Source organism: Fodinibacter luteus, from assembly GCF_039541575.1.
Lineage (GTDB): Bacteria > Actinomycetota > Actinomycetes > Actinomycetales > Dermatophilaceae > Fodinibacter > Fodinibacter luteus.
Genome location: NZ_BAABGM010000013.1, coordinates 169,422 through 227,092, shown reverse-complemented (window position 1 = coordinate 227,092; position 57,671 = coordinate 169,422). Strand labels below are relative to the sequence as shown.

General features: G+C 73.2%; 50 protein-coding genes and 1 pseudogene (2 of these 51 cut by a window edge). 33 read left to right on the top strand and 18 right to left on the bottom strand.

Annotation, left to right across the window (positions count from 1 at the left end; genetic code table 11):
- The 4 genes from ABD899_RS10755 to ABD899_RS10740 form a co-directional block, all read right to left on the bottom strand.
- A protein-coding gene (locus ABD899_RS10755; RefSeq protein ID WP_345205628.1) for a M20/M25/M40 family metallo-hydrolase crosses the window boundary here: on the bottom strand, positions 1-270 show its 5' portion. It extends 1,371 nt beyond the left edge of the window; only the first 270 of its 1,641 coding nucleotides appear in the window; it begins with the start codon at positions 268-270; its stop codon lies beyond the left edge, outside the window.
- Positions 271-830: 560 nt separating this feature from the next.
- Positions 831-3,137, bottom strand: coding sequence for a transglutaminase TgpA family protein (locus tag ABD899_RS10750; protein ID WP_345205626.1), 2,307 nt, complete (start codon positions 3,135-3,137; stop codon positions 831-833).
- Complete coding sequence (locus tag ABD899_RS10745; RefSeq protein ID WP_345205624.1) at positions 3,134-4,396, bottom strand: DUF58 domain-containing protein; 1,263 nt, start codon at positions 4,394-4,396, stop codon at positions 3,134-3,136. Before ABD899_RS10745 ends, ABD899_RS10750 begins: the two co-directional genes overlap by 4 nt.
- Before the next feature lie 7 nt (positions 4,397-4,403).
- On the bottom strand, positions 4,404-5,339 hold the full coding sequence (locus ABD899_RS10740; protein WP_345205747.1) for an AAA family ATPase: 936 nt from the start codon (positions 5,337-5,339) through the stop codon (positions 4,404-4,406).
- Positions 5,340-5,802: 463 nt separating this feature from the next.
- On the opposite strand from ABD899_RS10740, the gene mraZ reads away from it, so the two are divergent.
- The 18 genes from mraZ to ABD899_RS10650 all read left to right on the top strand — a co-directional run bounded on the left by mraZ (position 5,803) and on the right by ABD899_RS10650 (position 26,341).
- Entirely contained in the window at positions 5,803-6,246 is a 444-nt protein-coding gene (gene mraZ / locus ABD899_RS10735) for a division/cell wall cluster transcriptional repressor MraZ (protein ID WP_345205620.1), read from the top strand.
- A gap of 236 nt (positions 6,247-6,482) precedes the next feature.
- Entirely contained in the window at positions 6,483-7,460 is a 978-nt protein-coding gene (gene rsmH / locus ABD899_RS10730; protein WP_345205618.1) for a 16S rRNA (cytosine(1402)-N(4))-methyltransferase RsmH, read from the top strand.
- Positions 7,457-8,014, top strand: coding sequence for a cell division protein FtsL (gene ftsL / locus ABD899_RS10725; RefSeq protein ID WP_345205615.1), 558 nt, complete (start codon positions 7,457-7,459; stop codon positions 8,012-8,014). Before rsmH ends, ftsL begins: the two co-directional genes overlap by 4 nt.
- Before the next feature lie 519 nt (positions 8,015-8,533).
- The gene (locus tag ABD899_RS10720; protein WP_345205613.1) at positions 8,534-10,339 is read left to right on the top strand and encodes a peptidoglycan D,D-transpeptidase FtsI family protein; all 1,806 of its coding nucleotides are present in this window, start codon (positions 8,534-8,536) and stop codon (positions 10,337-10,339) included.
- 11 nt (positions 10,340-10,350) lie between these two features.
- Positions 10,351-11,904 carry a UDP-N-acetylmuramoyl-L-alanyl-D-glutamate--2,6-diaminopimelate ligase gene (locus tag ABD899_RS10715; RefSeq protein WP_345205610.1) on the top strand — a complete coding sequence of 518 codons (1,554 nt, stop codon included), beginning with the start codon at positions 10,351-10,353 and terminating at the stop codon, positions 11,902-11,904.
- Entirely contained in the window at positions 11,901-13,361 is a 1,461-nt protein-coding gene (locus tag ABD899_RS10710) for a UDP-N-acetylmuramoyl-tripeptide--D-alanyl-D-alanine ligase (RefSeq protein ID WP_345205608.1), read from the top strand. The genes ABD899_RS10715 and ABD899_RS10710 overlap by 4 nt, the downstream gene beginning before the upstream one ends.
- Positions 13,358-14,440: a phospho-N-acetylmuramoyl-pentapeptide-transferase gene (mraY, locus tag ABD899_RS10705; protein ID WP_345205606.1), complete on the top strand. Its 1,083-nt coding sequence runs from the start codon at positions 13,358-13,360 to the stop codon at positions 14,438-14,440. Before ABD899_RS10710 ends, mraY begins: the two co-directional genes overlap by 4 nt.
- Entirely contained in the window at positions 14,437-15,924 is a 1,488-nt protein-coding gene (gene murD / locus ABD899_RS10700) for a UDP-N-acetylmuramoyl-L-alanine--D-glutamate ligase (protein WP_345205603.1), read from the top strand. The genes mraY and murD overlap by 4 nt, the downstream gene beginning before the upstream one ends.
- A 3-nt stretch (positions 15,925-15,927) precedes the next feature.
- Positions 15,928-17,190: a putative lipid II flippase FtsW gene (ftsW, locus tag ABD899_RS10695; protein WP_345205601.1), complete on the top strand. Its 1,263-nt coding sequence runs from the start codon at positions 15,928-15,930 to the stop codon at positions 17,188-17,190.
- On the top strand, positions 17,187-18,284 hold the full coding sequence (gene murG, locus ABD899_RS10690; RefSeq protein ID WP_345205598.1) for an undecaprenyldiphospho-muramoylpentapeptide beta-N-acetylglucosaminyltransferase: 1,098 nt from the start codon (positions 17,187-17,189) through the stop codon (positions 18,282-18,284). The genes ftsW and murG overlap by 4 nt, the downstream gene beginning before the upstream one ends.
- Positions 18,285-18,286: 2 nt before the next feature.
- On the top strand, positions 18,287-19,750 hold the full coding sequence (gene murC, locus ABD899_RS10685; RefSeq protein ID WP_345205595.1) for a UDP-N-acetylmuramate--L-alanine ligase: 1,464 nt from the start codon (positions 18,287-18,289) through the stop codon (positions 19,748-19,750).
- Positions 19,747-20,502: a cell division protein FtsQ/DivIB gene (locus ABD899_RS10680; protein WP_345205592.1), complete on the top strand. Its 756-nt coding sequence runs from the start codon at positions 19,747-19,749 to the stop codon at positions 20,500-20,502. Before murC ends, ABD899_RS10680 begins: the two co-directional genes overlap by 4 nt.
- 422 nt (positions 20,503-20,924) lie before the next feature.
- Positions 20,925-22,148, top strand: a complete 1,224-nt coding sequence (gene ftsZ / locus ABD899_RS10675; RefSeq protein ID WP_345205589.1) for a cell division protein FtsZ — start codon at positions 20,925-20,927, stop codon at positions 22,146-22,148.
- 144 nt (positions 22,149-22,292) lie between these two features.
- A complete protein-coding gene (locus ABD899_RS10670; RefSeq protein WP_345205587.1) occupies positions 22,293-23,000 on the top strand; it encodes a purine nucleoside phosphorylase YfiH/LACC1 family protein in 708 nt (235 codons plus the stop codon).
- A complete protein-coding gene (locus ABD899_RS10665) occupies positions 22,997-23,719 on the top strand; it encodes a YggS family pyridoxal phosphate-dependent enzyme (protein WP_345205585.1) in 723 nt (240 codons plus the stop codon). Before ABD899_RS10670 ends, ABD899_RS10665 begins: the two co-directional genes overlap by 4 nt.
- Before the next feature lie 56 nt (positions 23,720-23,775).
- A complete protein-coding gene (locus ABD899_RS10660; RefSeq protein WP_345205584.1) occupies positions 23,776-24,264 on the top strand; it encodes a cell division protein SepF in 489 nt (162 codons plus the stop codon).
- Between the two features lie 49 nt (positions 24,265-24,313).
- A complete protein-coding gene (locus ABD899_RS10655) occupies positions 24,314-24,589 on the top strand; it encodes a YggT family protein (RefSeq protein ID WP_345205581.1) in 276 nt (91 codons plus the stop codon).
- Positions 24,590-24,802: 213 nt separating this feature from the next.
- Positions 24,803-26,341 carry a DivIVA domain-containing protein gene (locus ABD899_RS10650; RefSeq protein WP_345205578.1) on the top strand — a complete coding sequence of 513 codons (1,539 nt, stop codon included), beginning with the start codon at positions 24,803-24,805 and terminating at the stop codon, positions 26,339-26,341.
- Positions 26,342-26,615: 274 nt separating this feature from the next.
- On the opposite strand, the gene ABD899_RS10645 is transcribed toward ABD899_RS10650, so the two are convergent.
- Positions 26,616-27,212, bottom strand: a complete 597-nt coding sequence (locus tag ABD899_RS10645; RefSeq protein WP_345205577.1) for a hypothetical protein — start codon at positions 27,210-27,212, stop codon at positions 26,616-26,618.
- Positions 27,213-27,231: 19 nt separating this feature from the next.
- Here ABD899_RS10645 and ABD899_RS10640 point away from each other — a divergent pair, with 19 nt between their 5' ends.
- From ABD899_RS10640 to ABD899_RS10615, 6 genes are all read left to right on the top strand, one after another.
- Positions 27,232-27,693 carry a TraR/DksA family transcriptional regulator gene (locus ABD899_RS10640; RefSeq protein ID WP_345205574.1) on the top strand — a complete coding sequence of 154 codons (462 nt, stop codon included), beginning with the start codon at positions 27,232-27,234 and terminating at the stop codon, positions 27,691-27,693.
- The gene (gene lspA / locus ABD899_RS10635) at positions 27,666-28,247 is read left to right on the top strand and encodes a signal peptidase II (protein ID WP_345205573.1); all 582 of its coding nucleotides are present in this window, start codon (positions 27,666-27,668) and stop codon (positions 28,245-28,247) included. Before ABD899_RS10640 ends, lspA begins: the two co-directional genes overlap by 28 nt.
- On the top strand, positions 28,240-29,163 hold the full coding sequence (locus ABD899_RS10630) for an RluA family pseudouridine synthase (protein ID WP_345205571.1): 924 nt from the start codon (positions 28,240-28,242) through the stop codon (positions 29,161-29,163). Before lspA ends, ABD899_RS10630 begins: the two co-directional genes overlap by 8 nt.
- A 57-nt stretch (positions 29,164-29,220) precedes the next feature.
- A complete protein-coding gene (dnaE, locus tag ABD899_RS10625) occupies positions 29,221-32,844 on the top strand; it encodes a DNA polymerase III subunit alpha (protein WP_345205568.1) in 3,624 nt (1,207 codons plus the stop codon).
- Positions 32,845-33,038: 194 nt separating this feature from the next.
- The gene (locus ABD899_RS10620; RefSeq protein WP_345205566.1) at positions 33,039-34,793 is read left to right on the top strand and encodes a bifunctional metallophosphatase/5'-nucleotidase; all 1,755 of its coding nucleotides are present in this window, start codon (positions 33,039-33,041) and stop codon (positions 34,791-34,793) included.
- Positions 34,794-35,071: 278 nt separating this feature from the next.
- A complete protein-coding gene (locus ABD899_RS10615; RefSeq protein ID WP_345205564.1) occupies positions 35,072-37,195 on the top strand; it encodes a S9 family peptidase in 2,124 nt (707 codons plus the stop codon).
- Positions 37,196-37,248: 53 nt separating this feature from the next.
- Here ABD899_RS10615 and ABD899_RS10610 read toward each other — a convergent pair whose 3' ends face one another.
- Positions 37,249-38,112 carry a universal stress protein gene (locus tag ABD899_RS10610; protein ID WP_345205562.1) on the bottom strand — a complete coding sequence of 288 codons (864 nt, stop codon included), beginning with the start codon at positions 38,110-38,112 and terminating at the stop codon, positions 37,249-37,251.
- A gap of 232 nt (positions 38,113-38,344) precedes the next feature.
- Here ABD899_RS10610 and mtnA point away from each other — a divergent pair, with 232 nt between their 5' ends.
- The 3 genes from mtnA (at position 38,345) to ABD899_RS10595 (ending at position 40,922) form a co-directional block, all read left to right on the top strand.
- Positions 38,345-39,385, top strand: a complete 1,041-nt coding sequence (mtnA, locus tag ABD899_RS10605; RefSeq protein WP_345205559.1) for an S-methyl-5-thioribose-1-phosphate isomerase — start codon at positions 38,345-38,347, stop codon at positions 39,383-39,385.
- A gap of 95 nt (positions 39,386-39,480) precedes the next feature.
- Positions 39,481-40,155 carry a SatD family protein gene (locus ABD899_RS10600; protein ID WP_345205557.1) on the top strand — a complete coding sequence of 225 codons (675 nt, stop codon included), beginning with the start codon at positions 39,481-39,483 and terminating at the stop codon, positions 40,153-40,155.
- Positions 40,152-40,922, top strand: a complete 771-nt coding sequence (locus ABD899_RS10595) for a hypothetical protein (protein WP_345205555.1) — start codon at positions 40,152-40,154, stop codon at positions 40,920-40,922. Before ABD899_RS10600 ends, ABD899_RS10595 begins: the two co-directional genes overlap by 4 nt.
- Here ABD899_RS10595 and ABD899_RS10590 read toward each other — a convergent pair.
- Positions 40,912-41,541: a class II aldolase/adducin family protein gene (locus ABD899_RS10590; protein WP_345205553.1), complete on the bottom strand. Its 630-nt coding sequence runs from the start codon at positions 41,539-41,541 to the stop codon at positions 40,912-40,914. The two genes, ABD899_RS10595 and ABD899_RS10590, sit on opposite strands and share 11 nt — an antisense overlap.
- A gap of 168 nt (positions 41,542-41,709) precedes the next feature.
- Positions 41,710-42,156, bottom strand: coding sequence for an Hsp20/alpha crystallin family protein (locus ABD899_RS10585; RefSeq protein WP_345205551.1), 447 nt, complete (start codon positions 42,154-42,156; stop codon positions 41,710-41,712).
- 333 nt (positions 42,157-42,489) lie between these two features.
- Here ABD899_RS10585 and ABD899_RS10580 point away from each other — a divergent pair, with 333 nt between their 5' ends.
- On the top strand, positions 42,490-43,041 hold the full coding sequence (locus tag ABD899_RS10580; protein WP_345205548.1) for a hypothetical protein: 552 nt from the start codon (positions 42,490-42,492) through the stop codon (positions 43,039-43,041).
- 44 nt (positions 43,042-43,085) lie between these two features.
- Here ABD899_RS10580 and ABD899_RS10575 read toward each other — a convergent pair whose 3' ends face one another.
- The 6 genes from ABD899_RS10575 to ABD899_RS10550 form a co-directional block, all read right to left on the bottom strand.
- Positions 43,086-43,907: a hypothetical protein gene (locus ABD899_RS10575; protein WP_345205546.1), complete on the bottom strand. Its 822-nt coding sequence runs from the start codon at positions 43,905-43,907 to the stop codon at positions 43,086-43,088.
- 61 nt (positions 43,908-43,968) lie between these two features.
- Positions 43,969-44,382, bottom strand: a complete 414-nt coding sequence (locus tag ABD899_RS10570) for a hypothetical protein (protein ID WP_345205544.1) — start codon at positions 44,380-44,382, stop codon at positions 43,969-43,971.
- A 57-nt stretch (positions 44,383-44,439) separates the two neighbouring features.
- Positions 44,440-46,752, bottom strand: a complete 2,313-nt coding sequence (locus ABD899_RS10565; RefSeq protein ID WP_345205541.1) for a PASTA domain-containing protein — start codon at positions 46,750-46,752, stop codon at positions 44,440-44,442.
- A gap of 188 nt (positions 46,753-46,940) precedes the next feature.
- Positions 46,941-48,542, bottom strand: a complete 1,602-nt coding sequence (locus ABD899_RS10560; protein ID WP_345205538.1) for a M28 family peptidase — start codon at positions 48,540-48,542, stop codon at positions 46,941-46,943.
- Between the two features lie 132 nt (positions 48,543-48,674).
- A complete protein-coding gene (locus tag ABD899_RS10555; protein WP_345205536.1) occupies positions 48,675-49,415 on the bottom strand; it encodes a hypothetical protein in 741 nt (246 codons plus the stop codon).
- Complete coding sequence (locus ABD899_RS10550) at positions 49,412-49,963, bottom strand: hypothetical protein (RefSeq protein ID WP_345205534.1); 552 nt, start codon at positions 49,961-49,963, stop codon at positions 49,412-49,414. The genes ABD899_RS10555 and ABD899_RS10550 overlap by 4 nt, the downstream gene beginning before the upstream one ends.
- 443 nt (positions 49,964-50,406) lie before the next feature.
- Here ABD899_RS10550 and ABD899_RS10545 point away from each other — a divergent pair, with 443 nt between their 5' ends.
- Positions 50,407-52,746 (top strand): M28 family peptidase, encoded by a 2,340-nt coding sequence (locus ABD899_RS10545; protein ID WP_345205531.1) that lies wholly within the window; start codon positions 50,407-50,409, stop codon positions 52,744-52,746.
- Positions 52,747-52,805: 59 nt separating this feature from the next.
- Here the strand turns inward: ABD899_RS10545 and ABD899_RS10540 are convergent, their stop codons facing one another.
- Positions 52,806-53,156 carry a hypothetical protein gene (locus ABD899_RS10540; protein ID WP_345205529.1) on the bottom strand — a complete coding sequence of 117 codons (351 nt, stop codon included), beginning with the start codon at positions 53,154-53,156 and terminating at the stop codon, positions 52,806-52,808.
- Positions 53,157-53,623: 467 nt separating this feature from the next.
- Between ABD899_RS10540 and ABD899_RS10535 the strand changes: the two genes are divergently transcribed.
- A complete protein-coding gene (locus ABD899_RS10535; protein WP_345205526.1) occupies positions 53,624-53,896 on the top strand; it encodes a DUF6582 domain-containing protein in 273 nt (90 codons plus the stop codon).
- 124 nt (positions 53,897-54,020) lie between these two features.
- Here the strand turns inward: ABD899_RS10535 and ABD899_RS10530 are convergent, their stop codons facing one another.
- The 3 genes from ABD899_RS10530 to ABD899_RS10520 all read right to left on the bottom strand — a co-directional run bounded on the left by ABD899_RS10530 (position 54,021) and on the right by ABD899_RS10520 (position 56,503).
- Positions 54,021-55,064 carry a HEAT repeat domain-containing protein gene (locus tag ABD899_RS10530; protein ID WP_345205523.1) on the bottom strand — a complete coding sequence of 348 codons (1,044 nt, stop codon included), beginning with the start codon at positions 55,062-55,064 and terminating at the stop codon, positions 54,021-54,023.
- The gene (locus ABD899_RS10525) at positions 55,058-55,735 is read right to left on the bottom strand and encodes a HEAT repeat domain-containing protein (protein WP_345205520.1); all 678 of its coding nucleotides are present in this window, start codon (positions 55,733-55,735) and stop codon (positions 55,058-55,060) included. The genes ABD899_RS10530 and ABD899_RS10525 overlap by 7 nt, the downstream gene beginning before the upstream one ends.
- A 432-nt stretch (positions 55,736-56,167) precedes the next feature.
- Entirely contained in the window at positions 56,168-56,503 is a 336-nt protein-coding gene (locus ABD899_RS10520) for a hypothetical protein (protein WP_345205518.1), read from the bottom strand.
- A 334-nt stretch (positions 56,504-56,837) separates the two neighbouring features.
- Here ABD899_RS10520 and ABD899_RS10515 point away from each other — a divergent pair, with 334 nt between their 5' ends.
- The 3 genes and pseudogenes from ABD899_RS10515 to ABD899_RS10505 all read left to right on the top strand — a co-directional run.
- Entirely contained in the window at positions 56,838-57,143 is a 306-nt protein-coding gene (locus ABD899_RS10515) for a hypothetical protein (RefSeq protein ID WP_345205515.1), read from the top strand.
- 185 nt (positions 57,144-57,328) lie between these two features.
- A pseudogene (locus ABD899_RS10510) lies at positions 57,329-57,532 on the top strand (ribbon-helix-helix protein, CopG family); the annotation flags it as partial.
- On the top strand, positions 57,529-57,671 hold the beginning of the coding sequence (locus tag ABD899_RS10505) for a hypothetical protein (RefSeq protein WP_345205513.1). Its footprint extends 286 nt past the window's final position; 143 of the gene's 429 nt are visible here — the first part of the coding sequence; its start codon is at positions 57,529-57,531; its stop codon lies off the right edge, out of view. The pseudogene ABD899_RS10510 and the gene ABD899_RS10505, both read left to right, overlap by 4 nt.

The following is a 57,671-nucleotide window of genomic DNA, read 5'->3' as shown; positions in this document are numbered from 1 at the left end:
CACGGTCACGTCGTAGCCGGCGGCCTCCAGCAGGGCCCTGAGATAGTCCACCGAGGCGTCGTACCCCGGGGTCCCGCTGGCGCGCGTCCCGCCGTTGTTGTCCGCGATCTTCTGCAGCTCGGCCAGGTGGTCCATGATCGCCCCGGCCGCCACGGCCTCACGCAGCTCGCTGGTGTCGGCAGGGACTGCCGCGTTCGCGGTGGCGACCCCCGCCAGCACCACACTCGTCACTGCGGCGGCCGCCAGCGCAGCCCTCGACGTTCTCGGCATCGTTGCCTCCTTGGTTCATCGCCACATCCGCCACCGGACGGTGGACGGGCGTATCCGCACATCCTGTGACATCGACCACGTTGTAACGCCGTAAGAGTCGGCTGAATTCTGTGGCTCCGCACAGGTTGACGCACGACCGCTGCGGTGACTCCATGTCATCCGGGCCCCGGGCGGACGCGACGTGGGCCATGGTCGGCGCCGGCGGGCATGCCCGAGTTCTCCACGACGTGCTCGTCCGCGGTGTGGCCGGATCCTCGCAGTGAGCGGTCAGGCACGCGGCCCGCCTTGGGACGTCCCGGTGTTCACCGGCGAGGACGAGCTGGCCGCCTTCGTGGCTGGCACCGGGGCCGCCGTGCGCGACTACCTGGACTGAACCCGACGTCGCTCCACTCGGGCGACCACCGGACGACGATGCCGCGCTCCCACCCGGGAGCGCGGCATCGGCGCAGGACGACGTCGAGCGTCTTCGGTCCGGCGTCGGGAACGTCCTGCTGATGGTCCGGGCAACGTTCCGAGCCCGGGTGCGGGCGAACAGGTCCGGAGCTGGGGAGACGGACGGGTCAGTCGGGCGGCAGGGCGTCGTCGCGGCGACGCCAGAAGACGAGCGCGCGCAGGGCATCGCGCCAGAGCCTCCGGCCCTCCTCGGGAAGCAGGACGGCGCGCACCCGGTCGAGCCGGCGGCGCCGGGACAGGGCGCCCCGCCAGACGGTGCGGGCGTCGCCGGTGACGTCGTCGAGGTCGGATCCGGGTCGCGCGTAGCGCGCCTGCTCGAGGGTGGCGACGACTCGGCCCAGCGCGTCGCTCTCCTCGCTCGTGAGGTAGGCCGCCCGGCCGATCTGCCGCGACGCCTGCCGCGGGGTCGCGCCGTCGGGCGGCACGAACCCGATGTCCTGCAGACGCAGGAGGAGGGACTGCCACTCCGCCTCGACGCGCTCGGCGTCGTCGCGCGCGCGACGCTGCGCGCGGCGCCGGGCGAGCCACGCGCCGAACGGCACGACCGCGACGGCCAGGGCCGCGAGGAGGATGACGACGACGGTCGTCGCGTGGTCGGACACGAAGCGTCCGACCGACCCGGCTGCCCCGCTCCCGGACGTCGTCAGGTCCTCGGCGGTCACGTCGCCGTCGGGGCGAGTCGACGGTGCGGCCGTCGACGACGGCGTGGTGGCGCTCGGCACCGGGCTCTCCGAGGCCGCCGGGTCGGTGGGGGCCAGGCTGTAGTCCGGCGCGGTGGTGCTGCGGGACCCCGGCGTCGGCTCGAAGCGCACCCACCCGAGCTGCGGGAAGAACAGCTCGGGCCAGGCGTGGGCGTCACTGACGCGCACGACCTGCTCGTCGCCGTCGGCGACGCCCGGCAGGAACCCGACGGCCATCCGGGCCGGGATGCCGGCGGCCCGCGAGAGCATGATCATCGCCGAGCTGAACTGCACGCAGTAGCCCCGCTTGGTCTCCAGGAAGAGGGAGAGCGGGTCGACCGGGAGGTTCCCGTCCGCCTCCTCCTCGGCGACGTCGAGGGAGTAGGTGAACTGCGGTCCGCGCAGGTAGGTCTGGACCGCCCGGGCCACCTCGAGGGCCGAGTCGCCCTCGTCGGTCAGCTCGGCGAGCAGCGCCCGCACCTGCGCCTCGGAGCGCCGGTCGACCTCGAGCGTCGAGTCGTCGACCGGCGGGGCCTCGCCGTCGGCGGCGAACTGCCCGGCCTCCGGGTCGAGCTCGACGAACTCGGCCGTGTAGGAGCGGAACGGCTGGCTCACCTGCACGAGGCCGCCGACGGTGACGTTCCAGGTGCCTGCGGGGAAGGGGGTGCCGATGGTACCGGGCGGGAGGGCCACCTGCGGCACGCGCATCGCGTTGTCCGTCACGGCGATCCGCTCGACCCGCCGCGACACCTCGGACCCCGCTTCGGGACCCGGGATCTGGCCGTCGACGGGCACGAACGTGAAGTCCGGGGTGGCCTGCCACTTCCCGCGGCGGTAGGTGTCGAGGATGCCGACCCGCAGCGGCTGGAGGTCGTCGGACGTCGTGCGGTACCGCAGCACCGGGTCGTCGGACCGGCTGCCGAGGTCCTGCGCGATGTCGATGCTCGAGGACAGCCGCACGCTCGACCCGCCGCCACCGCGGGCGTCCTCCCTCTGTCCGAGGCCGTCGGCGATGAACGTCGTCGGGAGGTGCGGCACGACGGCCGGCACGAGCACGGCCGCTGCCACCGCCGTCGCCCCGAGCACCCGACCGGTCGTCGCGAAGGCCGTCGTCGGGTCGGCCATCGCACCGGACGACCGCGGCGCCGAGGTGCCCCAGGAGCGCAGCGACAGCACGCCCTGGCGCCCGACGAGGGCCAGCCACGCGAGCGCCGCGGGAACGGCGTACCAGGCACTCAGGCCGTCACCCGTGTTCGTCGCCGACCCGAGGTAGGCGGACAGCAGTGGGATGCCGGCCAGCGCGGGGCTGCGGTACGTCACCCCGATCGCGTCGACCGCCACGGCCGTGAGGCCGACGAGCAGGCTGATCGCGAAGATCGTGCCCCGGTCGGACGGCGCGGGGGCCGACGAGTTCGTCACCGTCTCCTGGGCCTGGGTGAGCAGGATCCCGAACGCCCGGCCCGTCTCGGGAGTGGGCACGAGGTCGGCCCACAGGTGGCCCCGCCCGTGGAGCAGGGCGGTGGCCTGGACGAGGAGGGCCACCTGGCCGACGACGACGAGAGGGCGTGAGGACGTCACGCGGCGCAGGCCCATCCCCGCGAGGGCCACGACGAGCACGAGGACGGCGCTCGGCCGGAACCACGTGCTCGGCGTGAACAAGGTGGTGACCGGCAGGGTGACGGCGAGCGTCGCGAGCGCCGCCAGCAGGGCCTCGACGGGCCGGACCCGGTTCACCGCGCTCCCACGACCTGGCCGCCGACGACCGCCGACCACGCGAGCGGCGGGGCGGTCCGCGCGTCGACGACCGTCGTCATCCACCCGGAGGACTGCAGCGACGCCACGGTGGCGGCCGGTGCTGCGGCGGGGGACCGGCCCGCCCGGGCGCGGCCCGAGAACGCGTCCGGGTCGACGACCATCGCCGCCCCGGCGGAACCCGGCTGGCGCAGCGCCGCGAGCGTTCGCACGTCGTCGTCGGCGAGGGGGCCGCCGACGTAGACGACGAGGCCGCCCTGGGCGGTCAGCGCGTTCGCCGCGTGCAGGACGGCACGCAGGCTCTCGTCGTGCTGGAGGCCGACCCGGGCCAGGGTCTCCAGCCCCTCCTCGAGGCTCTCGTCGTGGTGCGCGCCGGTGTCGGTGCCGGTGTCGGCGGTGAGGAGGTGGACGGCGTACCCGGCGTCGACGACGTGCGCGGTGACCGACGCGGCCGTCGTCACGCACCACTCGAGCGAGCTGCTGCGGCCCGACCCCCCGTGGCCGACGGCCCGCGAGTCGAGGATGACGACCGCCCTGCGCTTCGACGGTCGGTCCTCCTGGCGCACCATGAGCTCACCGGTGCGCGCCGTCGCGGGCCAGTGGATGCGGCGCAGGTCGTCGCCGTCGCGGTACTCGCGCACCGTCTGGTCGTCCTCGCCGTGGAGGGCGACCATGTGCGGCACCGACCCCTCGGAGCCGATCCCGCTGCCCAGCGAGCGGCCGGTCGGCAGGGGCAGGACCCGGGGGAGGACGACGAGCTCCGCGTCGCCGCTCACGGCGGCGCTGCGCAGGGTGAGGCCGAACGGGTCGCGCACCCGCACGCTGAGCGGCCCGATGCGGTGCACGCCCCGGGTGTGCGAGCGGACCGAGTACTGCACCTCCTGAGACTCGCCGGGACGCAGCGACGGGAGCACGAAGCGGGGCCGGTCGCCGAGTGCGTAGTCGATGGACTCCTCGGCCATGACGACGGGCGAGGCGCTCGACTCGGCGTTGCGGATCCGGACGGTGACGACGGCACGCTCGTCGATCGCGACCCTGGCCGGCACCGCCGTGCGCACGACGTCGAGCCGCAGCCCGTGGCGGCGGACGAGGGGGAGGGCCATCGCGACGAGCGCGAGCAGGAGCACGCCGACCCGGGTCACGTCGTGCTGGCCGAGGAGGATGCCGGCCGCGACGAGCACGAGGCCGCACCCCACGAAGGAGGCGCCGCGGGTGGTGAGGGACCGTCGGAGGGCTCGCACGGGCGGCTCAGCGGGTCGGCGCGGGGACCCGGACGCGCTGCAGGAGGTCACCGACGACGTCGGCCGTCGTGCGCCGGGCCATCTGCGTCTCGCCGGTGGGGATGAGGCGGTGGGCGAGCACGGGCACCGCGACCTGCTGGACGTCGTCGGGCAGCACGTGGTCACGCCCGGAGAGCGCGGCGTGGGCCCGGGCCGCCCGCAGCAGGTGGAGCGTCGCCCGCGGCGAGGCCCCGAGGCGGAGGGCGGAGCTCGAGCGGGTGGCGTGCGCGAGGTCGACGATGTACTGGCGGACGGCGGGGGACGCGTGCACCTCCCGCACCGCCTCGACCATCGCGGAGACGGTGGCGGCGTCGGTGACGGGCTGCAGGTCCTGCAGCGGTGAGACCCCACCGTGGAGGTCGAGCATCTCGAGCTCGGCCCGCGCCGAGGGGTAGCCCATCGAGATGCGGGCCATGAAGCGGTCGCGCTGCGCCTCGGGCAGCGGGTAGGTGCCCTCCATCTCGATCGGGTTCTGGGTGGCCATGACGATGAACGGCTGGGGGAGCGAGTAGGTCGTCCCGTCGACGGTGACCTGGCCCTCCTCCATCGACTCCAGGAGTGCGCTCTGGGTCTTCGGCGAGGCCCGGTTGATCTCGTCCCCGACGACGACGTTGGCGAAGATCGCGCCCGGCCGGAACTCGAAGTCGCGCACGTCCTGGTTGAACACCGAGACGCCGGTGATGTCGCTCGGCAGCAGGTCGGGGGTGAACTGCACCCGGCGGACCCGGCAGTCGATCGAGCGGGCGAGGGTCTTCGCGAGCAGGGTCTTGCCGACCCCCGGCACGTCCTCGACGAGGAGGTGCCCCTCGGCGAGCAGCACGGTGATCGCCGTCCGCACGACGGCCTGCTTGCCCTCGATGACCGAGTTCATCGCGGCCGCAAGGGAGGCCGAGACCTGGAGCACGGTGTCGAGCGAGGCACCCCGGGTGGTCTCGACCGGCTCGCGGTCGGTCGCGGTGCGTCGGTGGTCGTCGAGCTCGCTCACGTGGAGGTCCCTTCGTCGTCGGTATCCGCCCAACGATCGGTGGGCAGACCGCGTGCCCTCGATCTTGCCCCACGGTGGCCCCCCAGCGGGAGGCCGCAGCCACACCTGCGTGATCCCACCACCGTCACCCACCGAGCGCCAGAGAGCGACCCACGACAGCCCCCGCGCATCCGTTCCCGGCGGCTGAACGGGCCGGATGCCGGGTGGTCGGGTCGGGCGTCGGGTGAACCCGCCCCACTTCGCACCACCACGCTGACCTGCAGTGTAAGGCGAGAAATGCTCGAGAAGTGGGTGAGAACGGAGCATGGAGGGGCAGTAGTGGAGTAATGTGGGGGAAACCGGTGGAACCCGGAGGGTTGCGAGGGTCGAGGAGGTGGCGCCCGTGGACGCGTTCCTGGGCACCCACACGCCCCGGCTCGACGACAAGGGGCGGCTCTTCCTCCCCGCGCGCTACCGCGCCGAGCTCGCCGGCGGCCTCGTCGTGACGACCGGCCAGGAGGGGTGCCTCTACGTCTTCCCCACGGCGGAGTTCCACCGCATCTCCGCCGAGATGCAGGCGGCCCCCGGGTCCTCGCGCCCGGTCCGCGACTTCGTCCGGGTGTTCCGGGCCAGCGCCCACCCCGACACCCCCGACCGCCAGGGCCGCATCACCATCCCGGCCCCGCTGCGCGCCTACGCCCGGCTCGACAAGGACTGCACGGTCATCGGCAACGGCAACCGCCTCGAGGTCTGGGACTCCACGGCGTGGGCGGACTACCTCGCCGAGGTCATGCCGGCCTACTCCGCCTACTCCGTGCCGACCCAGGAGGTGGTGCCCGGCCTCTGACGTCCACCGTCACGGCATCCGCAAGCACGGCATCCGCCGCAGGACCCGACCCCCCGAGCACCGACCGACCCGACCGCCGGCCTCCAGCCGACCCGCTCCCGACGCGACTTCCCCCGCGCCGGGCCCGGATCGGATGGGGACCCGCAGCCGGGTCGCGCCAACCCACCGACCGCCACGACCCACCGCACGGACACCGCACCACCGACACGACGGCACCGAGACCGACCGGAGACACGATGAGCAGCGCAGGAGACTCCGCCGAGCGGCACGTCCCCGTGCTGCGCGAGCGCATCGTCGACCTCCTCGCGCCGGCGCTGGCCACCGAGGGGGCGGTCTGCGTCGACGCCACCCTCGGCCTGGGGGGCCACGCCGAGGCCCTGCTCGACCGCTGCCCCTCGGCACGCGTCATCGGCCTCGACCGCGACCCCCAGGCCCTCGAGCTCGCGGGCGCACGCCTGGTCCGCTTCGGTGACCGCTTCCTCGGGGTGCACGCGGTGTACGACGCGATCGCGGACGTCCTCGCCGAGCACGCGGACGGCACGGCGCGCGGCATCCTGTTCGACCTCGGGGTCTCGTCGCTGCAGCTCGACGAACCCGACCGCGGCTTCGCGTACCGCCACGACGCGCCCCTCGACATGCGGATGGACCAGCGCGCGGGCATCACGGCTGCGCAGGTGGTCAACACCTACCCGCACGGCGAGCTGGCCCGGATCCTGCGGACCTACGGTGAGGAGCGTTTCGCCGGGCGGATCGCGTCGGCCATCGTGCGCGAGCGCGAGAAGGAGCCGTTCACGACCTCGGCCCGTCTCGTCGAGGTGCTCCGCGCTGCGGTGCCGGCCGCCTCGCAGCGAAGTGGTGGGCACCCGGCGAAGCGCACCTTCCAGGCGCTGCGCATCGAGGTCAACGCCGAGCTCGACGTGTGGGAACGCGCCGTGGCGTCGGCCCTCGACGTGCTCGCCCCCGGCGGGCGGATCGCGGTGCTGTCGTACCACTCGCTCGAGGACCGCATCACCAAGCGGGCCTTCGCTGCCGGAGCCCACAGCCGCACGCCCCCCGGGATGCCGGTCGAGCTGCCCGAGCACGCCGCCTACCTGCGCCTGCTCACCCGAGGCGCCGAGGTGCCCGACGAGCAGGAACAGCACCGCAACCCCCGATCCGCCTCGGCACGACTGCGTGCCGCCGAACGCCTCGCACCGAACGGAGCCCCCGCATGAGCCAGCTCGCCCCGGCCAGGACGCTGCCCCGCACCGGCTCCCGCCGCTCGACGGGAGCGACCCCCCGCCAGCTCAGGGTCGTCGCGCCCCCGGAGATCCGCGGCAACGGTGCCTTCCTCGCCCTGTGCGTCCTGCTGCTCCTCGGGGGTTTCGTCGGCGTCCTGCTCCTCAACACCGCGCTGGCCAAGGGGTCGTACACGATGCGCGACCTCCAGCACCGGTCCGATGAGCTGACCGACACCCAGGACTCGCTGCGCCACTCCATCGACGCGGTCTCGGGCCCCGGGCCGCTCGCCAAGCGCGCCCGGGCCCTCGGGATGGTGCCCGCGGAGTCGCCAGCGTTCCTGCGCCTGTCGGACGGCAAGGTGCTCGGCGTGGCGAAGAAGGCCAAGGCGGACAGCACGTTTAGCGTGGTCACCGAGTCCACGGCCCCGACGAGGAGCACGACCGTGCCGAAGGCCACCACGCCCGCCACGAAGCCTTCGCCGACGCCGTCGGCGAGCCCGGCCGCCCGTCCCGACACCCCGCCCGTCCCGACGGTCCGGTACCGGTGAGCCCGCCGCCCGGGACCCCCGCCCCGCTGACCGCCACCCGCGGCCCGACACCCCACTGACCGCCGCCCGACCGACACCCCCGACGGAGAGCCCGTGACCCAGCGCAGGACGCCACCGCCCTCGGGGCGCGCGCGCCCCGGCTCGGCCCCCGCGGCCCGAGGCGGCGCCCGCCCCGCCGGGGCCCGCCCCACGACCTCGCGCCCCGTCGGCGGTCGCACCACCGGCACCCGCCCGGTCGGTGGTCGTCCCGCGCCCCGCTCCGGAGCGGCACCCCGCCAAGGCGCCGCACCCCGCGAGGGAACCGCGGCGCGCACCGGCGCCGCGCCGCGCCCGGCAGGCGCCCGCCGTCCCGCCGCGGCCACGGGCCGTGGTGGCGGTGGCGGTCGTGGTGGCACCGCCGGTCGGGGCGGTCGTGGCGGTCGAGGTGGCCCCGCCGGTCGCGGCGGAGCCGGAGGAGGGGCGGGCCGTCGCCGGGGCACGGCCCCCGGCGGCTCGCCGACCGGCAACCCGCGGCGGCGGATGCGCTTCCTCACCGTCGCGAGCCTGTTCGTCCTGAGCGTCTTCGGCGCACAGCTCGTGCGGATCCAGGGCTTCGACGCCGAGGCCGTCGCCGAGGAGGCCCAGCTGCGGCGGGCGACGGTGCAGGTCATCCCGGCGATGCGCGGCGAGATCCTCGCCTCCGACGGCACCGTGCTCGCGTCGAGCGCGGTGCGGGAGGTGGTCGTCGCCGACCAGCAGGCGGTGTGCACCCACGGGACGCGCAGGCACGAGTGCGACCCCTCGACGTCGGCGGCCGCCGTGGAGCGGGCCGCGACCGAGCTCGCCCCGCTGCTCGGGACGACCGCCGCCGAGCTCGTGCCCCAGCTCACCGGCACGAACCGCTACGTCGTGCTGAGCCGGGACGTCACCCCGCTCACGTGGAACAAGATCGCGGCCCTCCGGATCCCCGGCATCAACCGCGACCGCCGCGAGACCCGGTCCGAACGCGTCTACCCGCAGGGCGCGACGGCCGCCTCGCTCGTCGGGTTCGTCACCGGCGACGGCAACCCCGGCGGCGGTGTCGAGCTCATGATGGACGCCCACCTGCACGGCAGCCCCGGCCGGCAGACCTTCCAGCGGGGTCTCGACGGCACGATGATCCCGGTCGCCGAGAGCACCCTCGTGCCCGCGGTCGACGGCAACGACGTGACCCTCACCCTCAACTCGAGCCTGCAGTGGTACGCGCAGAACTCGCTCGCCCAGCGGATCAAGGAGACGGGTGCGCGGTCCGGCACCGTCGTCATCATGGACGTCGAGTCCGGCGACCTGCTCAGCGTCGCCTCGTACCCCACCTTCGACCCGGACACCGACATCGGCAAGAAGGGGGCGACCCTGCGCAACCTCGCCTTCGAGGACGTCTTCGAGCCCGGCTCGACCTCGAAGGTCATGACGATCGCGGCGGCCCTCGAGGAGCAGGCGGTCACGCCGTCGACCCCGGTCGTCATCCCGAACCGGCTCAGGCGCCACGACGCCAACTTCAAGGACAGCCACGAGCACCCGACGCTCTACCGCACCGTCGCCGGCACCCTCGCCGAGTCGAGCAACATCGGCACCATCCTCGTCAGCGAGACCCTCAAGCCGTCGACGCTCGAGGGGTACTTCCGCAAGTTCGGGATGGGGTCGAGGAGCGGCAGCGGGTTCCCGGGGGAGGCCTCCGGCGTGCTCGCGAAGAGCGAGGACTGGAGCGGCACGCAGCGCGCGACGGTCGCCTTCGGCCAGGGCGTGTCGGTGAGTGCGATCCAGGCGGCCTCGGTGTACCAGACGATCGCGAACGACGGCGTGCGCGCCACGCCGAGGCTCGTCCAGAGCCTCACCGACGCCGACGGCACCGTGCAGCCCACCCCGGAGTCGACGAAGGTACGCGTCGTGTCCCACCGCACGGCGTCCGACATCAGCCGGATGCTCGAGGGCGTCGTCAGCGACGAGGGCACCGCCGAGGAGGCCCAGATCCCGGGCTACCGCGTCGCCGGCAAGACCGGCACCGCCGAGTACTTCGACCCCCGGGTGGGCCGGTACTCGGGCAAGACGGCGAGCTTCATCGGGTACGCCCCGGCCGACGACCCGAAGATCGTCGTCGCCGTCATCGTCCAGAAGCCGGCGTACCCCTTCTTCGGCGGCTACGTCGCCGGCCCGGTCTTCAAGGACGTCACGACCTACGCCCTCCAGGAGCTCAAGATCCCCCCGACCGGCGCCAAGCCCGCGAAGGTCACGATCAAGGTGGACCCCGAGCGGGCCCTCGCCGACCCCACCCTGCTGCGCAACGGCACGAAGCCGACCCCACGGTAGGGTCCTCCGACGTGGCCGTACCCCGACCGACGCAGCTGCGCAGCACCCCGGTCCGTGACCTCGCGACCCTCGTGGGGGCCGTCGACGGGGCACCCGACACCTCGTCCGACGTCGTCGTCACGGGGGTGACGCTCGACTCCCGGGCCGTTCGGCCGGGTGACCTGTACGCCGCCCTCCCCGGAGCGCGCGCCCACGGTGCGGACTTCGTCGACGCCGTCGCCCGGGACGGGGCCGTCGCCGTGCTCACCGACGCCGCGGGGGTGCAGCGGGTGCACGACGCCGGCGTCGCCCTGCCCGTCCTCGTCGTCGAGCACCCCCGGTCGGTGCTCGGGGCCGTCGCCGCCCGGGTCTTCGGCACCGAGCGGCTGTCCCTGCGCCTCGTGGGCATCACCGGGACGAACGGCAAGACGACGACCGCCCACCTCGTCCACTCGGCGCTCACGGCGATGGGTCGCAGCACGGGCCTCATCGGCACCGTCGAGACCCGCATCGGGGACGAGCGGGTCGGCAGCGTGCGCACGACGCCCGAGTCGCCCGAGCTGCACGCGCTCCTCGCGGTCATGGCCGAGCGGGGCCTGGACACGTGCGTCATGGAGGTCTCGAGCCACGCCCTCGCCCAGCACCGGGTCGACGGGGTGCGCTACGACGTCGCCCTCTTCACGAACCTCTCGCAGGACCACCTCGACTTCCACGCGGACATGGACGACTACTTCGCCGCGAAGGCGTCGCTGTTCACCCCCGAACGGGCCCGGCAGGGCCTCGTGTGCGTCGACGACCCGTGGGGGCGCCGCCTCGTCGAGCGCGCCGGCATCCCTGTCTCGACGATCGGCAGCACGGCCGACGCCGACTGGCGGGTGACCGTCGACCCCGACGACCCGTCCGCCTTCCGCCTCGGCGCCGACGGGGTGGACCTCAAGCTGAGGTCGAGCCTTCCCGGAGGCTTCAACGTGACGAACACGGCGATGGCCGCCGCCGCCCTCGTGCTCCTCGGGGAGGATGCCGGGGCCGTCGGCGACGCCGTCCTCACCGACCCCCACGTCCCCGGCCGGATGGAGGCCGTCGCCGCCCCCGTGGGGACGAGTGCGCCCCGGGCGGTCGTCGACTACGCGCACACGCCGGAGGCGATCCGCGCCGCCCTGCAGGCCCTGCGTCCCTCGACCCCGGGCCGCCTCGTGTGCGTCACCGGCGCCGGGGGCGACCGCGACCGCGACAAGCGGCACGCGATGGGCGCCGCCGCGGCGCAGGTCGCCGACGTCGTCGTCGTCACCGACGACAACCCCCGCTCCGAGGACCCCGCCACGATCCGCGCGGCGGTGCTCGAGGGGGTGGAGTCGGTCCGGGCGGAGGGGCGGCCGGACGTCCTCGTCCTCGTCGTCGGCGACCGAGGCAGGGCGATCCGGGCCGCCGTCGACGCCGTGTGGGCCGACGGCCCGGACGCCACCGTCGCCGTCGTCGGCAAGGGGCACGAGCGGGGCCAGGACGTCGGCGGGGTCGTGCACCCCTTTGACGACCGGGCCGAGCTCGTCGAGGCGCTGCGACTCGCCGCGGGGGTGGGCCCGGCGTGATCGCCCTCACCCTCGCCGAGGTCGCGCGCGCCACGGGTGGCCGCCTCGAGGTCCCGTCCGGTGTGCGCCCCGACGCCGTCGTCGTCGACGGCCCCGTCGTCACCGACTCGCGCGAGGCCGGGCCGGGCAGCCTCTACGTCGCCCGGCTCGGCGAGCACGCCGACGGCCACGACTTCGTCGCCGGCGCCGTCGAGCGCGGGGCCGTCGCCGCCCTCGTGAGCCGGCCGGTCGAGGGCGTGCCGTGCGTCGTCGTCGACGACACCGAGCTCGCCTTCGGGGCGCTCGCCCGCGAGGTCGTCGCGAGGGTGCCCGGGCTCGCGGTCGTCGGCATCACCGGGTCGTCCGGCAAGACGAGCACGAAGGACCTCCTCGGGACCGTCCTGGCCGGGGCGGGGCCCACCGTCGCGCCCGTCGGGTCGTACAACTCCGAGATCGGCGTGCCGCTCACGGTGTGCCGCGTCACGAGCGGGACCCGGTTCCTCGTCGTCGAGATGGGCGCGCGCGGCATCGGCCACGTCGCCCACCTCGCCCGGGTCGCCCCGCCGCGGGTGGGGGTCGTGCTCAACGTCGGCACGGCGCACGTCGGGGAGTTCGGCTCCCGCGCGGCCATCGCCACCGCGAAGGCCGAGCTGGTCGCCGCCCTGCCGGCGGACGGGGTCGCGGTCCTCAACGCCGACGACCCCGTGGTGCGGGACATGGCCGCCGTGACGACGGCTCGGGTCGTGCTCGTCGGCGAGGCCGAGGACGCCCAGGTGCGCGCCGGCGACGTCGAGCTCGACGCGGGCGGCCGCCCCACGTTCACCGTGCACGCCCCGCAGGGCACGCGCGTCGTGCGGCTCGGCCTCGTCGGGCGCCACCACGTCGGCAACGCCCTCGCGGTGCTCGCGGTCGCCACCGAGCTCGGGATGCCGTTCGAGGAGGTCTGCGCCGCACTCGAGTCCGCCCGGCCGGTGAGCAGGTGGCGGATGGAGGTCGTCGAACGCGCCGACGGCGTCACGCTCGTCAACGACGCCTACAACGCCAACCCCGACTCGATGCGCGCCGCGCTCGCCGCCCTGGAACGGATGGGTCAGGGGCGGCGCACCTGGGCCGTCCTCGGCACGATGCTCGAGCTCGGCGACGAGTCGGAGGTGCTGCACGCGCAGGTCGGCGCCGACGTCGTCGCCCACGGCGTCGACGAGCTCGTCGTCGTCGGCGAGGCGGCCGCGGCGCTGGCCGCCGGTGCTCGCGACGCCTTCGACCACCCTGCAACGTCCGGCAGGTCGGGGGTCCCGACCCCCGACCTGCCGGACGTCGGGGGCACCCGGGTCCGCACCGTCCCCGACGCGGACGCCGCCCACGACCTCCTCGACACCGAGCTGCGCCCCGGCGACGTCGTCCTGTTCAAGTCCAGCCGCGACGCCGGACTACGGTTGCTCGGTGACCGACTGGCCGGGCAGCGAGAGGACCTGACGTGAAGGCTGTCCTCATCGCGGCCGTCGTGTCGCTCGTCATCGCGCTGTTCGGCACCCCGATGTTCATCCGCTTCCTCGTGCGCAAGGGCTACGGCCAGTTCATCCGCGACGACGGCCCCACGTCGCACCACACGAAGCGCGGCACACCGACGATGGGCGGCACGGTCATCGTCGCGAGCTCCCTCGTCGCCTACGCCGTGGCGCACCTCGTCACGGGGCAGGGGCCGACGGTCAGCGGCCTGCTCGTGCTGTTCCTCATGACCGGCCTCGGCTTCGTCGGCTTCCTCGACGACTACATCAAGATCAGCAAGCAGCGCAGCCTGGGCCTGCGCTCGGGCGAGAAGCTCGCCGGGCAGACCCTCGTCGCCGTCGTCTTCGCGATCCTCGCGCTCCAGTTCCCCAACGAGGCCTTCCGCACCCCGGCCTCGACGTCGATCTCGTTCGTGCGCGACACCGGCCTCGACCTCGCCTTCATGGGGGCGCTCGTCGGCGTCATCCTCTTCGTCATCTGGGCCAACATCATCGTCGCCGGCACGTCGAACGGCGTGAACCTCACCGACGGCCTCGACGGCCTGGCCACGGGGGCCTCGGTCATGGTCTTCGCGGCCTACGTGCTCATCGGCATCTGGCAGTTCAACCAGAACTGCCAGTGGAACCCGGGCACGAAGTGCTACGAGGTGCGCGACCCGCACGACCTCGCCATCGTCGCCGCCTGCGGCATGGGGGCGTGCTTCGGCTTCCTGTGGTGGAACGCCTCACCGGCCAAGATCTTCATGGGCGACACGGGGTCCCTGGCCCTCGGCGGCGGGCTCGCCGGCCTGGCGATCCTCACCCGCACCGAGCTGCTCATCGTCATCCTCGGCGGGCTGTTCGTCACGATCACCCTCTCGGTCATCATCCAGGTCGCGAGCTTCAAGACGACCGGGAGACGGGTGTTCCGGATGGCGCCCCTGCAGCACCACTTCGAGCTGCTCGGCTGGGCAGAGGTGACGATCGTCATCCGGTTCTGGATCATCGCCGGGCTCTTCGTCGCCCTCGGGCTCGGCCTCTTCTACGCCGAGTGGGTCGTGGGGGCCGGATGAGCGGCGGCACCACCGACCGGCTCGCCACCCTGACCCACCGCGACGCCGACTGGTCCGGGCTGCACGTCGTCGTCGCCGGTCTCGGCGTCAGCGGCTTCGCGGCCGCGGACGCCCTCCTCGAGCGAGGCGCCGTCGTGCTCGTCGTCGACGGAGCGGCACCGGCCGAGGGCTCGGCGATGTCCGAGCGCGCCCGCATCCTCGACGTCCTCGGCGCCCGCCTCGACCTCGGCCCCGGCGCGGTCGAGCGGATGCCGTCCGCCCCCGTCGACCTCGTCGTCACCTCCCCGGGCTGGCGGCCCGACCAGCCGCTCCTCGCGGCCGCCGCCGCGGCCGGCATCCCGGTGTGGGGGGAGGTCGAGCTCGCGTGGCGGCTGCGCCCGCGCGAGGGCGCCGCCCCGTGGCTCACGGTCACCGGCACGAACGGCAAGACGACGACCGTGCAGATGCTCGCCTCGATCCTGCGGGCCGCAGGGCTGCGCGCGTGCAGCGCCGGCAACGTCGGCACGCCCGTCCTCGAGGCCGTCATGGACCCCGAGCCGTTCGACGTCATCGCCGTCGAGCTGTCGAGCTTCCAGCTGCACTGGTCGCACTCGCTCGCCCCGCGGGCCTCGGTGTGCCTCAACGTCGCGCCCGACCACGTCGACTGGCACGGCTCCCTCGACGAGTACGCCGCCGCGAAGGGCCGGGTCTACGCCAACACCGAGGTCGCCTGCGTCTACAACGTCGAGGACGAGCGCACCCGGCGCCTCGTCGAGGCGGCCGACGTCCAGGAGGGATGCCGCGCGGTCGGGTTCACGCTCGGCGTGCCGGGCCCGTCCGAGGTCGGGCTCGTCGACGACGTCCTCGCCGACCGGGCCTTCGTCGTGGAGCGCCGCACCTCGGCGGCCGAGCTCGCGACCCTCGACGACCTGAGCGGTGGCGGCCCCCCGCCGGCCCCGCACCTCGTCGCGAACGCCCTCGCGGCGGCCGCCCTCGCCCGGGCGCACGGCGTCCCGGCCGCCGCGGTGCGCGCCGGGCTGCGGGCCTTCGTCCCCGAGCCGCACCGCATCGCCGAGGTGGGCACGGTCCGCGGCGTGCGGTGGGTCGACGACTCCAAGGCGACCAACCCGCACGCGGCGCGGGCCAGCCTCCTCGCCTACGAGAACGTCGTGTGGGTGGCGGGCGGGCTGCTCAAGGGGGCCGACGTCGACGAGCTCGTCGCGGCGGCCGCCGGCCGGCTGCGCGCGGCGGTGCTCATCGGCCGGGACCGGGCGGCGATCGCCCAGGCTCTCGCCCGACACGCGCCCGATGTCCCCGTCGTCGACGTCGAGCGCACCGACACTGGAGCCATGGACCTGGTGGTGAGGGAGGCCCTGGCGCTCGCGCGCGAGGGGGACGTCGTCCTCCTCGCACCCGCCGCCGCGTCCATGGACATGTTCGCCGACTACGGCGCCCGCGGTGACGCCTTCGCCGGCGCGGTCGGCCGGCTCGCCGCGGGGGAGTAGCCGGTGAGCAGCGCGACCGCACCGGCGCGCGCGAGCACCCGTGACGAGGCTCGTGCCACGGGCTGGCTCGCCCGGTTCGACTCGCCGGTCGCGACGTACTACCTCCTCGTCTTCGTCACGACGGCCCTCGTCGTCTTCGGGCTCATCATGGTGCTGTCGGCGTCGTCGATCGTCTCGCTCACCGGCAGCACCCGCTCGGCCTACTCGATCTTCCTCAGCCAGGCGATGTTCGCGGCGATCGGCGCGGTCGTGCTCGTCGTCGCCTCGCGGATCCGGGTGGGGGGGTGGAAGCGCCTGGCCCTGCCCGTCCTCGTCGTCGCGATCGTGCTCCAGCTGCTCGTGCTCACCCCGCTCGGCCACGAGGTGAACGGCAACCGGAACTGGCTGCGCCTCGGCCCGGTCACCGTGCAGCCCTCGGAGGTCGTCAAGGTGGGGCTCGTGCTCGCCGGTGGCCTCGTGCTCGCCGCCAAGCGCAGGACGCTGCACGCGTTCTCCCACGTGCTCGTGCCCTACCTCGTCCCCATCGCCGCCCTGAGCATCGGGGCCGTCGTCCTCGGCCACGACCTCGGCACCGTGCTCATCCTCGGCGCGATCGTCGCCGGGGTGCTCTTCGCGGCCGGGATTCCGATGCGCTGGTTCGCCTTCGCGGGCATCCCCTTCGTCGCCATGGCCGTCGCGTTCGTCGTGACGAGCCCGAACCGGCTCGGCCGCCTCGACGTGTGGCTCGGGCGGAACACCGACGAGTGGGGGGCGGCCCGCCAGCCCATCCACGGTCGCTTCGCCCTCGCCGACGGCGGGTGGTTCGGCCTCGGCCTCGGCGCCAGCCGCGAGAAGTGGGGCCTGCTCTCCGAGCCGCACAACGACTTCATCTTCGCGATCATCGGCGAGGAGCTCGGCCTGCCCGGCACCCTCGCCGTCCTCGTCCTCTTCGCCGGCCTGGCCCTCGCGTGCCACCGGCTCGTCATGCGCACCGACGACTTCTTCGTGCGCGTCACGACCGCCGGCATCATGACGTGGATCGTCGTCCAGGCCCTCATCAACATCGGAGCCGTCATCAACCTCCTGCCCGTCATCGGCGTGCCGCTGCCGCTCGTGTCGTCCGGTGGGTCCTCGCTCGTCACGACGATGTTCGCGCTCGGCGTCCTGCTGTCCTTCGCCCGTTCCGAGCCGGGATGCGCCGAGGCGCTGGCCGCGCGGCCGTCGACGCTGCGCCGCTCGCTCGCGGTGCTGCCCGGAGTGGGCCGGCTGCGGCGGGCCCGCTCATGACCGCCAACGGCCCCCGGTCGGTGCTCCTCGCGGGGGGCGGCACCGCCGGGCACGTCTCACCGCTGCTGGCCCTCGCCGACTGCCTCGGCCGGCGGTACCCCGGCATCCGCCTCACCGCGCTCGGCACGGCGGCGGGCCTGGAGGCACGCCTCGTCCCCGAGCGCGGCTACCCGCTCCTCGAGGTGCCGAAGGTGCCCTTCCCGCGGCGTCCCTCCGGCGACCTCCTGCGCCTCCCGGGCAACCTGCGCCGGGCGGTCCGGGCCGCCGAGCACGCCATCGACAGCACCGCGGCCGAGGTCGTCGTCGGCTTCGGCGGCTACGTCTCCACCCCCGCCTACCTCGCCGCACGGCGCCACGGCACCCCCGTCGTCGTGCACGAGCAGAACGCCCGCCCGGGCCTGGCGAACCGGCTCGGCGCCCGCGTTGCCGCCGGAGTCGGCGTCACCTTTCCGGGCACGGCCCTGCCCCGTGCGACCGTCACGGGGATGCCGTTGCGGCGCGAGATCTCGACGCTCGACCGCATGGCGCGCCGTGCCGAGGCGAGGGCCCACTTCGGGCTGGCCCACGCCCCCACCGTGCTCGTCACCGGCGGCTCGCTCGGTGCCCAGCGCCTCAACGAGGCCTTCGCCGGGGCGGCCGCCGCCCTCTCGGCGGCCGGCGTCCAGGTGCTCCACGTGGCGGGCACCGGCAAGGAGTTCGTCCCCGAGGGGGCGAGCGGTGCGCCGTACGTCGTCCTGCCGTACTGCGACCGGATGGACCTCGCCTACGCCGCCGCCGACCTCGTCGTCGCCCGGTCCGGGGCCAACACCGTGTGCGAGCTCACCGCGGTCGGCCTGCCCGCCGTGTACGTCCCGCTGCCGATCGGCAACGGTGAGCAGCGGCTCAACGCCGCGGCCGTCATCGCGGCCGGGGGAGGGCTGCTCGTCGACGACGCGCGGGTGTCCGCGGCCTGGGTCGACGAGGTCGTGCGCCCGCTCGCCCTCGACCCGGCCCGGCTCGCGACGATGGCCACGGCATCCGCCTCGGTCGGGGAGCGCGGCGGCGACGAGCTGCTCGCCGACCTCGTCGTCGCGGCCGCCGCCGGGGGGCGCTGACCGTGGCCCGACCCCCGGCCCGGTTCGACTTCACCGCGCCCGTGCCACCGCTGGCGAACCTCGGGCGGGTGCACCTCATCGCGATCGGCGGTGCCGGCATGTCCGCCGTCGCCCGCCTCCTCCTCGCCCGTGGCGTCACGGTGAGCGGCTCCGACGCCGCCGACGGCGCGACGCTGCACGCGCTGCGCGACAGCGGGGCCCGCGTGCACGTGGGCCACGACCCGGCCCACCTCGAGGCCGTCGACACCGTCGTCGTGTCGTCGGCGATCCGCGACGACAACGTCGAGCTCGCGGCCGCGCGTGCCGCGGGGCTGCGGGTCCTCCACCGCGCGCAGGCCCTCGCCGCGCTCATGGAGGGCTCGCGCCGGGTCGCCGTCGCCGGCGCGAACGGCAAGACGACGACGACCTCGATGCTCGTCGTCGGGCTCGTCGCCGCCGGGGCCGACCCGTCGTTCGCCTCGGGCGGTGAGATCGCGCAACTCGGCACGAACGCCACGCTCGGCGCCGGCCCCGCGTTCGTCGTCGAGGCCGACGAGAGTGACGGGTCGTTCCTCGTCTACCGTCCCGAGGTCGCGGTGGTGACGAACGTGCAGCCCGACCACCTCGACTTCTACGGCACCGCGGAGCAGGTCGCCGATGCCTACGCCGGGTTCGCCGCGACCGTCCCGGAGGGCGGCCTCGTCGTCGTCTGCCACGACGACCCGGGGTCGCGGCGCCTCGGCGACGACCTGCGCCGCCGCGGTGGGCGCACCGTGGTCTCCTACGGCTACGGCGAGGGCAGCGACCTGCGCGTGCTCGGCACGACCGCCGACGGGCTCGGCACCCGCTCCGTCCTGCGTGACGAGGGCGCCGACCGCACCCTCGACCTCCTCGTGCCCGGCGAGCACAACGTCCTCGACGCGTGCGGCGCCTACCTCGCCGCGGTCCGCGGGCTGGGCGCCGACCCGGATGCCGTGCTCTCCGGCCTCTCCGGCTTCGGCGGTGCCCGCCGCCGCTTCGAGGTGCGCGGCGAGGTCGAGGGCGTCACCGTCGTCGACGACTACGCGCACAACCCGGCGAAGGTCGCCGCGGTCGTCGGCACCGCCGCGCAGGTCGTGCGCCGCGCCGGCCCGGGCTCGCTGCGCGTCGTCTTCCAGCCGCACCTGTACTCCCGCACCCGCGACTTCGCGGCCGACTTCGCCCGCGCCCTCGCCCCGGCCGACCAGGTCGTCATCCTCGACGTCTACGGCGCGCGCGAGGCACCCCTCGACGGCGTGACCTCGGCCCTCGTCGGCGACCCGCTCGCCGACCTGCCGGGGGAGCGCACCGTGGTCGTCGGGGCGACCCGTGACGAGGCCGTCGCCGCCGTCGTCGGGGCGGCCCGGCCCGGGGACCTCGTGCTCACCGTCGGGGCCGGCGACGTCACGGCGCTCGCCCCGCTCGTCCTCGAGGGGTTGCGGCGGCGGGCCGGCGGGGGGCCCCCGTGAGCCTGCGCACCGACGGCACCGCGACCGAGCACGGCGTGGCGTCCGCCGCCAACCGGTTCCGGGAGAGGGCGCTGTCCAACCGGCGCCGGCCCTGGCGCCGGGCGCTGCTCACGGCGCTCGCCGTCGGGGTCGTCGCCGGCCTCGTCTGGGTGCTCGGGTGGAGCACGGTGTTCGGCGTCGAGGAGGTCGACGTGACCGGCACGACCGGCACCGAGGCCGAGGCGGTCGCCGAGCTCGTCGAGGTCGCGCCCGGCACCCCGCTCGCCCGGGTCGACACCGACGCCGTCGCAGACCGGGTGCGGTCCCGCGTCACCATCGCCGAGGTGTCGGTGCGCCGGTCGTGGCCGCGCACGCTGAGCGTCGAGGTCGTCGAGCGCACGCCCGCGATCGTCGTGCGCAACCCTGAAGGTCGACTCGAGGTCGTGGATGCCGAAGGGGTGTCGTTCCGCGTCGTGCGGACCGCGCCGAAGGGCGTGCCGGTCGTCACGGCGGCCGGATCGCGGGGAACGACCCGCGAGGCGCTCCAGGCGTCCCTCGCCCTCCTCGAGGCGTTGCCGAGCGACCTGGCGCCGCAGGTCTCCGGGATCACCGTGAGCAGCGCGAACCTCGTGACGTTCACCCTGGGCAAGCGCACTGTCGTCTGGGGCGGCGGCGAGGACTCCGAGCGCAAGGTCGCGATCCTCGCCGCGCTGCTCCCGACGAAGGCCAAGGTCATCGACGTCAGCGCCCCCGACACCCCCGTCACCCGCTGAGCGGCTGACCCGGGCCTCCCTGGGAGTGACCCGGCTCTCTCTGGGAGTTGACCCGGCCCCAACTCCCCGGGCCCACTTCGTCGGAGTGACCGGGCCCCACTTCCTGGGAGTGGCCGGGCCCCACTTCCTCGGAGTGACCGGGCCTCACTCCCCAACCTGCTGTGCTCCGTGTGACTGGTGGGACGCATGGGGCGGATGTGACCAGAGATCACTCACGTGCGAGGATTTCCCGAGGGGATGTCGCGACACGCCCACCGCCTCTTTGCCTGACCCCGCGGCCCGACCTAGCGTCGACCCATCGAACCGCGACCACACCATGACTGTCAACCTCAGGGTGAGGGTTTCGGAACACAGCACGACCCGACCGACTCCGTCCCAGGTGATCCTCGGACCCAGTGAAAGACCAGTGGAAGGCCCGCATCGTGGCAGCACCCCAGAACTACCTCGCCGTCATCAAGGTCGTCGGCATCGGCGGCGGCGGTGTCAACGCCATCAACCGGATGATCGAGGTCGGCCTCAAGGGCGTCGAGTTCATCGCGGTCAACACCGACGCCCAGGCGCTCCTCATGAGCGATGCCGACGTCAAGCTCGACGTCGGCCGCGAGCTGACCCGCGGGCTCGGCGCCGGCGCCGACCCCGAGGTCGGCAAGAAGGCCGCCGAGGACCACGCGGAGGAGATCGAGGAGGTCCTCAAGGGGGCCGACATGGTCTTCGTCACCGCGGGTGAGGGCGGTGGCACCGGCACCGGGGGCGCGCCCGTCGTTGCCCGCATCGCCAAGGGCCTGGGCGCCCTGACGATCGGTGTCGTCACCCGCCCGTTCACCTTCGAGGGCCGGCGCCGGGCCAACCAGGCCGAGACGGGCATCGCCGCGCTGCGCGAGGAGGTCGACACCCTCATCGTCATCCCGAACGACCGACTCCTGTCGATCAGCGACCGGGGTGTGTCGATGCTCGACGCGTTCCGCAGCGCCGACCAGGTGCTGCTCTCCGGTGTCCAGGGCATCACCGACCTCATCACGACGCCGGGGCTCATCAACCTCGACTTCGCCGACGTCAAGTCGGTCATGCAGGGTGCCGGCTCGGCCCTCATGGGCATCGGCTCCGCGCGGGGCGAGGACCGCGCCGTCCAGGCGGCCGAGCTCGCGATCTCGAGCCCGCTCCTCGAGGCGAGCATCGACGGCGCCCACGGTGTCCTGCTCTCCATCCAGGGCGGCAGCGACCTCGGCCTGTTCGAGATCAACGAGGCGGCCCGCCTCGTCCAGGAGGCCGCGCACCCCGAGGCGAACATCATCTTCGGTGCGGTCATCGACGACGCGCTCGGCGACGAGGTGCGGGTCACCGTCATCGCCGCCGGGTTCGACGGCGGGGCGCCCCAGCACCGCGCCGACGACCGCGCGCTCGGCACCGTGCAGGGCCGCTCGGTCCCGACCCCGACGCCGACGCCCGCCGTCAACGGGCACCGGTCGGCGCCGACGCCGGCCCCGCCGGAGCAGCCCGAGCCGGCCGCCGAGGAGCCGGCGGTGCGCACCGAGCGGGTCGACGCGCACGTCGAGCCCGCGCGCCAGCCCCAGCCGGCGCAGGGGCCGCCGCGCACCGTGACGTTCGACGAGAACGACGACCTCGACGTCCCGGACTTCCTCAAGTAACCGTCCCCGACGCGAGCACGAGGGGCGGGCCGGTTCTCCGGCCCGCCCCTCGGCATGTCGCGGGGCAGGGTGCTGCGGGATGTGCCGCGTGTGTCGTCGAAGGGTTGTCCGGGACGCGGTGCCCTCCGGACGTACGGTGGGGGGGTGTTCGCCTGGCATGAGCAGCGCAGCGGGGTGGTCCGCGCCGTCACCGACCGGGTGGGTGGGGTGAGCGAGGGGCCGTACGCGGGGCTCAACCTCGGTGCCCACGTCGACGACGACCCGGGTGCCGTCGCGCACAACCGCGCCCTGCTCGCCGAGGCGCTCGGACGCCCGGTCGTCTACATGGAGCAGTGCCACGGGGCCGACGTCGTCGTCGTCGACGACGTACCGGACCAGCCGCCCGCGTGCGACGCCGTCGTCACGACGTCGACCGAGGTGGCCCTCGCGGCACTCGTCGCTGACTGCGTCCCGGTGCTGCTCTCGGGGACGGGTGGCGTCGTCGCGGCGGTCCACGCCGGCCGCCCGGGCCTGGTCGCCGGCGTCGTCGGGCGGGCCCTCGAGGCAATGCGCGACCTCGGCGCCGGCGAGGTGGATGCCGTCGTCGGGCCCGCGGTGTGCGGACGCTGCTACGAGGTGCCGGCCGAGCTGCGCGACGCCGCCGCCCGGGTCCAGCCGGTGAGCGCCGCCGTCTCGTGGACGGGGACGCCCGCGGTCGACGTCGCCGCCGGGGTGGTGGCCGCCTTGCACGAGGCCGACGTCGCCGTGCGCTGGGTGCCGGGCTGCTCCCGCGAGCGCGACGACCTCTACTCGTACCGTCGCGACGGTCGCACCGGCCGGTTCGCCGGCGTCGTCGCGAGGGGTGTGGCGTGACCGGGGCCTCCCTGCCGCAGCCGTCGAGCGCGCGCCGGGCCGAGCTCGCCTCGCACCTCGCCGCGGTGCACGCGCGCATCGACCGGGCCCGGCGCGCCGCCGGGCGCGAGGACCCCCTGGCCCTCGTCGTCGTCACGAAGTTCTTCCCGGCCTCCGACATCGACCTCCTCGTCGGGCTCGGCGTCACCGACATCGGCGAGAACCGCGACCAGGAGGCGGCGGCCAAGATGGCCGAGGTCACCCGCCGCGACCTGTTCACCGTCCACTTCATCGGGCAGCTGCAGAGCAACAAGGCGTCCTCGGTCGCCCACTACGCCGACGTCGTGCAGTCGGTCGACCGGCCCAAGCTCGTGCGGGCGCTCGACCGAGCCGCCACGGCATCCGGCCGGGTCCTCGACGTCACCGTGCAGGTCGCGCTCGACGCCGCCGAGGGGCGCGGTGGCGTCGCGGTCCCGGAGGTGCCGGCCCTCGCCGACCTCGTCGCCGGCTCGGCGTCGCTGCGCCTGCGCGGGGTCATGGCGGTGGCGCCGCTCGGAGCCGACCCGCGCCCGGCCTTCGCCCGCCTGCGTGGGGTGAGCGACGGCATCCGCGCGGACCACCCGGCGGCGACGTGGATCTCCGCGGGGATGAGCGGCGACCTCGAGGCGGCCGTCGCCGAGGGAGCGACACACCTGCGTGTCGGCTCGGCAATCCTCGGATCTCGCGAGTCCCACCGGTAACTTCGGTCACGACGCACGGCGCCGAATGGGCGGGGCCGACGACCGAGGAGCACTCAATGGCAGGCGCGCTGCGCAAGACGATGGTCTACCTGGGCCTCGCCGAGGACCAGGGTCGCTATGACGACGAGTACTACGAGGGCTACGACGAGCACGCCGAGCACCCCGACCCCGTCGAGGAGCGCCCCGAGCACCGGGGCGCCGAGGTGACCCACCTGCCCACCCGGCACGCGGTGGCGCACGTCGTGAGCCAGCCCGAGGTGGGGGGCCTCTCCCGGATCACGACGATCCACCCGCGCACGTACAACGAGGCGAAGACGATCGGCGAGAACTTCCGCGACGGCGTGCCGGTCATCATGAACCTCACCGACATGAGCGACGCCGACGCCAAGCGGCTCGTCGACTTCGCGGCCGGGCTCGTCTTCGGGCTGCACGGCTCGATCGAGCGGGTCACCTCCAAGGTCTTCCTCCTCTCGCCCGAGACCGTCGAGGTCAACGCCGAGGAGGGCCCGGTGGTCCCCGGCCGCGGCGTGTTCAACCAGAGCTGACGACCCCCGCGTTCCGGGGCGCCCAGCCACGTCGGTCACACTGCCTGCCATGAATGCCGTGCGCGGGGTCCTGCACTTCGTCGTCTTCCTGTACTTCCTCGTGCTCATCGGGCGCGTCGTCTTCGACTGGATCCGCATCTTCGCGCGCGAGTGGCGACCCCGCGGTGCCGCGCTGCTCGTCGCCGAGCCCGTCTACACGCTCACCGAGCCGCCGCTGCGGGCCCTGCGCAAGGTCGTCCCCCCGTTGCGGCTGGGCGGGGTCTCGATCGACCTGTCGTTCATGGTCCTGTTCTTCCTCGTCTACATCCTCCTTCTCATCCTCTGAGGAGTGTTCTGCCCCAAGGGAACCCGGGCGGCCGGCCGCGGTCGGCGCCGGCGGGGACGAGAGCCCGTGGAGTGGTGCGCAACTCACCGGCTGACGCCGGCAGGGCCAATTCGCGTAGTCTGACAAGTCCGGAACCGGTGCCTCCCCGCGCCCCCGTGCGCTCGTGCACCGGACCGGTGACCGAGACCCACTGGCCGCCCACAGGAGTTGAACATGGCTCTCACGCCCGAGGACGTCCTCAACAAGACGTTCACCCAGACCCAGTTCCGTCGGGGGTACGACGAGCGCGAGGTCGATGACTTCCTCGACGACATCGTCGCCGAGATGCGCCGGATGACCAAGGAGTCCGACGACCTGCGCGGCGAGCTCGACACCGTGCTCGAGGGCAAGGGGATGCCGGTCACGAGCCAGGTGCCCGGCGCCGCCACCAAGGACCTCGACGAGCTGCGCTCGAAGAACGCCACGCTCGCCGCCCGGGTCGCCGAGCTCGAGGGCACCCGCAGTGACCTCACCGCGAAGGTGAGCGAGCTCGAGGGCACGCACAGCGAGCTCACCGCCCGCCTCGGCGAGTTCGAGAACAAGAGCGGCGACATCGAGGTGCGCAACGCCGAGCTGCAGGGCAGGGTCGGCCAGCTCGAGCACCGCAACGCCGAGCTCGAGGCCCAGACCGCCGAGGCCGTGGAGAGGGCGACGGCCCTCGAGGCCGCCAACACCCAGCTCGAGGAGCGCGCCGGGCAGCTCCAGACCCGGGTGCAGGAGCTCGAGGAAGACCTCGGCACGAGCCGTGACGAGCTGGCGGCCCTGCGGACCGAGCGCGAGCAGGAGGCCGCCCGCCTCCAGCAGGAGGACGCCGAGCGTGCAGCCGCCCGCGAGGCGGCCGGCTCGCAGACCGACGAGGAGCTCGTGACCCTGCGCGCCCGCCTCCAGGAGGTCGAGCAGGACGCCCAGAACCGGATCGCGGCTGCGGAGAGCCGGGCCGAGGAGGCCGAGCGCGCCGCCGCGGAGCGGGCCCAGTCCGACGCCGACGGTGCCTCCGGCGCCGCCGCCCTCGCCGGTGCGGGAGGTGGCGCCAGCGCCGCCGGGGTCATCGCCCTCGCCCAGCGGCTGCACGACGAGCACGTCTCGGCCGGTGAGGCCCGGCGTGACGAGCTCGTGGCCGAGGGCCAGCGTCGCCACGACGAGCTCGTGTCGACCGGTCAGGCCCGCCACGACGAGCTCATCAGCACCGCCCAGGCGCAGCACGACGAGCTCATCTCGACGGCGACCGCCCAGCGCGACGAGATGCTCTCGACGGCGACCGCCCAGCGCGACGAGATGCTCTCGACCGCGACGGCCCAGCGCGACGAGATGCTCTCGACCGCGACGGCCCAGCGCGACGAGATGCTCTCGACCGCGACCGCCGAGAGCGAGGAGATGGTGTCGACGGCGACCGCCCAGCGCGACGAGATGCTCTCGACCGCGACCGCCCAGCGCGAGGAGATGCTCACGGAGGCTCGCGAGCGCTCGACCGGGATGGTCGCCGAGGCCCAGCAGAAGAAGGCGGCGGTGCTCGAGGAGCTCGGCCGTGAGCGTGGCCTGCTCGAGCGCAAGATCGAGGAGCTGAGTGGGTTCGAGCGCGACTACCGCTCGCGGCTGCACACCTACATCCAGGGCCAGCTCGCCGAGCTCAAGAACACCGGTGCCGACGCTGCGACGGACGAGGCGGCACAGGACGAGGAGGCCGCGCAGCCCCAGCCCGAGCACCAGGGCTGACGCCCGAGCGCGACGACCCGACGACGGGCCCGGCCACGTGGCCGGGCCCGTCGTCCCCGTCCGCGCCCCGGGTGCTGGGGCGACGGGACCGCTCCGCATCCGCGTGCCGCCGTTGAGGCAGGCAGGCGCACCCCGTATCCTCGCCCCACCAGTCAGGGCCGACGGAGCCCCGGCGTTCACCCGGGAAGTGGGTCCACATGGTTGCCAAGCTCGCGTTGTCCGTGGCCAGGCAGGCCGCCGCGACGGCGCGCAAGGCGGTCGGGGGCCGGGGCGGTCAGTCCACGACCACCTCCTCGACGGGCGCGGCGGGGGAGAGGGCCACGGGCTCGGCAGCGAAGGCTCCCGCGAAGAAGGCGGCACCCAAGGCCCGGGCGACCAAGGCCAGGCCCGCGGCGAAGACGACCACGAGGGCCGCGGCCACGAAGGCCGCGGCCACGAGGGCTGCGGCGACGAAGGCGGCTCCCGCGAAGAAGGCGTCGGCGTCCGCGAGGTCGACGGCGAAGGCCGCACCGGCGACGAAGGCGGCTCCCGCGAAGAAGGGCTCGGCGTCCGCGAGGCCGACGGCGAAGGCCGCGCCGACGACGAAGGCGGCTCCCGCGAAGAAGGCGTCCACGCCCGCGAGGTCGACGGCGAAGGCCGCACCGGCGACCACGGCGGCTCCAGCGAAGTCTGCGACGACCAGGACGTCGCCCGCGAAGAAGGCTCCGGCGACCACGGCGGCTTCCGCGAAGGCGGCAACGACCAAGACGTCGCCCGCGAAGAAGGCTCCGGCGGCCAAGACGTCGGCGGCCAAGGCTCCAGGGGCGAAGGCCGCTCGACCCACGAAGGCCGCCGCGACCACGACGACGGCGACGGCCGCGACGACCACCACTCCCCGGAAGGCAACGCCCGTGACCGACGCCGCACCCTCCGCCCCGGCTTCCGCACGCCGGACCACCGCACCCCGCAAGGCCGCGAAGCAGGTGCTTGCCGTCCGCGACGACGAGTCGCCGTGGACCGCCAAGGAGCTGCGTGAGGTCCGCGCCGAGCTCGAGCACGACATCGCCCAGCTGCGCACCGAGCTCCGGGACGCCGAGAGCGACCTCGTCGACCTCATGCGCGACTCGGGCGACGGTGCCGGCGACGACCAGGCCGACGCCGGGGCGAAGACCTACGAGCGCGAGCAGGAGATCTCCCTCGCCAACAACGCCCGCGAGATGCTCCTCCAGACCGAGCACGCGCTCGAGCGGCTCGACGACGGCAGCTACGGCATCTGCGAGTCCTGCGGCAACCCGATCGGCAAGCTTAGGCTCCAGGCCGCTCCTCGTGCGACCCTATGCATGCCATGCAAGATGAAGCAGGAACGCCGCTGACGCCCGTCCACCCCAGCCCGTCCACGCCGGCCCCGGACCACCCGTCCGCAGGCCGGCGGCGGCTGTACGCCGTCCTGCTCGGGCTCGCGGCCGTCGTCCTCGTGCTCGACCAGGCCACCAAGGTGTGGGCCCTGCGGTCGCTGACGCCGGGCGAGAAGGTCGACCTCCTCGGCTCCGGCATCAGGCTCAACCTCATCCGCAACCCGGGCGCGGCCTTCTCCATCGGCGACGGCGCGACGTGGGTGCTCACGGCCGTCTCGGTCGCCATCCTCGTGTGGGTCGTCGTCGGTGCCCGCCGGGTCGGCAACACGCCCTGGGCCGTCGCCCTCGGCCTGCTGCTCGGTGGCGCGCTCGGCAACCTCGTCGACCGCTTCTTCCGCGAGCCCGGCCCGGGCCGCGGCCACGTCGTCGACTTCATCGACTACTTCGGCTGGTTCGTCGGCAACGTCGCGGACATCGCCATCGTCGTGGGGGCGGGGATCATCATGGTGCTGGCCTACCGCGGCACCTCGATCGCCGGACCGGTGCACCGCGCCGAGCACGCGGATGGCTGACGCCCGCACGGTCCTCGTCCCGGACGGCCTCGAGGGTGAGCGGGTCGACGCCGCGATCGCGCGCCTGTTCGGGCTCTCGCGCACCCGAGCCGCCGACCTCGCCGCCGACGGCGGCGTCAGCGTCAACGCGGCGAGCGTCGGCAAGAGCCACCGGGTCAGTGCCGGCGACCTGCTCGAGGTGCAGCTCCCGGCATCCCCCGCGAGCCCGACCCTCGAGGTCGTCGCCGAGCCCGTGCCGGGGATGACGGTCGTCCACGAGGACGAGGACATCGTCGTCGTCGACAAGCCGGTCGGCGTCGCCGCACACCCGAGCGTCGGGTGGACGGGGCCGAACGTCCTCGCCGGCCTCAAGGCGGCGGGCTACCGTATCTCCACGAGCGGGGCGAGCGAGCGGCAGGGCATCGTGTCTCGCCTCGACGTGGGCACCTCGGGGCTCATGGTCGTCTGCACGAGCGAGCGGGCCTACTCCGTGCTCAAGCGCGCGTTCAAGGAGCGCCGGGTCGACAAGACGTACCACACCCTCGTCCAGGGCCTGCCCGACCCGCTCGTCGGCACGATCGACGCGCCGATCGGGCGCCACCCCGGGCACGACTACCGGTTCGCGGTCATGGACTCCGGCAAGCACGCGGTGACCCACTACGAGCTGCTCGAGGCGTTCCGCCACGCCTCGCTCCTCGAGGTCAGCCTCGAGACGGGTCGCACCCACCAGATCCGGGTGCACATGGCCGCGGTGCGACACCCCTGCGTCGGCGACCTGACCTACGGGGGGGACCCCACCCTGGCCGCCCGGCTCGGGCTCGAGCGGCAGTGGCTGCACGCCGTCGGGCTGGGCTTCGAGCACCCGGGCTCGGGGGAGTGGGTCACCTTCGAGAGCGGCTACCCGCAGGACCTCCAGCAGGCCCTCGACCGACTCTGACGACACGGGCCACGACACGCCGAGGGGTGTCCCCGGGGCGACCTAGGATGGTCGGCGATGTCCTCCCCGACCGCCCCGAGCCCCGCCCCGACGACCAGCAGGCCGAAGGGCTCGGACAGCTTCGTCCACCTTCACGTGCACACCGAGTACTCGATGCTCGACGGGGCCGCGCGGATCGGCGACCTGTTCGCCCGGGCCGCCGAGCTCGGGATGCCGGCGCTCGCCACGACCGACCACGGGTACGTCTTCGGGGCCTACGAGTTCTGGAGGAAGGCGCAGGGCACCGGGGTCAAGCCGATCATCGGGGTCGAGGCCTACGTCACCCCCGGCACGCACCGCACCGACAAGACCCGCGTGAGGTGGGGCGACGAGCGCACGAGCCCGGGCGACGACGTGTCCGGCTCGGGTGCCTACACCCACATGACGCTCCTCGCGCGCGACAACACCGGCCTGCACAACCTCTTCCGCATGGACTCGCAGGCCTCGCTCGACCAGGTCTACGCGAAGTGGCCGCGCGTCGACCGCGAGCTGCTCGACCGCTACGGCCGCGGCCTCGTCGCCACGACCGGGTGCCCGTCGGGCGAGATCCAGACCCGGATCCGGCTCGGGCAGTACGACCTCGCCAAGCAGGCGGCATCCGACCTGCGCGACATCTTCGGCGCCGAGAACTACTTCTGCGAGCTCATGGACCACGGCCTCGACATCGAGCGCCGCGTCCAGAAGGACCTCCTGCGGCTCGCCCGCGAGCTCGACCTGCCGCTCGTCGCGACGAACGACCTGCACTACACCCACCCCGACGACGCCACCGCACACTCGGCGCTGCTGTGCGTGCAGTCCGGGTCGACGCTCATGGACCCCGGTCGCTTCAAGTTCGACGCCGACGACTTCTACCTCAAGAGCCCCGCCGAGATGCGGCACACGTGGCGCGAGCTGCCCGAGGCCTGCGACAACACGCTGCTCATCGCCGAGATGTGCGACGTCTCGTTCACCGAGGGCGAGGGGCGGTTCATGCCGGACTTCCCCTGCCCCCCGGGCGAGAACGCCGAGAGCTGGTTCGTCAAGGAGGTCCAGCGCGGCCTGCACGAGCGCTTCCCCGGCGGCATCCCCGACTACGCGACGAGGCAGGCGGCCTTCGAGACCGAGGTCATCGTCTCCAAGGGCTACGCCTCGTACTTCCTCGTCGTCGCCGACTTCATCACCTGGGCCAAGGACCACGGCATCCGGGTCGGGCCGGGCCGCGGCTCCGGCGCGGGCTCGATGTGCGCCTACGCGATGAAGATCACCGACCTCGACCCGGTCCCGCACGGGCTGATCTTCGAGCGCTTCCTCAACCCCGAGCGGATGTCGATGCCCGACTTCGACGTCGACTTCGACGAGCGTCGCCGTGGTGAGGTCATCCGCTACGTCACGGAGAAGTACGGCAGCGACCGGGTCGCGCAGATCGTCACCTACGGCACGATCAAGGCGAAGCAGGCGGTCAAGGACGCCGCCCGGGTCATGGGCCACCCGTTCTCGGTCGGAGAGCAGCTGACCAAGGCGATGCCGCCGGACGTCATGGGCAAGGGCGTGCCGCTGTCGGGCATCTACGACCCGGGGCACGCGCGCTACGCCGAGGGCAAGGAGTTCCGCGACCTCGTCGCCCAGGAGCAGCACCTCCAGGAGGTCGTCGAGACCGCGAAGGGGCTCGAGGGGCTCAAGCGCCAGTGGGGCGTGCACGCCGCGGGCGTCATCATGAGCAGCGAGCCGCTCGTCGACGTCATCCCGATCATGCGGCGGCTCCAGGACGGCCAGGTCATCACCCAGTTCGACTACCCGAGCTGCGAGGCCCTCGGCCTGGTCAAGATGGACTTCCTCGGCCTGCGCAACCTCACGATCCTCGACGACGCGATCGCGAACGTGCGCAGCAACCGGGGCGAGGACGTCGACCTCGACGCGCTGTCCAAGGACATGACCGACCCGGCCACCTACGAGCTGCTCTCGCGCGGGGACACCCTCGGCGTCTTCCAGCTCGACGGGGGCGGCATGCGCACCCTGCTCAAGCTGATGCAGCCCGACAACTTCGAGGACATCTCGGCCGCGCTCGCGCTCTACCGTCCCGGCCCGATGGGCGTCAACGCGCACACGAACTTCGCCCTGCGCAAGAACGGCAAGCAGGCGCTCACCCCGCTCGACCCGCAGCTCGAGGGCAAGCTGCAGCCCGAGATGGTCGAGGCGCTCGCCCCGATCCTCGGCACGACCTACGGCCTGGTCATCTACCAGGAGCAGGTCATGGAGATCGCCCAGAAGCTCGCCGGCTACACGCTCGGCAACGCCGACCTGCTGCGCCGGGCCATGGGCAAGAAGAAGAAGGAGGTGCTCGACGCCGAGTACGTCCCCTTCTCCGAGGGGATGAAGGCCAAGGGCTTCACCGAGGCGTCGATCGCCGCGCTGTGGAGCGTGCTCGTGCCCTTCTCGGACTACGCGTTCAACAAGGCGCACACGGCCGCCTACGGGCTCGTGTCGTACTGGACGGGTTACCTCAAGGCCAACTACCCCGCCGAGTACATGGCGGCGCTGCTCACCTCGGTCGGCGACGACAAGGACAAGTCGGCCCTCTACCTCGGCGAGTGCCGCCGGATGGGCATCAAGGTGCTGCCGCCCGACGTCAACGACTCGATCGGGCAGTTCGCCGCGGTCGGCACCGACATCCGCTTCGGGCTCCAGGCGATCCGCAACGTCGGCCACAACGTCGTCGAGGCGATCATCGCGGCCCGCGAGGACAAGGGCCGCTTCACCTCCTTCCGCGACTTCATGTCGAAGGTCCCGGCGGTCGTGTGCAACAAGCGCACCATCGAGTCGCTCATCAAGGGTGGGGCCTTCGACGGCCTCGCCGAGACGCGGATGGGCCTGCTGCGGGTCCACGAGGAGTACGTCGACGCGTTCGTCGCCGTCAAGCGCCAGGAGGCCATCGGCCAGGACAGCCTCTTCGGAGCCTTCGGCGACGACTCGGCCGGTGACTCCGGGGCCGACCTCATGGGCCTGAGCCAGGTGCCCGGCGTCGAGTGGGACAAGTCGACCCTGCTGTCCTTCGAGCGCGAGATGCTCGGGCTCTACGTCTCGGACCACCCGCTGTTCGGGGTCGAGCACGTGCTCACCCAGCACGCCGACACCCAGATCGCGGCGCTCACCGCCGACGAGGGCGGCCGGCCCGAGGGTTCGATGGTCACCGTGGCGGGCCTCATCACCGGGCTGCAGGTCAAACGCACGAAGAAGGGCGACCTCTGGGCGATCGCGACGGTCGAGGACCTCGCCGGCTCGATCGAGTGCCTGTTCTTCCCCAGCGCCTACATGACGGTGGGGCCGATGCTGCAGCAGGACACCGTCGCCGTCGTCCGCGGCAAGGTCAACCGGCGCGACGACACCGTTTCGATCTACGCGCAGGAGCTCACGCTCCCCGACGTCAGCGATGGCCCGCGCGGGCCGGTCGTCGTCACGATGGAGACGGTGCGGGCCACCTCGCAGCGCATCGAGGAGCTCAAGGGGGTGCTCACCAACCACCCGGGCACGACCGAGGTGCACCTGCGGCTCGTCAAGCCGGGGCGGTCCGTGGAGATCCGGCTCGACCCGGCCTTCCGGGTCAACGCCACCGAGGCGCTCTTCGGCGACCTCAAGGTGCTCCTCGGTCCACGCTGCATTGCCTGAACGGTCGGGCAACACGGGCGGTGGTATGAGGTGCGTCACCCGTGGATGCCGGGTGCCCCGGGCTCGTGCGCGGCCGTGGGCGAACGGCAGGTGTGTCACCGACGTGACCTGCGCAATTCGGTGGTGCGCACCCTTCTCACGGCCCGACCGAGGCCCTAGGGTGGGCTCCGCCGTACACCCTCAAGGAGACATCTATGACCACAACCCGTCGGCGCGTCCTCGGCGCCGGTATCGCGGCCACCGCGATCGCAGCCCTCGTCGCGGGCACCCCCGCCCTCGCCGCGGAGGGCAAGAAGCCCGCCGCGACGGGCAACCCCAACTTCACGGCGGTGCAGCTGCTGTCGTTCAACGACTACCACGGGCACATCGAGGCCACGGATGGGCCGCTGTCCAAGACGCAGGACCCGTCACAGAAGGCGGTCGGAGGTGCCGAGTACCTGTCGAGCGCGCTCGACGCGCTGAGGGGATCGGCACCGCAGGGCCAGTCGCTGACCGTGGCCGCGGGTGACCTCATCGGGGGGTCGACCTTCCTGTCCGGGATCTTCCACGACGAGCCGTCGGTCGAGACCTTGAACGCGATGCGCCTCGACGTCAGCAGTGTCGGCAACCATGAGTTCGACGAGGGTACCGACGAGCTCCTGCGGATGCAGGACGGCGGGTGCCACCCCGTGGACGGCTGCTACTTCCCCGACGACCCTTACGCGGGCGCGGACTTCCAGTGGCTGGCTGCCAACGTCGTCAAGAAGGACGGCACGGGCACCCTCCTTCCCGGAACGTCCGTCAAGGAGGTCGGCGGCGTCGAGATCGGCTTCATCGGGATGACACTCGAGGCCACCCCGACCTTGGTCAACCCCGCGGGCGTGGCGTCCGTGGAGTTCGAGGACGAGGTCGAGACGGCCAACGCGCAGGCGGCGCTGCTCAGGGCGCAGGGTGTGGAGGCGATCGTCGTCCTCCTGCACGAGGGCGGCTACCAGTCCGGTAACTTCGACCAGTGCAAGGGCCTGTCGGGCCCCGTGGCCACGATCGCCGCGCAGATGACGCCTGATGTCGACGCCCTGGTCACAGGCCACACGCACCAGCCGTATGTCTGCTCGGTTCCCGACCCGGAAGGCAACCCCCGCCTCGTCACGAGTGCGGCGTCCTACGGCAGGGTCGTCACCGAGACCAAGCTCGTCATCGACAAGAGCACCGGTGACGTCGTACGCAACCGCACCTCGGCCCAGAACCACCTCGTCACCAGGGACAAGCTGACGCCGGATCCCGCTCAGACGGCCATCCTGGAGAAGTGGAGCACCCTTGGCGCTGCCAAGGCGGCCGAGGTGGTCGGCAGCAACAGCGAGGACATCACCGGTGACGCGAGTGGCGATCGTGGTGTCGAGACACCCATGGCCGACCTCCTGGCGGACGCCATTCTCTGGGGCACCGAGGCCCCTGAGAACGGCGGAGCGCAGATCTCCTTCATGAACGTGGGTGGTGTGCGGGCCAGCTTCCTGCTCGAGCCGAAGTACGCCGAGGCCCCGGGTGAGATCACCTACGCCGAGGCCTACGACGTCGCCCCGTTCGGGAACCTCCTCGTCTCCATGGACCTCACGGGAGCGCAGATCGAGGAAATCCTCGAGCAGCAGTACCAGCCTGTAGAGGCACGTGGCAGCCGCCCGATGCTGGCGCTCGGTGTGTCCGAGGGCTTCACGTACGAGTGGGACGCCACACAGCCCGAGGGCAGCAGGGTCGTCCCCAACTCCATGCAGCTGGATGGTGTCCCGGTGGATCCGGCCGCGACGTACCGGGTGTCTACCTTGAACTTCCTCGCCAACGGCGGGGACCTGTTCACTGGCTTCACCGAGGGAACGAACATCCTCGGTGGGTCCGAGGACCTGGCCAACCTTGTCGCCTACCTCAAGGTGAACCCCGGCTTGACCGCGCCGGAGGACCGCATCGCCGGGCTCTGACAGGCAACGACACAGCGCCGCGGAGCGAGCGAGGGCCGCACCCCACCCGGGGTGCGGCCCTCGCCGCGTTCTCCTTGCTCCCGCAGCGTCCGGCACCCTGGGGGCTGGGGGCACCAACCTGCCGGACGTCCCGCGGGGGTGGCCCGCAGCGTCCGGCACCTTGGGGGTTGGGGGCATCGAGCTGCCGGACGTCCTGCGGGGGTGGTCCGCAGCGTCCGGCGCCTTGGGGGTTGGGGGCACCAACCTGCCGGACGCTGTGACCGACATACAGTGACGCCATGCCGAGCCACGTCCCCCCCACCCCGGAGCGCCGACCCCACGTGCGCGAGCACCACGGCGACCGCTTCGAGGACCCCTACGCGTGGATGCGTGACCTCGAGGACCCCGCGCTGCTCGCCCACCTCGAGGCGGAGAACGCCCACGCCGAGGCCCGCACCGCGCACCTCGCGCCCCTGCGCAACGCGATCTTCGAGGAGATCCGCTCACGGGTCAAGGAGACCGACCTCTCGGTGCCCGTCGCGAGCGGCCCGTGGTGGTACTACTCGCGCACCGTCGAGGGCCGGCAGTACGCCGCCCAGGTGCGTGCCCCCCTCACCGACCCCGCGGTGCGGCCCGACCCGGAGGCCGAGGCCGTGTCGGGGGAGCAGGTCGTCCTCGACGGCAACGTCGAGGCGGGCGACAGCGAGTTCTTCTCGCTCGGGGCGCTCACCGTGAGTGCCGACCACCGCCTCGTCGCCTTCGCCGTCGACACGGAGGGGGACGAGCGCTTCGACCTCACGGTCCGGGTCGTCGCGACGGGCGAGGTGCTCGACACGGCGCTCACCGGCATCGGCTACGGGGTCGAGCTGAGCCGCGACGGCCGCTTCGTCTTCTACACCCGGCTCGACGACGCGTGGCGCCCGCACCAGCTGTGGCGGCACCGGGTCGGGGGCGACCCCGCCGACGACGTCCTCGTGCACCAGGAGGACGACGAGCGGTTCTGGATGGGCGTGTCCGCCAGCCGCGACGAGCGCTGGCTGCTCCTCGGCCTCGGCTCGAAGACGACGTCGGAGGTGCACCTCCTCGATGCGGACGACCCCGAGGGGGAGTGGCGCGTCGTCGCCCCGCGCCGCGAGGGGGTCGAGTACGACGTCGAACCGGCCGGCGACCGCCTGCTCGTCGTCCACAACACCGACACGCCGGACGCGGACCTGGCGTGGGCACCGCTCGACGCGACGAGCCATGAGCAGTGGATGCCGTGGCTCGCCTCGGGCGAGGGCGAGCGGTTCGTGTCGGTCGACGCCTTCGACACGGCATCCGTGCTGTCGCTGCGCACCGGCGGTCTCACCGCGCTGCGGGTGCTACCCCGCGACCCGGCGAGCCCGACGGGCCACGGCGACCCGTGGGACGTCGAGGTCGACCAGGCGGTGCACTCGATCGGGCTCGGCGACAACCCCGAACCGGGCCAGGTCGCAGTCCAGGTCGTCGTCGAGTCGTGGGCGAGCCCGCGCACCGTCCTCGACGTGGACCTCACGACCCGCGAGCGCACCGTGCTCAAGGTGCAGCCGGTGCTCGGAGACTTCGACGCGGCCAACTACACAGAGCGGCGGGAGTGGGCCACGGCATCCGACGGCACGCGGATCCCGGTGTCGGTCGTGCACCGGGTCGGTGTCGAGCCCGACGGCGGCAACCCGGGTCTGCTCACGGCGTACGGGTCCTACGAGATCTCCTCCGACCCCTACTTCTCGGTGGCGCGGCTCAGCCTGCTCGACCGGGGGGTCGTGTTCGCCGTGGCCCACGTTCGCGGTGGCGGGGAGATGGGTCGCGGCTGGTACGACGACGGCAAGCTGCTCGCGAAGCCGAACACCTTCACCGACACGCTCACCTGCGTCGACCACCTCGTCGCGGCCGGGTGGTTCGCGGCCGACCGCGTCGGCCTCGAAGGCGGTTCTGCCGGTGGGCTGCTCGTCGGCGCCGTGCTCAACCTGGCTCCCGAGCGTTTCAGGGTGGCCCACGCCGCCGTGCCCTTCGTCGACGCACTGACGACGATGCTCCAGCCCGAGCTCCCCCTCACCGTCGGGGAGTGGGAGGAGTGGGGCAACCCCCTCGCGGACCCCGAGGTCTACGCGGCGATGCGCGCGTACGCCCCCTACGAGAACCTGCGCGCTGCTGTCTACCCGGCGGTGCTCGCGACGTCGAGCCTGCATGACACGAGGGTGTACGTCACCGAGCCCGCCAAGTGGGTCACCCGGCTGCGGGAGACGGTGACGAGCGACCTCGTCGAGCGGCCGGTGCTGCTGCGCACCGAGATCGCGGCCGGGCACGGGGGACGCAGCGGTCGGTATGCCGCGTGGGAGCAGATCGCGTGGGAGTGGGCCTTCGTGCTCGACCAGCTCGGCGCGACCGAGCGGGTCGACGGCTGACCCCGGCGCGCTGCCGTCGCCGGGGTCAGCGGGTCAGCCGGTTCGCCGCCGGCCTAGCGGGTGAACAGGATGGGGCACGGACTGCGGCCCATGAGGCGCAGCGCCGTCGAGCCGACGTGCAGCCCCGGGAACCCTCCGGAGCCGCGGCTGCCGACGACGAGGAGGGCGGCGCCCTGGGCCCGCTCGAGGAGGGCGCTCACCGGCTCGGCCTGGAGGACCTCGTAGTCGACCTTGACGTGCGGGTGCTCGGCGCGCCGGGCCGTGAGGGCCGCCTCGACGGTGCGCTGGAGCTCGGCCTCGTAGGCGCTCCAGCTCGAGTCGCTCGCGAGGGTGGGGTCGGCCGCGCTGCGCGCCTCCCAGGCGTGGACGACGGCCAGGGCGCCGTTGCCGCGTGCGGCCTCGTCGAACGCGGCGGCGAGGGCCCGCAGGGACGGCTTCGAACCGTCGACGCCGACCACGACGGAGGCGTCCTCGGACGCGGGGTCGGTGTTCTCGTGGCCGACGACGAGCACGGGGCATCGGGCGTGCGTCACGACCTGCATCGCGACGGCGCCGACACTGGCGCGGCTGAAGACGCCGTGGCCCATGGCGCCGACGACGACGAGGGCGGCGGTGCGGGCGGCATCCACGAGCGCCTGGCTGGCGTAGCCCTCACGGATCGACGTCGTGACGGTGAGCGTCGGGTCGACAACGTGGGCCCGGGCGACGCCGTCGGCGACGAGTCGGTGGGCGTGAGTCGACACGACCGCCGAGCCGTCGGAGAGCTCGCCGAACCCCAGCATGGGCAGGTCGGCCGCGAAGGCGTGCAGCACGTGCAGGGGGAGCCCGCGGGCGCTCGCGACCTGCGCGGCACGGGTGACGGCCGCCATGGAGAGAGGGGATCCGTCGACCCCGACGACGACTCGTGGTGCACCCATCTGGGTTCCTCCGATCGCGAGTGGTCCGCGGCGGGCGGCTCGTCGTGACCGTCGGCTGCGAGGTCGCCCGTCGTCGTGGGGGGCGGCGCTCCCCACACCCTGACCGTGGCACGGCGGGGCACCCGACGCAAGGGCGCCGGTCACACGACGCGCGGCGAGTGCGGAAGTGGTTGCCCCGGCGACCGGTTCCGCTCTCTCGGCGGGCCGGGGGGAGCGGCATAGGGTGTCGGCCATGACGCTCATCGCCATCGAGTGGGACGACACCGCAGGGCGCGGCGGCCGCGGCGCAGTCCGCCTCCTCGACCAGACCCAGCTGCCCGGGACGACGGCCTACCGCAGCATCGACACGACGAGCGACCTCGTCGTCGCGATCGCCGAGCTCGCCGTCCGCGGGGCGCCCGCGCTGGGTGTGGCGGGGGCGCTCGGCGTCGTGCTCGCGATGGACGAGGGGGCTCACGAGGGCTGGGACGACACGCGGGTGCAGGCGGCGATCGACCGGGTCCGCCACGCGCGACCGACCGCGGTCAACCTCGCGTGGGGCGTGGACCAGGTTCGCGCGCTCGTGCCCCAGGGGCGCGACGTCGTGCTCGAGGCCGCGCGCCGGGTCGCCACCGACGACGAGGCCGCCAACCGCGAGCTGTCGCGCCTCGGCGCCGACTGGCTGCTCTCCCGAATCGACCGGGCACGGCTGCGGGTGCTCACCCACTGCAACACCGGCTCGCTCGCGACCTCGGCGTGGGGGACCGCGCTCGGGGTCATCCGCGAGCTTCACGCACGCGACCGGCTCGAGCTCGTCTACGCCGACGAGACCCGCCCGCTGCTCCAGGGCTCGCGGCTCACGGCGTTCGAGCTCGCCGCCGACGGCATCCCCCATTGGGTGCAGGCCGACGGTGCCGCGGCCTCGACGATCCTGCGCGGCCTCGTCGACCTCGCGGTCGTCGGGGCCGACCGGATCGCCGCCAACGGCGACGCCGCGAACAAGATCGGCACGCTCGGCGTGGCGCTCGCCTGCCACGATGCCGGCATCCCGTTCATGGTCGCCGCGCCGTGGTCGACGGTCGACCTGTCGATGGCCGACGGTTCGGGCATCGAGATCGAGGAGCGCTCGGGCGAGGAGGTCACGGTGCTCGCCGGGGTGCGCCTGGCCCCGGAGGTGTCGCCGGGGTTCAACCCGGCGTTCGACGTCACCCCGGCACGGCTCGTCGATGCCGTCGCGACCGAGCGCGGTGTGGCCGAGCCGCGCCGTGGGATCGACCTGAATTCCCTCTCCTGACCTCACCGGGCGCCAGGCCGGCTCAACGTGGGCCGATCGTCCAGCACTCGGAAGGCCATTCCTTCATCAGCTCAGTATGAAGGTATGATCTTCATATGGCTCGAGTGAAGAACAAGGCTTCACAATGTGTCCTCATCGGGGACGTCGTCGGCTCCCGGGGGTCTGCGGACCGGCACGCCCTGCACCGGGCGCTCGAGGACGGGCTCGCCGGCGTCGATGCCGCGGTCCCGGCGATCGCCGGGCTGCGGGTCACCGTCGGGGACGAGTTCCAGGCGTCGTACGCCAGCCTCGGCGACGCGCTCGAGGCCGCCCTGCGGGTGCGACTGGCGCTCTTGCCGGAGGTCGACACCCGCATCGGCGTCGGCCGCGGGCCGGTGACGACCCTCGACGCCGAGCGCGGGATCGAGGACGGGCCGGGCTGGTGGGCCGCCCGCGATGCGATCGAGGCCGCCGAGGAGGCCGCAGACCGCCCGGCGACCCGCCACCTGCGTACCACCTACCGGGTCGCGCCCGACGCCGGAGGCGCCTCCGCGGCAGGCGCCTCGTCCGAGGACGCCATCAACGCCGCCCTGCTGTGTCGGGACCATCTGGTTGGCTCGATGTCGGAACGCTCGATCCGGCTGCTGAGGGGGCTCATGGAACCGCACACGACCCAGGGTGAGCTGGCCGCTCGCGAAGGCATCAGCGCCTCGGCCGTGTCCCAGCGCGTGCGCGCCGACGGCATCGGTGCGGTGCTCGCCGCCCAGGCACTGCTCCGGGGGCTCGCGTGACGTGGCTCGCGGTGTGGCTCGTCGGGGTCGGTGTCGCCGACCTCACCCGGGCGGCGTCGGGGTACTCCCGTGGCCGTTGGCCGGTGGTCGCGGGGACCGCTGGCGTGGCGGTGCCGGCGGTGCTCGCCGGGCTCACCGCACCCGTGGACGTCGTCGTGCTCGCCACCTCGCTCGTCGCGCTCGGGCTGTGGGTGCGGTTCTCCGCCCAGGCCCTCGTGACCGGCACGGGCCACGGGCCGGCCCTCGCGGCGCTGGCCCTCGGCGGCACGTGGCTCGTCGGGCTCTCCGGGTGGGCGACGCCCGCCGGGGGAGTCCTCGCCCGCTGGCTGGCCTGGGCCGACCCGCCGCTGCTCGACGAGGCGACCGACCCCGGCGCGGTCCTCCTCGTCCTCGGGCTACTCCTCGTCAACCTCACGACCGCGAACCTCGTCGTGCGTCTCGTGCTGCTCGCGGTCGGCGCCATGCGGCCGGTCCGACCGCTCGAGGCCGACACCGGCCCGCAGCCGTCCGACCAGCTGCGCGGGGGACGCCTCCTCGGCCCGATGGAGCGCGTGCTCATCCTGGGGCTCGGGCTCGCCGGCCAGCTCACCGCCGCCGGTCTCGTCATCGCCGCGAAGGGGCTCATCCGCTTCCCCGAGCTGCAGGCCAAGCGCGACGACCGCTCGAGCGTCGACGGAGTGGGCATCGACGCCGTCACCGAGTACTTCCTCGTCGGGTCGTTCGTGTCCTGGCTGATCGCGCTCACCAGCCTCGCCCTCACGCGCTGACGATGCTGTCCTTCCACTGCGCCGGGAAGTCCGAGGTGCGGTCCCCCGCGAGGAGCAGCCGGTACGTCATCGCCGCCGCCTCCTCGAGGTTGAGCGCCCGTCGCAGGGCCATCGACACGGTGTCGCCGAGTGCCGAGCAGCCGTGGTGCGCGAGCACGACCGCGTCGTGGTCGCTCGCGGCCTGCGCGGCGGCATCCGCGATCTCCTGCGAGCCCGCCGGGAGGAACGGCACCCGACCCGCGCTGCCGAGGTAGAACTGGTGGTCCAGCGTCGTGAACCGGATCGCGACGCCGAGCATGTCGACGAGCAGGACGTGCTGCGGGTGCAGGTGGACGACGGCGTTGACGTCCGGACGCACGGCGTACGTGCGCTGGTGCAGCTTCCACTCCACCGACGCCCGGGCCGCGCCGCCGACGTGCTCCCCGTCGAGGGTCAGCTCGGCGAGGTCGCCGGGGGTGAGCCGGTCCAGCCAGGTGCCGGACCCGGTGACGAGGAACCGGTCGGTCCCCGGCAGCCGCACCGACAGGTTGCCCCCGCTGGCCTGCACGAGGCCGCGGGCGACGACGTGGCGGCCGGCGTCCAGCAGCTCGTCGATGAGGGTTTCGCGCTCGCTCGTCATGGCCCGATTCTCGCGCAAGCCCGACCCGCGAGGGCCGGCGTCCCGACGCTCACGCCGCTACGGAGACACCGACGCCTCAGGGCGGTCCGGAGTCTCGAGGGGCTCACGTCGGTCCGGACACGCCGACGGCGCCCGCGGGTGCGGGCGCCGTCAGTGGACCGGGAGGTGTCAGGAGGCGGCGGACTCCCCGTGCGCCTCGCTCTCGATGGTCTGGTGACCAGAGGTGTGGCTCACCGAGATCTTGCGCGGCTTGGCCTCCTCGGCGACCGGGATGGTCAGAGTGAGGACACCGTCGGAGTAGTCGGCCGAGATGCGGTCGGACGCGACGCCGTAGCCCAGGGTGAGCTGCCGGGCGAAGGTGCCCGACAGGCGCTCGTGCGAGAGCCACTGGACGTCGCCGTCGGGCTGCTCACGCCGCTCGGCGCGGATGGTGAGGGTGCGGTCCTCGACATCGACGTCGATCGTCGACGGGTCGACGCCCGGCAGGTCGATCGCGGCGACGAAGTGGTCGCCCGTCCGGTAGAGGTCCATCGGCATGGCGGCCGACGCCGGGGTGCGCAGGGCGCCGGAGAGCATGCGGTCGATGTCGCGGAAGGGGTCGAAGGTGGTGGCCATGGTGTGTTCCTCCGTGGTGCGGGGGCAGGTGCCCTGATGTACATGAGTGGGAACGGCTCAACTTTACCCCTTGTTCCCGACTCAATGCCAACTCCGAGAACGTCGGGGTCGCCCGCCCCGGAACCGGGTCGGCTGCTGGCACCGTTGGTGGGGTGACGGCTTCCGACGAGGGGCCGCGGAGCGAGGAGACGACAGATGGGCTTTCTCGACCGGTTGCTGGGGCGCACCCCGACCGAGCAGCAACGCCAGTCCGGATCCGCGTGGACCCACGGGTCGGCCCCAGCGCGTGGATCCGCCCCACCGCCTCCTGGGTCGAGCGAGGACGAGCGGGCCGTGGCGCGCTACCGCTACCTCCTGCGCACCGCGCCGCCCGAGCAGCTCGAGGCCCTGCACGCCGAGGCCTTCGCACGCCTGACCCCGGAGCAACGCCAACAGCTGCTGCGCGAGCTGTCCGCCGCGGCACCGGGAGAGGCCGGATCGTCGAGCGAGCCGGCCGACCTGGCCCGAGCAGCAACCCGAGCCGAGATGCGTTCTCCCGGCACGCTGCAGGGCACGTTCTCACGCGGCTCCTTCGGCGGGCCGGGGATGGGTGGCATGGTCGCGGGGTCGATGATGGGCACGATCGCCGGGGTCGTCGTCGGCTCCGCCATCGCGAACATGATGTTCGGCGGCTACGCGGACAGCCCCGAGGCGCAGGAGGCGGGCGACACGGGTGGCGACGTCGGCGGCGACACCGGTGGCGACGTCGGGGCCGATGCCGGCTACGCGGACTCCTCGGGCGGAGACGCCGGGGGGGACTGGGCCGGTGGTGACGGCGGCTGGGGCGGCGGCGGCGACTGGGGCGGTGGCGGCGACTTCGGGGGTGGTGACTTCGGCGGGTTCTGACGGGCTCGGCAACCACCATCCCGCGGCGACGGACACCCCCGGCGTCACGTCGGGTAGGCCCGCCAGCCGCGGCCGCGGTGCCAGCCGACGAGGGGCGACCCTCGCCACGCGGTCGTCAGCCACACCGTGCCCAGTCCCTCGGGCACGTCCGGGTCTGCGTCGGGCAGTGACTCGACGGGCCCCGTGAGGGGCAGGTACACGGCATCCGGCAGGCCCCCCTCGCCGACGCCGATGAACAGGTGCCGTTCGTCGACCCCGCGGGCGGCGACCACCTTGGTGGCTCGGCGTGCCACGTGGGCCACCGTGAGCAGGTCGGACACCGCCCGCGGCAGGAGTGAGAGATCTGCATCGATCTGTCCCGCAGCGTGGTTCGAGGTCACCGTGATGCCGCGTGGTCGGCGCCCGTCGTGCTCGAACGCGGCGGGGTGGCCGTGCAGCCTCGAGGCGGACTCGTGTGCGAGCCAGCCGAGCTCGGGGTCGCTCTCGAGCACCTCGGCCGGGAGCGCAGACGGTGACGTGACGTCGTGGGCCTCGCACAGCGTGATCGTGCGCTCGTAGGCCGCGCGCACCCTCGCGAGCTCCGATCCGACCACCTCGGCCGTCCACCACCACCGTCCCGGGTTGGGCCACGTGTAGCGCTCGCGCCCGAGCAGCGCGGAGCTGCGGCGGGCCTGCGTTCCCGCGTGGGTCGTGACCTCGACGGCCGCGGTTCGACCCCCGGGCAGGACGAGGTCGAGGTCGTGGGCGCCCTGGCGGATGCCGATGTCGTGGGCGCGGGCGGCGCCGCCGGTCGCACGCTCGAGCAGGACGGCGGCGAACCGCTCGTCCTGGCGCAGCCCGTCGAGGCGTCGTGGGTCACTCCCCATGGGGGAAGGCTAGGCGCCCGCGGGGACGGTTTCGGGGTGCCACCGCGCGAGGCGGCCCCGGTCAGCCGAACCGGCGCTTGAACTCCGTCGCCAGTGTCTCGCCGGCCGCGCCGACGAGGGCGCCGACGACCGGGTTGACGACGAGGGCCGTCACGGCGCCCGCGAACTTCGGTGCGTACTTGACGAACCAGTCGCGCACGTACTCCATCGTCGACAGCTCGGGCTTCTCGGCGGTGATCGCCGCCTCGAGCTCGTCGAGCTTCTCGGCCGCCGCGTCCGGGGTGTCGGGGTCGGCGAGGACCTCCCCCCGCAAGGTCGCGAACTGCTGGAACAGCGACGCGAGCTCGGCCTCGCTCGGCCCCTGCGACGACACGGTCGTGCTCGTCTGGCTGACGGTGCCGCCGATGGCGACCTGGCCACCGCTCACGTTGCTCACGGTGCCACGCACCGAGGTCCGAGCCTCTTCCTCACCCATGGTCTGTTCTCCTTCGTCGTCGTGCGGTGTCGGGATCAGGGTTCTGCCCGGCTCACCTCAGGTGACCGTCGAGAAGGTCAGGGTGACCGCGCCGCCGCAGTCGAGCTCGGCGTCGGGCGGGGGGGACTGGTCGATGACGAGCTCGGATGCCTGACCGTCCTCGACCGGGTCGAGCTGGGCGGTGAACCCTGCCCTCTCCACCTGGCTGCGGGCGGCATCCACCGTCATCCCGACGACGTTCGGGACGGTGCACGGCCCGCTGATGACCTTGATCGTCCGCGGGTCACCGGGTCGACCGGCGCTGCCGGTCGCCTGGACGAAGGACTCGAGGACGACGGACCCCTCGGAGACTCCGCGCAGCGTGACCTTCACGTCGGCGGTCTTCCTGACCGGCACGCCCTCGAGGTCACAGCTGAGCCCCTCGGGGATGGTCGTGCAGCGCGGCCGGCCTTCCACGATGTCCGCAGCTTCGCCGGACAACCCCACCGTCAAGGTGCCACCCTCACTCGGGCCGATGTCACGGCTGTCCAGGGGCCGGTTCTGCACCCGGACCGTGAACGCGCGTTCCTCGCCCACGACGAGCTCGTCGCTCTCACGGTCCAGGGTGAACGCGACGAGGTTCGGGGCCCCCTCGACGGGGGTCGGGGTCGGGGTGCCCGTGCCGGTCGTCGGAGGCGTCGTGGTGGGAGCGACCGTGCCCGTGGGAGCGGCCGTCTCCTCGTCCGACCCGCCGCGCGAGGCGAAGGCCACGACGGCTCCCACGACGAGGCCGATGACGACGAGCAGGGCGGCCGCCGCACCGAGCACCCGTCCCCACCGGATCGGGACCGGCTCCGGCGGAAGGGGTTCGGGAGGGACCGGCTCCGGAAGCGGGGGACTCGGTGGCTCCGGAGGCGGGGCCGGAGGGGTGCGTGTCGACCGGTCGACCACGGGGATGACCGTCGTCATGGCGTCGTCGACGACGGCGAGCTCGTGGTCGAAGAAGCGCCGGCTCGCCGTGTCCCCCAGGGCGTCGGCGGCTGAACGCCCGGCCTCCAGGGTGTCCCGCCAGGCCGACCACCGTCCGGCGAGCGCGAGGGGCTGCTGTGCCGCGGCGGCGAGCGCCACGGCATCCTCCCACCGACGGTCCCGGTCGGCCTGCCGCAGCGCGCTGGCGATCGTGGGGATCTCGCCCGCGACCTCCTCCGGGACCGCTCGCTCGCGCACCCACGCGGTGAGGACGACCGCGGCGCGCCGGCGCTCCTCCGGGGAGGCCGCCATGTGGTCGCGGGCCCGCCACCCCTGCAGGTCGTCGCCCTGCACGATGCCGCGCCGGCTGAGCTCGTGGAGGGTCGAACCGGCATCCGCGTGCCCGGAGAAGGCGGCGACCGGCCCGGCACCGACCGGTGCGTCGAAGGCTGCGAGGGCGGCGAGCACGGCATCCTCCTGGACGGACACCGAGCGCAGCACGGCGACGAGCAGGTCCTCGGGCTGCGCGTCGACGCCGAAGCCGCGGGCCACCGAGACCAGGTCGCCGTCGTCGGCTCGCACGAGGGAGGCGAACCGCACGAGCTCGAGTGGCGTGCCGTGCAGCACCTCGCTGACCCGGGTGCCGACGTCGCGCTCGCGCTCGCTCAGCTCGCGGCCCACCGCCGCCGCGATGAGCTCGACACCCTCGTCGGTGGTGAGGCCTGCGAGCGCGACGCCCTCGACCCCGTCGAACACGCGCTGCTCCGTGCCGGCGAGGAGGAGCAGGGACGAGGGGAGCTCCTCGCGCAGCGCGTCGATGTCGTCCCGGCCGAGGCTCGTGTCGTCGAGGACGACGAGGAGGCGCAGGTCGCACAGCGCGCTCGTGAGCTCCTCGCGCCGCGGCACGACCCGGCGGGACCCGACGTAGCAGGTGTCGTAGACGTAGGCGAGGGTGTCCGCCGTCCCGAGCCGGGCCGGGATGGCGATGACGCCGTCCGGTGTCGTCTCGGGAAGGGGGGCGTTGGATGCCGCGCGCAGCAGGGCGGTCTTGCCGATCCCGCCGGGGCCGTGCACCTCCACCGACCGGCCGGCGGCGAGTGCGGTCCGGACCCGTCGGAGCTCCGCCGTGCGCGCGACGAGCCCGGGGAAGGCCGGGGGCGGGCGCAGGACGGGCGGTGGACGCCGGACCACCTCGACGTCGGAGTCGGCGTTGATGACGACGTACGAGCCCTGCGCGGCGTCGATCTGGAAGACCCGTCCGCCCACCGCGACCTGGCCGCCGCTGACGTCGCTGACCTGTCCGTGGACCTCGGTCGTCGAGCCCGGGTCGGCGACCGGCGGGGTCGCCTCACCGGTGGCCACGCGAGCGGCCTCCCCGGCACCGCGACCGCGGGTCCGGCCCGCGACGGCTCGCACGCTCACACATCTGAACCTCCGTCCGACGGGGTTCCTGCGGATCCTCGGAGTGGCTCGGTGGGTCAACTGTAGCGACGGCGAGGGTGTCAGGGACAGAGCCGGCGGGCCCCGGCCGCACGGGGCGTCGGCTCGTGATACGTCTGCGGGGAGGGCCGTCCCGACCCTCCCGGCACCCGATGGTGGTGGTCAGGGGGTCAGTGGGCGGCCCCGGCCGTGAGGGCGTCCGCGCTGCGGCCGGCCCCGTGCGAGCGGCCCGGGGCTCGCACCCCGTTGACCGTCGACGAGTCGAACGCGAACGTGATGACCGCGGTCGCGATGGCGTCGGCGTTCGTGTCCAGGGCGTCGGTGTTGACGTTGCCGACGAGCGGCTGGTCGGCACCGAGGAGGGCGTACAGCGACTCGTCCTGGCCCTTGCCGGTGAGGTTGTCGCAGGACGCGTGGTAGCACGGGTCGTACGCCTCGTCGGCGACACCGCCGTAGCGCTCGGCCTCGTCGACCGTCTTGACTCCCTCGGCGCCGGTGAACAACCCGCCTGCCGGGATGCCGACCGCGATGAACGGGCCGTAGTCGGACCGCCCGGAGAACTCGGAGTCCTGCCACGGCAGCCCGCGCGACGCGTAGAAGTCCTCGAAGACGTCCTCGATCTCGGCCGAGCCCTCGGGGATGAACCCCGCAGGCGCGGTGCCACCGGAGTTGTCGCCGTCGTAGACCCCGAACATGTAGTTGGGCGAGGCGACCATGTCGAAGTTGAGGTAGAGGGCGATCCGGCCCCGGTCCGCCTCGGACAGCTGGCCGACGTAGTGCTCCGAGCCGAGCAGCCCCGACTCCTCGGCGCCCCACCAGGCGAAGCGGACCGTGTTGTTCGGCTTGACCTTGGCCATCTGGATCGCCGTCTCGAGCAGGGCCGCGCTGCCGGAGCCGTTGTCGTTGATCCCGGCGCCCTCCTGGACGCTGTCGAGGTGGGCGCCGGCCATGACCGTGTTGGCGTCGTTGCCCACGCGCGTCTCGGCGAGGACGTTGGATGCCGTGCGCTGCTCGGCCGTGAAGTCGACCGTGACGCGCACGGTGGCACCGGGCGTGCTCGCCAGGTCGGCGCCGGCGTCGTAGGTCGCGAAGACGACCGGGATCGTCAGGCCGGTGGCGTCACCGATCATGTTGAGCAGGCCGGTGCGGCCGGGCTGGCCCTCGTTCATGATGACGGCGCCCGCGGCGCCTGCGGCCTGGGCGTTGAGGGCCTTGACCGCGAAGCCGCACGTTCCGCGCTGGAGCAGGGCGATCCCGCCGGTGGGGAACCCGGCGAAGTCGGCAGCCTCGCAGCCGCTCGTCGAGGAGTTCGCGGGCAGCGACGGGTTGAGGACCAGGTCGACGGGCCTGAGGGCGCCGGTGGCCGTTCCCTCGGGGGCGCCCGGGTCGAAGGTGTTGCGCAGGAAGTCGGTGCCCTCGACGAACGTGCGCGGGAGCGGGCTGGTCCGTGCGAGCTCCGAGCTCTCCTCGACGTAGTCGAACTCGAAGTCCTGGACGACAGGGTCGTAGCCGGCGGCGTCGAGCTGCTCGACGACGTAGGCGACCGACTCCTCGTACCCCGACTGGCCGGCGGCCCGGCTGCCGCCGTTGGCGTCGGCGATGTCCTGGAAGGCCTCGAGGTGCCTCATGACCCCGTCGAGGGTCACGGCGTTCGTGAGCTTCGTGACCGAGTTCGGGTTCGGTGCCGCGGTGGCCTGCGGACCGGCAGTGGCGACGAGGGCGGCGGTGAGCGTGGCGGCGGCAGCGGCGGTCGTGACGGATCTGGTGCCCACAACTGTCTCCCGGTTCACTCCGGCGCCGGGGTGTGGCCGGATCGTCGCAGACTAGACCCGCCGCTGCCGCCTGGGAAGAGCCACGGATCGACCCGAGCCCGCCCCGGGGAGGAGACAGGAGAGGAGCGAGGCCTACGACGCCCGGGCGGTCGACACGTGGAGCAGCTTCCAGCCGACGATGGCGAACCAGATCGGCAGCAGCAGCCCGTAGAGCATGTAGCCCGAACCGATGACCGGGCGCAGCGCCTCGCTGACGATCCCGGCGGCACCCGCGAGCACGCCGAGGGTGGACAGCACCGGTCCGAAGAAGGACGCGCGGCGCATGGGCAGGGACAGGAGCAGGATCGCGGCCGCGGTCAGGATCCCCGCCCACGAGACCGCGTTGGTGGCGGCGATGAGCGCCTCCGCCGCTGAGGCCAGGGCTGGCCGGTCAGTGGCGTCGGCTGCCCGGTAGGCGTTGCTCAGCACGACGAGGCCGCCGTGGAGGGACTGGGGGCTGCTGCCCAGCGCGAGGGCGATGACCTCCGAGGCGACGCCGAACAGGCCACCGATGGCCGCGATGCTCTGGTCGACGCCCTTGAGGGCCACCGCGACCGCGGCGAACACGACCATGGCCGGGACCGCCAACCCGACGAAGGAGACCAGCTCGGTGAGGTACACGACCCGGTGCTGGGCGATGTACTCGAGCAGGGCGGCCCCCCGGGTCGGTGGCAGGGGTGCGACCACGACGAGGACCACGGGCACGAGGACGAGCAGGACGAACAGCAGCGCGGACCAGGCTCCCGCCCGGTACAGCGGCCCCCACGTCGGGTCCGGGTGGGGTGTCCCGGTGGGGTCGGTGCGTGTCCCGGCCGCACCGCCGGGCGAGGTCATCGGGCCCTCACGCCGGTGAGGTGGGGGTCGGACCCGGCGACCGCCGCGCGCCCGGTGGTCGGGCGGCGGTGGGCCGCGTCGCGCAGCCCAGGGGCGTCGTGCCGGTGCGCCCGCTCCGCTCGCAGGAGCAGGGTGAGCGCGACGAGCATCGGCACCGCGTACAGCCACAGCCACCAGCCGAAGAACAGCAGGCCGACGTGGAATGCCAGCAACATCACGAGACCGGCCCGCATCCTCCGGCCGCCGGACAGCACGAGGATGCCGGCCGTGGCCTCGCCCACGATGAGGGCGCCGATGAACACCCCCGTGTTCGGGACGACGAGGGTGGCCCAGGTGTCGCGCACGAACGCGAACTGCGACATCTGCCCGAACTCGGCGAAGGAGTCCCAGTCGGTGGCCAGGTAGACCACGTTGACCATCGCCCCGAAGACGAGGAACAGCACCCCCAGGGCGACCCGGGCCACGAGCCTGGCCCTCGGGCTGCGGTGAGCGCCCACGGACGCGACGACCACGGTCGCGCCCAGGAGCAGCCACATGACCTTCTCCATGGCGTTGCCTTCCACCCGGCCGCCCACGCCGTCGATCCCGTCGACGTCCGGCCACGGGGCAGCCGGGGACGGCCTGAGGACGATTGTCCCGCTCGTGGCACCGGCTGGGCCCACGGATGTGGCTGGCCTCACGAGCCGCCTGCCACGGTGGCGTCGACCACGATCGGGGCGCCGCCGCCGCACACCGGCGTAGCGTCGTTGGCGCCGGGTGCGCTGCGCGTCGACACTCCGGTCCGTGGGCCCGGCACACCACCGTGGCCCTGTGGGCCGAGAAGGTCGCTCCCATGTCCAACACGTCGTCGAACGCTTCGCACGCCGGGCCACTCCGCCCGTCGCGACCCTCCACAGCGACGGGTGGTGCCGGGATGACATGCACCCTCGACCCGACGTCGGCCGCGACGACGCCGCACAGGCCGGATCCGGCGCACCCCACCCCTCGCAGGGTGAGGCTGGCCGGTGCCCTGGTCGCCGCAGCCGCGCTGGCGGTGACCGCCTTCGCGGGGGTCTCGCCGTTGCTGTCCCCGGCCGCGCCCGCCGAGGATGCCGTCGCGGGGTTCTCCATGGACCGCGCCCGTGCCGACCTCGCGGTCGTGGCCGCGGTGCCGCACCCGATGGGCACCGCCGAGCAGGCGGACGTCGAGGCCTATCTGGTTCAGGAGCTGACCGCCATCGGCCTGGACCCCATGGTGGACGAGCAGCTCGTCACGATGGCGCCGGACCCGCCGAACTCGGTCTGGACGGGCACGGTGCGCAACGTCGTCGCCCGCATCGAGGGAACGGGCCCGGACGCCGACCAGGCCGTGCTGCTCGCGGCCCACTACGACTCCGTCCCCGCCGCCGCTGGGGCGGGCGACAACGGCGCCGGCGTCGTCAGCGTCCTGGCGGCCATGCGAGCCCTCGCGTCGAGCCCTCCACCGCGCCACGACGTCATCGCCGCCTTCGTCGACGGCGAGGAGCACGAGATGCTCGGCTCGCTGGCGCTCGTCGAGTCCGCCACGTGGATGGGGGACGTGCAGGTCGCCGTCAACACCGAGGGGGTCGGCAACGCCGGCCGGGTCACCCCTGCCCTCACGAGCCCGGACAACGGCTGGGCCCTGCGCCAGTACCTCGACGCCGTCCCGTCACCCGTCGTCTACTCCGCCTTCGACGCACCGCTGAACGCCACCGGACAGGGTGCCGACCTGGGTCGCTACCAGGACGTCGTTCCTGCCGGTCTCGAGCTGGTCGTCGTGGGTGGTCTGCCCGCCTACCATGCCGGCACCGACACCGCCGGGGGCATGCACGAGGGCACGCTGGCCGAGTACGGCGCCACCGTCGTCGGGCTGGCACGGCAGCTCGCTGAGGCGGACCTCGGGTCCGTCGAGGAGCCGAACCTCGTGGCGTTCACGGTCGTCAGGGGTGTGACCGCTGCCTACCCGTCGACGTGGTCGTTGCCCCTGGCCGTCCTGGGGGCGGTCGGGACGGTCGTCGTCATCGGGCTGGCGGTGCGCCGTGGTCGCGTGTCGCTGCCTCGGGTGCTCCTGTCGTGGCTCGTCCTCGGCGTCGCTGGGCTGGCCGGCATCCTTGCCGCCACCGGCTTGTGGCTTGCCGCGCAGGCCGTCGACCCACGACTGTCCGATGCCATCAACGGCGGTGTCTACGAACGGACGCCGTACCTCCTGGCAGCCGTGGCCGCCGGAGCGGCCGGGGTGCTGCTCGTCCTGTGGCCGCTGACGCCCCGGGCCACGGCGCTCGAGGTCGTGGCCGGTGCGCTCGTCGGGTGGAGCCTCGTGGCCCTGCTCCTGGCCGCCGTGCTGCCGGATGCCGCGTACGCCGCCACCTGGCCCCTCCTGGCCGCCATCGCCGGCTTCGCCGTGCTCGCCGCCCGCGAACGGTCTCCGCGGGTGACGCTGGCGACGGTGACCCTCGCCGCCGCCCCGGCCGTGCTGCTCATCAGCCCCCTCGTCGCCCTGTACTTCCTGCTGGCCGCACGCTTCGAGCTCATGCTGCCGGTGGCCACGCCGTTGCCGATGCTGTGGGTCGTGTTGGCCCTCACCGTCGTCCTCCCGCTGGCGCTGGTGGCTGGCCGCGGGGTCGGTTGGCGACCCGCTGCCGCGGCAGGCGTCGTGGCCGTGGTCCTCGTGGCCGCAGGTGCCGCGCTGAGCGCGGTGAGCACCGGGCCGCGGCCGGACCTGCTCGTCTACCACGCGGATGCCGACACCGGGACCGCGCGCTGGGTGGCCCTTCCGGTCGAGCTCGACACCTACACCGGGCAGGTCGCCTCGAGCGAGTGGACCGAGACGCGGTTCGAGGCGTCCCCCTTCCACCAGGCCGGTGAGACCGAGCCGGCCAGCGCGGCACCAGCACCCGAGATCCCGGCGGGCCGGCTCGGGACGCCGCGGGTGTCCGTCACCTCGGACGCCGCCACAGCCCAGGGGCGTGAGCTCGCCGTGCAGGTCACCGCTCCGCCGGGAAGCTACGCGCTGACCATCGATGCCCGCAGCGGCGCCGGCATCCAGTCCGTCGCGGTGAACGGCAAGGACGTGCCCGCGGCCACGACCGGGGCACCCAGCTCGGTGCGAGTCGTCGCCTTCGGCCCGCAGGCCGGCATCCCCATGACGCTCACCGTGCCGGCGGGGGCCGACGTCGAGCTGGCCCTGGCGTGCTACACCCTGGGCCTCGACGGCTCGCCGGCCGTCGACCTCCGGCCGCGCCCGGCGAGCCTCACCACCGGGGTCCACGAGCTCTCCGACGCCGTCCTCGTCACGACGGTCGCCCGGCTGCCCGGCCCCGGCACTCCCTGAGCGCGCCCCCGTGGTCCATCTCGCCTTCCCGGCGGGCCGGTTGAGCCGATGAGCGGCGGTCAGGTGTCTCGCCGGTAGTCGACGTGCCTCGGGTCCATGGTGGTCGTCATGACGTGGACGTCCTGGACGGTGTCCAGCACCGAACCGGAGCCCGTCCCGGTCGGGAGCCAGGTCTCGACCCGCACGACCCACCGCCACACCGCGGGCGTGACCTCGGGAACGCGGGCCAGGGGTCCTTCGCAGTCCAGGCAGACGGGGTCGAAGGCACTCGCGTGCTCCCGGCACCAGTACACGGTGCATTCGGTGATGTCGCCCGGGTCGTCGAGGTGAGCCTGTGGCGGCCAGCGCAGCGTCAGGGTCGCTCCCTCGTCCGGAGCCCATGCCGCAGAGGTGAGGAAGGAGTCGGTCATCAACCGGCGATGGTCCTCGGACCAGTGAGCAACCGGCGGGAGCGCAAGCTCCTCAGGCAGCTCACCGATGGCCTCGCGGCCGCGTCGGGTGTGCCGCCCACTCGAGGAGGAGTCCGCGGCGAGCTCGGGCACAGGGAACGTCGAGGGGAGCGGTCGGTGCACTTGGTGCTGGACCGGCAGCACGGGAGCGTCGTCTCGGGGATCCATCGGCCTCGACCTCCCTTGAAGCCACTGACCGTACGCCGTCCCCGTGCGTATGGCGAGACCCGCCGTCGGCCGACCTGCCGCAGCTCCTTGGGTCGATCGCTGGGTGAGGGACGCGACGGGCACGCGACAGGGCGCCTGACGCAGACCGAGGGGTCGGCAGACGGCGAAACGACGCGGTCGGCACGAGTGGTGCTACCGCGAGCTTGGCGAAGCGCTGTGCGGGTACAACCAAACCACAAGCTCACCGAAGGAGGCCTGGGATGGCGAAGGATCTCAGTAACGCCGCCAACCGCAAGAAGCTGAAGAAGTCGTCGTTCGCCTTGCCGGAGCAGGAGAAGTACCCGATTCCTGATATCGATCACGCGCGGAACGCCTTGGCCAGGGTGGCCCAGCACGGGTCGGAGGCCGATTGCTCGTCCGCCGACGTCGGGGCGAGGAGTTGCATCGATCCGACCTTCTTTGTCGGCCACGGCCGACAGCGTTCAGCAGGTGGCGATCCGCCACCCCCGGATCCCAAGCGCAGCAGCACGTGAAGCAAGGTGCACGAACGTCCGGACATGTCGCGATCCGAGGTCGCCAGTCGGCGTTGAGACGCACGTAGAGTCGGCTGCCGTGTGCGATCCGAAACCTGGTCCGTCCCACCCTGTCGCCGCCCGGTCATCGGGGGCGCGGACGCCGGGCTGGAGCCTCACGGTCGGGCAGTGTGCGGCTCTTGGTCTCCTCGAGGGCGAAGCGGGCGGCCGACGCGACGCGCCGGTCGGGATCCGAGGTCAGCTCGCGGAGCCGCTGCACGGCCATCGGGCCGGGGATGTCGGCGAGGGCGCTGGTCAGTCGTAGTCGCTGCTCAGGTCTGCCGTCGGCCAGTGCCCGTGCGATGGCGCGATCGACCTCCAGGGCAAGCCCGTGCCGTTCGGCGAGCGCGCCGAGGGTGCCCGCGGCGTCGCCGTCGTCGTGGCCCTCGACGATGAGGCCGGTCAGTACTGGGATCGATGCTGGGTCGCCGTCAGCGCCGGCGGCGAGGGCGGCGCGGCGGTTCACCAACGGGTCGTGGTGGGGGAGGGCCTGTGCGAGCGCGGCTCTCGAGGTGGCGGTGTTGACCTTCTCGAGTGCCTCGACCGCGCGACGGCGGCGGTCGGCGTCCGCGCAGTCGAGCGCTTCCCGCAGGAGCGGCACCGCGGCATCTCCGGCTCGGGCAAGCGCCCAGCGCAGTGATCCGGCCACAGCCGGATCCGGCTCGCTGAGGGCCGCCTCGACCACCAACGGCACGTCACGCCCCAGTGGGTCGGACAGCGAGAGCGCGAACCGGTGGCGGGCCGACGGGCTGGTCGCTTCCAGCCCACGCAGCAGCCCCATCGTGTGCAGGACGTCCGCCCAGTCCGCGGGGTCGCTGCCGTGGACCCGCTCGAGCGTCCGCAGGAGCTGCTGGTGTTGCCGGATCCGTTCGCGGGTCCGGTCGATCAGCTGCTCCACGAGGGTGACCGGAACGAAGTCCGGGGTGTCCAGGGCCGCCGCGACTTCCTTGAGGGTCAGGCCCAGTGAGCGCAGAGCCTCGGCGTAGAACAGCCGGCGGAGCTCCTCGTCGGTGTAGTCCCGGTAGCCCCCCGGGGTGCGGCCGCTCGGAGAGACCACGCCGGTCCGGTCGTAGTGGCGCAGCATCCGGGAGCTGATCCCGGACCGCTGCGCCACCTCGCCGATCAGCATGCGTCGGTCCCGACCAAGGGCGCCCCCCGCAGCGTACGAACCCGCTTCGCCTCCTCGACCGCCAGCTCGAACGCCGAGTCCGGGTCCTCGATGAGCCTCAGGGTGGCGATGGCGTGCGCCCGCACGGCCTCATCGGACGCGTCGCACGCCGCCTCCACGACTGGTACTGCCGCCTCGCCCAGCATCATCAGTGCCTGGCTCAGGCTCAGTCGGACATCTCGCGGCCCACGCCCGAGCTGCGTGCCCAGCAGCTCGGCGAGCCGTTGTTCGGCACCGTGCGGAACGAGGCCGGCGGCGGTGCGCCAGGCGGTTCGCGCCACCTCGTCGTCGGCGTCGATGAGCAGCTGCGGGCCGATCGCGGCCCACGCCCTCGGGTCGCCGATCTTGGCGAGCGTGTGCAGTGCCTGGCCCCGAGCCCGGGCCACCGGTGAGGTGAGCTCGGGCAGCAGCCGGTCCACCACGGCGTTGTGGTCATGCTGGGTCAACGCCCAGGTGAGCATGTCGCGAACGAAGAAGTCCGACTCGACCGCGCACCGCGCCACCAGCACGTCGACGAGCTCCAGCTCTGGGTTCGAGCCGGCACTCAGGGCCGCCGCGAGCCGAACCTCGGTGCGTGAAGACGCGAGCGCCGCGGTCACCTGGCGCATCCTCCGGGCGTTCTCCTGGGTCATCTGGGACCACCTCCTGCATCCATCAAAGACCTTGACACCGTGACAACGTCAAGCGCTTACAGGTCCACGCGCCATCGCTCAGGGGGGCACAGCCTGTCCGGCCAAGCACGAGCGTCCCGCCACCGGCTTCGGAAAGCATCCTTGGTGGTCATGACCTGATGCGCGAGCTTCGCCACTGCCCAGCCGCGCGGCACCCTGCCCGCGAGCCAGCCACCGAATCACGGACGCCACGCCCGTTGGCGGCGATAGGGCACAGGGCGAAACCACGCAGTTGTAGTCGACTCCGCGGTGCTCGGCTTCACGGCAGGGCGGGCTCGTGCTGCTCTCGCTGGAACTGTTGGGCGGCGTCTTCGGTGATCAGTCCTTCGTCCGCCAGCCACTGCACGGCGCGGATTCGTGCCCTGGCGTCCCGCAGGGCGTGCCAGGCCGAGATCAGCTCGGGGTGCCCTGGTAGAGCGTGCTCTTGAAGCGCCGGAACGCGCCCTTGCCCTCCAGACAGCGGCCTCGTTGCTCGCCGGCGCCGCGGTCGCTGATGCCCTCGGCGAAGTCGACCATGTCCTGGTACCAGACGTAGGGCGGGAGAGGGTCGATCAGGATCAGGTCCAGCTCGTCGAGCTCGACCGGGTTCTCGCCATCGACGCCCAGGTCGCTGGTCCACAAGACAAGCTCGCCCGTTCTCGGGTCGATCAACCATCGATGCTCGTAGTCGGTCTGATCTGCCAGCGCGGTGGCGATCTCCTCGACGTCGATGGCGTCCAGGTCGAGCATCCACCCAGCGTAGGACCGAGGTCGTGGCAACCGGTCGAGCCCGGCACCTGCTGCGGTGGAGGGCTTTCGTCTCGTTCGCCACACCGCCACGCCGCCCCCTCACCACGGGTGTACGGAGGACTGCAGAGATCTCACGAACGGGGGATCGCCATGGTGACGTTCCACATCGTCGATGAAGCAGTCATCCAAGCGACTCCGGGGCAGATCGAGGAGGCGTTTGCCGACGAGGCCGCCGGACGCAGCCACTGGTGGGGCCCGAAGGTGCGGATGCGAACCCGTGATGGCCGCTCGCCTCACCACATCGGCACGGTCACGGACTACCGGGTGGCCACCCATGGACGCGCAGACGGGGCCGGGTGCCGCCAGGTTCGTCACACGGGTCACCCAGCGCGAGCCCGGTCGAGTCGTCACGGAGTACTTCGACGGCGCCTTCCGCGGCCACGCGGTCTTGACCACCGAGCGGGTTGCCGAGGGTCGCACCCGCATCCGCAATGACCGGCAGCCGCAGACCCACGGCCTGGTCATGGGGATCATGGCGCGGCTGGTCGACATCGGCGCAGGCCACTCAGGCCTGATGCGCGACGGTTACGCCGGCATGGAGCGATACATCGCCCAGAAGCACACCGCGCCACCGGCGTGAGATGCCGTTGACCGCGCCCAACGCACCTGCCGAACTCTGGCGCCGCGATCAGTCGGGCTCCCATGGCATGAAGCTACGCGGCACGCGGCGATGAGGGCTACTCGCGTGATGTCAGGGCCCTTCCCCTCGAACCCACTTTCGTCACACGATGTGTCTGGTGGTGAGCGACGAGCAGCCATGCGGGGGCCGACGAGGCCGGGGCCGGCTACGACGTCGAGGCCCTCAAGCGTCGCGGCCGGGGCCGACCCGGACGTGGCGCCGAGCCGATGCAGGTGGTCGCGGTCCGGCTGACCGCTGAGGAGCTGGAAGCCCTCGATGCTGCGGCCTCCAAGCACGAGATGAGCCGATCCGAAGCGATCCGGGCAGCACTGGCGAGCTTCGCCGCGTGAAGGTCCACCCCAGCGCCCTCAGACACGGGGTAGGCGCGGAGGATGCCGTCCGGGCCGCCGAGCGGGCGCTGCAGATCGAGCCGCTCACCGAGGAGGAGAACCCTGAGCGTGAACTGCGCCTACGCATCGACACCCGGGC

Coding starts and splice junctions, on each gene's coding strand:
- ABD899_RS10575 (WP_345205546.1), bottom strand. CDS start 43,907: ATGGGGAGTGACCCACGACGCCTCGACGGGCTGCGCCAGGACGAGCGG.
- ABD899_RS10655 (WP_345205581.1), top strand. CDS start 24,314: ATGAATGCCGTGCGCGGGGTCCTGCACTTCGTCGTCTTCCTGTACTTC.
- dnaE (WP_345205568.1), top strand. CDS start 29,221: ATGTCCTCCCCGACCGCCCCGAGCCCCGCCCCGACGACCAGCAGGCCG.
- ABD899_RS10555 (WP_345205536.1), bottom strand. CDS start 49,415: ATGACCTCGCCCGGCGGTGCGGCCGGGACACGCACCGACCCCACCGGG.
- mtnA (WP_345205559.1), top strand. CDS start 38,345: ATGACGCTCATCGCCATCGAGTGGGACGACACCGCAGGGCGCGGCGGC.
- ABD899_RS10630 (WP_345205571.1), top strand. CDS start 28,240: ATGGCTGACGCCCGCACGGTCCTCGTCCCGGACGGCCTCGAGGGTGAG.
- ABD899_RS10615 (WP_345205564.1), top strand. CDS start 35,072: ATGCCGAGCCACGTCCCCCCCACCCCGGAGCGCCGACCCCACGTGCGC.
- ABD899_RS10600 (WP_345205557.1), top strand. CDS start 39,481: ATGGCTCGAGTGAAGAACAAGGCTTCACAATGTGTCCTCATCGGGGAC.
- ABD899_RS10610 (WP_345205562.1), bottom strand. CDS start 38,112: ATGGGTGCACCACGAGTCGTCGTCGGGGTCGACGGATCCCCTCTCTCC.
- ABD899_RS10520 (WP_345205518.1), bottom strand. CDS start 56,503: ATGCTCGACCTGGACGCCATCGACGTCGAGGAGATCGCCACCGCGCTG.
- ABD899_RS10540 (WP_345205529.1), bottom strand. CDS start 53,156: ATGACCGACTCCTTCCTCACCTCTGCGGCATGGGCTCCGGACGAGGGA.
- ABD899_RS10660 (WP_345205584.1), top strand. CDS start 23,776: ATGGCAGGCGCGCTGCGCAAGACGATGGTCTACCTGGGCCTCGCCGAG.
- ABD899_RS10535 (WP_345205526.1), top strand. CDS start 53,624: ATGGCGAAGGATCTCAGTAACGCCGCCAACCGCAAGAAGCTGAAGAAG.
- ftsL (WP_345205615.1), top strand. CDS start 7,457: ATGAGCCAGCTCGCCCCGGCCAGGACGCTGCCCCGCACCGGCTCCCGC.
- murG (WP_345205598.1), top strand. CDS start 17,187: ATGACCGCCAACGGCCCCCGGTCGGTGCTCCTCGCGGGGGGCGGCACC.
- ABD899_RS10650 (WP_345205578.1), top strand. CDS start 24,803: ATGGCTCTCACGCCCGAGGACGTCCTCAACAAGACGTTCACCCAGACC.
- ABD899_RS10590 (WP_345205553.1), bottom strand. CDS start 41,541: ATGACGAGCGAGCGCGAAACCCTCATCGACGAGCTGCTGGACGCCGGC.
- ABD899_RS10550 (WP_345205534.1), bottom strand. CDS start 49,963: ATGGAGAAGGTCATGTGGCTGCTCCTGGGCGCGACCGTGGTCGTCGCG.
- ABD899_RS10530 (WP_345205523.1), bottom strand. CDS start 55,064: ATGCTGATCGGCGAGGTGGCGCAGCGGTCCGGGATCAGCTCCCGGATG.
- ABD899_RS10585 (WP_345205551.1), bottom strand. CDS start 42,156: ATGGCCACCACCTTCGACCCCTTCCGCGACATCGACCGCATGCTCTCC.
- ABD899_RS10620 (WP_345205566.1), top strand. CDS start 33,039: ATGACCACAACCCGTCGGCGCGTCCTCGGCGCCGGTATCGCGGCCACC.
- ABD899_RS10570 (WP_345205544.1), bottom strand. CDS start 44,382: ATGGGTGAGGAAGAGGCTCGGACCTCGGTGCGTGGCACCGTGAGCAAC.
- ABD899_RS10515 (WP_345205515.1), top strand. CDS start 56,838: ATGGACGCGCAGACGGGGCCGGGTGCCGCCAGGTTCGTCACACGGGTC.
- lspA (WP_345205573.1), top strand. CDS start 27,666: ATGCAAGATGAAGCAGGAACGCCGCTGACGCCCGTCCACCCCAGCCCG.
- ABD899_RS10720 (WP_345205613.1), top strand. CDS start 8,534: ATGCGCTTCCTCACCGTCGCGAGCCTGTTCGTCCTGAGCGTCTTCGGC.
- murD (WP_345205603.1), top strand. CDS start 14,437: ATGAGCGGCGGCACCACCGACCGGCTCGCCACCCTGACCCACCGCGAC.
- rsmH (WP_345205618.1), top strand. CDS start 6,483: ATGAGCAGCGCAGGAGACTCCGCCGAGCGGCACGTCCCCGTGCTGCGC.
- ABD899_RS10525 (WP_345205520.1), bottom strand. CDS start 55,735: ATGACCCAGGAGAACGCCCGGAGGATGCGCCAGGTGACCGCGGCGCTC.